Origin of the sequence: Methylopila jiangsuensis, from assembly GCF_027922305.1 — a bacterium.
Taxonomy (GTDB): Bacteria; Pseudomonadota; Alphaproteobacteria; order Rhizobiales; family Methylopilaceae; genus Methylopila; species Methylopila jiangsuensis.
This window is the reverse complement of record NZ_BSFK01000005.1, coordinates 1011309-1066811: the sequence shown is the minus strand read 5'-3', so window position 1 is coordinate 1066811 and position 55503 is coordinate 1011309. Positions and strand designations below refer to the sequence as shown.

The following is a 55503-nucleotide window of genomic DNA, read 5'->3' as shown; positions in this document are numbered from 1 at the left end:
CGGGACCGCGCGCCGTTCAAGGAGGACGACCGGGCCGACCTGCCGTCGTCGCTCTACGCCGCCACCAAGCGCGCCAACGAGCTCGCCTCCTCCGCCTACGCCCATCTTTACGGGCTGCGGCAGCTCGGCCTGCGATTCTTCACCGTCTATGGGCGGTGGGGGCGGCCGGACATGGCCTACTGGTCCTTCACCGACGCCATCCTCGCCGGCCGGGAGATCGAGCTGTTCGGGCATGGGCAGGGCCTGCGCGACTTCACCCATGTGCGCGACGTGGTCGGCTCGATCATGGCCATGGTCGAGGCGCCGCTGTTTCCCGCGGGCGAACTGCCGCACCGGATCTACAACATCGGCAACGCCTCGCCGGTGCGCGTCACCGAACTGGTGGCGCTGATCGAGCAGGCGGCCGGCCGCAAGGCGAAGACCCGCATGCTGGAGGCGCAGCCGGGCGACGTGCCGCTGACCTCGGCCGACACCTCCCGCGTGCGGGCCGATTACGGCTTCGCGCCCGCGACCCCGCTGGCCGACGGCGTGGCCGATTTCGTGGGCTGGTTCCGCGAGCGGCCCGAGCTCCACGGCCTGACGCCTCAGCCGCATCTGGTCTGACGGGGCGTCCGCAGCGGCGCTGGTCGTCGTCCGCTCAACGCGGACGCGCCATCTCAACCCCTTCTTAACCCTAAGGAAGCTTTAGTGGGTGCGTCGCGCTTCGGTCGCGGCGCGGCCCTTGTCAGGTTTTGCGTCCTGGGCCGCGACGACCGCGCGCGATGGTTGACGGTTCGTTGACGCCCATAGAGGCCCATGATATCCCAAATCATCCCGTCGAAACGGCATGTCGGGGGCGCTTCGCAGGCGCTTTCGGCGCGGACGTTCGCAGTCGTCAAGGCTGCGGGCTTGCGCGCGTGCGCGCCGTTCGAGGGGGCTCCGTTCGCGGGGAACGGGATGTGCGCCGGTCAGGGCGCGACGGGGCGCGATGGACCGGTTCGTCTCCAACTTCACCAACCGGCTGGACGCGAAGGGGCGCGTGTCGATCCCTGCGCCGTTCCGGGCCGTGCTGGCGCGGGACGGGTTCGACGGGCTCTACGCGCATCCGTCGCTGGACCTCGAGGCGCTGGACGCGGGCGGGAACGCGCTGCTGTCGGAGATCGACGGCCTGCTCGCGACCCATTCGCCCTATTCGCCGGACCGGGACGTGCTGGCGACGGCGCTGCTGGGCGCCAGCGACGTGCTGAAGATCGACGGGGAGGGGCGGGTGATCCTGACCGACAGCCTCAAGGCCTACGCCGGCATCGGCGATCAGGTGACCTTCGTGGGCCATGGCTCGAAATTCCAGATCTGGGAGCCGGAGCGGTTCCAGGCGCATCTCGCGCAGGCGCGCGAGGCGCTGAGGGCGCTCAAGCGCCGGCTCGCCTCCGGCGAGGCCCGGCCGTGATGGCGCGGCGGGAGCGCCGCCCGGAGGCGACGGCGTCCGACGCGGGCCGTCCGCACACGCCGGTCATGCTGGCCGAGGTGCTGGAGGCGCTGGCGCCGGCCGACGGCGAGCTGTTCTTCGACGGCACCTTCGGCGCCGGCGGCTACACCCGCGCGCTGCTGGAGGCGGCCGACTGCCGCGTCATCGCCACCGACCGCGACCCTACCGCCATCGCCGCCGGCTACGACATGGTGGCCGCGTTCAAGGGCCGGCTGACGCTGGTCGAGGACCGTTTCTCCAACCTGTCCCATGTGCTGGACCAGCTTGGCGTCGAGGCGATCGACGGCGCGGTGTTCGACGTGGGCGTCTCCTCCATGCAGCTCGACCAGGCCGGCCGGGGCTTCTCGTTCCGCAACGACGGGCCGCTCGACATGCGCATGGGCGGCGAGGGGCCGAGCGCGGCCGAGCTCGTGGCGGAGCTCGGCGAGAAGGAGATCGCGGCCATCCTGCGCACGCTGGGCGAGGAGCGCCGCGCCGGCGCCATCGCCCGCGCCATCGTGGCCGCGCGCGAGACCGAGCCCGTGACGACCACGCTGCGCCTCGCCGACATCGTGGAGAGCGTGCTCGGCCGTTCCTATGACGGCGTCCACGCCGCCACCCGCACCTTCCAGGCGCTGCGCATCGCGGTGAACGACGAGCTGGGCGAGCTCGCCCGGGCGCTGTTCTCGGCCGAAAGCCGGCTGAAGCCCGGCGGCCGGCTCTGCGTCGTGTCCTTCCATTCGCTGGAGGACCGCATCGTGAAGACGTTCCTCGCCGACCGCACCCGCACGCTGCCCGGCGGTTCGCGCCACATGCCGGCCGCCGCCGTGCCGCCCGCCACCTTCACGGCGCTGGCCCGCGGCGCGGTGAAGCCCTCGGCCGAGGAGACCGCCGTCAACCCGCGCGCCCGCTCCGCCAAGCTGAGGGCGGCCGTCCGCACCGAGGCGCCCGCCCGCGGCGGCGACGCCTTCGCCTTCGGCGTGCCGCGGGTGCCGCTCGGCGGTCATGAGGGAGGCGCGTCGTGAAGATCGCCCGCATTCTCAACGTGGTGGCCGTGGTCGCGCTGGTGGGCGCGGCGGTGACGGTCTACCGCATCAAGTACGACGCCACGCTGCATTCCGAGAACGTGGCCAAGCTGAAGCGCCAGATCGCCGCCGAGAACGACGCCATCGCCGTGCTGAAGGCGGAGTGGGCGTTCCTGGCGCGGCCGGACCGGGTGCAGGCCTTCGCCGAGCGCCATCTGGAGCTGAAGCCGCTGCAGCGGAACCAGACCATCACGCTGGCCTCGCTGCCGTCCCGCCCCGCGCCGGTGGACGAGATCGGCAACAAGCTGGAGGCGCTCGGCCTCATCGGCGCCGACGCCAGCATCGCGGTGGAGACGCCGGCGGCCGCCGCCGCCAAGAAGGCCGCGCCGCCCGCGCCCGCCAAGAAGGCGACCATCGCGGTCAAGCCCGCCTCGGAGCTGAAGGCGCCGGCCAACCGGCCGAAGCCCCGGCCGCTGGCGACGCCGAAGCCGAGCCAGCCGCTGAACATCACCGATTTCCTGCGTCAGAATCCGGGACTGCTGCAATGACCCGCGACGGGATGCTGGGCGCCGCCGCCTCCGGCGGCCGGGCTTTGGGACGCTTCGGCGCCGCCTCCGGCCGCGGGGCGGCGTCCGCCGTCGGCGCGCTGTGGCGCGGCCTGAAGAAAGCGATCGTGGCGCTGGTGGGCAGCGGCGAGGGCCTGAACCTCACCTCGGGCCGGCTGCGCATCGCCATGCTCGCGTTCGGCTGCCTCTATCTGGTGATCGTGGGCAAGCTCGTCCATTTCGCCATCGCCCCGGACCAGGGCGCGGTCGCCCGCGTCAGCGCCGCGGTCTCCGCCAACGCGCGCCCCGACATCGTGGACCGCAACGGCCAGGTGCTCGCCACCGACATCAAGGTGTCCTCGCTCTACGCCGAACCGAAGAACATCGTCGACGTGGACGAGGCGGTGGAGCTTCTGAGCCAGACGCTGAAGGACCTCGACCCGAAGGATCTCCGGACCAAGCTCTCCACCCGGAAGGGTTTCGTCTGGCTCAAGCGCGAAATCTCGCCGTCCGAGCAGGTGGCGGTGTTCCGCCTCGGCATACCGGGCCTCGGCTTCATGCCCGAGAACAAGCGCATCTATCCGAACGGCGACGTGGTCTCCCACATCCTCGGCTTCGCCGACGTGGACAACAAGGGCATCGCCGGCATCGAGAAGTATCTCGACGACAGCGGCAAGACCGCGGAGGCCTCCGCCGCCGTGGCGGCCGGCGGGCGGATGGAGCCGGTGCGGCTGGCGCTGGACCTCAAGGTCCAGCACGCGGTGCGCGACGAGCTGAAGGCCGGCATGGAGAAGTTCAAGGCCATCGCCGCCTCCGCCGCCATCGCCGACGTGGAGACCGGCGAGATCATCAGCCTGGTCTCGCTGCCGGACTACGACCCCAACGTGCCCACCGACGCGCTGAAGGCGGACCGCATCAACCGCGTGAACGTGGGCGTGTTCGAGATGGGCTCGACCATGAAGGCGCTCACCATCGCCATGGGGCTCGACAGCGGCAAGTTCAGCCTGCAGAGCCGCATGGACGCGCGCTTCCCGCTCGCCTACGGCAAGTTCCGCATCAACGACTTCCACGCCCAGCGCCGCGTCCTGACGGTGCCGGAGGTGTTCGTCTACTCGTCGAACATCGGCACCGCCCGCATCGGGCTCGGCATGGGCGTCGAGGCCCACAAGGCGTTCCTCGCCAAGATGGGCCAGCTCAACCGGCTGCAGACGGAACTGCCGGAAAGCTCGCGGCCGATCCTGCCGCCGCGCTGGGGCGAGCTCAACACCATCACCATCTCCTTCGGCCACGGCATCGCCATCGCGCCGATCCAGTCGGTGATGGCGGTGAGCGCGCTGGTGAACGGCGGCCTGCTGATCAAGCCCACCTTCCTGCAGCGCACGGTGGAGGAGGCCCGCTCCAAGGCGATCCGGGTGATCAAGCCCAACACCAGCGTCGCCATGCGCTACCTGATGCGGCTGAACGCGGAGCGCGGATCGGCCAAGAAGGCCGACATCCCGGGCTACCGCGTGGGCGGCAAGACCGGCACCGCCGAGAAGGTGATCGGCGGCCGCTACTCCAAGACCAAGAACCTCACCGCCTTCACCGCCGTGTTCCCCATGGACGCGCCGAAATACATGCTGCTCGCGGTGCTCGACGAGCCCAAGGCCCTGCCCGAGACCCACGGCTTCGCCACCTCCGGCTGGAACGTGGTGCCGGTGGGCGGCAAGATGGTGGAGCGCATCGCCCCGCTGCTCGGCGTCGAGCCCAAGTACGACGCGCCGCCCGCCAACGAACTGCTGGCCTCCACCGGCATGGTCGTGGGCGGCGTGCAGTGAGCGGCGCGCGGACGCTGGGCGACCTGCTGCCGGCGCTGGGCCTCGAGCCCGCGCTGGCCGAAATTCCGATCACGGGCGTCGCCGCGGACAGTCGGGCCATTGAGCCAGGCTTTCTGTTCTTCGCGCTGTCCGGCGCGAAGACCGACGGCGCCCGCTTCGCGGCGCAGGCGGCGGCGGCCGGAGCCGTGGCGGTGGTGGCCGATCATCCGGTGGAGGCGCCGCTCCCGGTCGTTCAAGTGACCGACGCGCGGCTGACGCTCGCCCGCGTCGCCGCCCGGTTCCATCCGCGCCAGCCCGAGACCATCGCCGCCGTCACCGGCACCAGCGGCAAGAGCTCGGTCGTCACCTTCCTGCGACAGATCTGGAGCTTCGCGGGCTTTCAGGCCGCGAGCCTCGGCACGCTCGGCGTCACGGGCCCGTCCGGGGCCACGTACGGCTCGCTGACCACGCCGGACCCGGTGTCGCTGCACGCCACGCTGGACGCGCTGGCGGGGGAGGGGGTCACCCATCTCGCCATGGAGGCCTCGTCCCATGGCCTCGATCAGAAAAGGCTTGACGGCGTTAACCTTAACGCCGTCGGCTTCACCAATCTCTCACGCGACCACATGGACTACCATCCGACCGTCGCCCATTACCGGGACGCCAAGCTCCGGCTGTTCCGGGAGCTCGCGCCCACCGGCGGCGCGGCGGTGGTCTGCGTGGACGGCGCGGATGCGTCCTGGTTCTGCGACGCGGCCCGGGAGCGCGGCGTGCGGCTGATCACGGTGGGCGAGGGCGGCGAGACCCTGAAGCTCGTTTCCGTTGTCCGCGACGGCCTGGCCCAGACCTTGACCGTGGAGCACGAGGGCGGACGGCGGGAGCTGCGTCTTCCGCTCGCCGGCGCGTTCCAGGCCGAGAACGCGCTCACCGCGGCGGGACTGGCCATCGCCACCGGCGTGGAGACGGAGACCGCGCTGTCGGCGCTGGAGACGCTTCAGGGCGTGCCCGGCCGCATCGAGCTGATCGGCGAGACCAACGGCGCCGCCGTGTTCGTGGACTACGCCCACAAGCCGGACGCGCTCGCCTCCGTGCTGTCGGCGCTGCGGCCGTTCGTGTCCGGCCGGCTGATCGTGGCCTTCGGCGCGGGCGGCGACCGCGACGCCGGCAAGCGCCCGCTGATGGGCGAGGCCGCGACGGCCGGCGCCGACGCGGTGATCGTCACCGACGACAATCCACGCTCCGAGGACCCGGCCGCGATCCGCGCCGCGATCCTCGCCGCGGCCCCCGGCGCCCGCGAAATCGGCGACCGGGCGGAGGCGATCCGCACTGCGGTGTCCGGGTTACAGCCCGGCGATGTTCTGCTCGTCGCCGGCAAAGGCCACGAAACGGGCCAGATCGTGGGAGATCGGACGCTGCCGTTTTCGGATCACGAGGTGGTCCGTGACGCGCTTCGCGCGAAGGAGACGCCGCCGTGCCCCTGAGTCTGTTCGCCGAGCCGCTGTGGACGCCGCCGGAGCTGGCGCTCGCGACCGCCGGCCGTCTCCTGGGCAAGGCGCAGGACGCGCTGGCCGGAATCTCCATCGACAGCCGCACGGCCGCGACCGGCGACGTGTTCTTCGCCATCAGGGGCGACGTGCATGACGGCCACGGCTTCGTGCGCGCCGCCTTCGAACGCGGCGCGGCGCTGGCGGTGGTGGACGAGGCCCATGCGGACGACCTCGCCGACGCCGGCCCGCTGCTGGTGGTGGCGGACGTGCTCGCGGCCATGGTCGCGACCGGCGTCGCGGCCCGCGCGCGCTCCCGCGCCCGCATCGTCGCCGTCACCGGCTCGGTCGGAAAGACCTCCACCAAGGAGGCGCTGCGCCTCGTGCTGGCGGCGGACGGGCCGACCCACGCCTCCGCCGCCTCCCACAACAACCATTGGGGCGTGCCGCTGACCCTGTCGCGGCTGCCCCGCGGCGCGTCCTACGGCGTGTTCGAGATCGGCATGAATCACCCGGACGAGATCCGGCCGCTGACGAAGATGGTGCGGCCCCATGTGGCGATCGTCACCAATGTGGAGCCGGTCCATCTCGCCGCCTTCGAGAGCGTGGAGCGGATCGCGGACGCCAAGGCCGAAATCTTCGAGGGGCTGGTGCGCGGCGGCCATGCGGTGGTGAACCGGGACAACCCCCATTACGAGCGCCTGAAGGCGGCGGCCACGGAAGCCGGCGCGGCGGTGTGGAGCTTCGGCGAGCACGTGTCGGCGGACGCGCGGCTGGACCGGGCGGCGCTGAAGCCCGACGGCTCCACCGTCGCCGCCACCATCCTCGGCGATCAGGTGGCGTTCAAGATCGGCGCGCCGGGCCGCCATGTGGTCCAGAACGCGCTCGCGGTGCTGCTCGCCGCCAAGCTCGCCGGCGCCGATCTCGCGCTCGCCGCGCTGGCGCTCGCCGGTTTCACGCCGCCTGCGGGCCGCGGGCGCCGCTACGAGCTCGACGCGCCCGGCGGCGCGCTCACCCTGATCGACGAGAGCTACAACGCCAACCCGGCCTCCATGCGCGCGGCGCTGGCGCTGCTCGGCCAGACGCCGGTCTCCGGCTCGGGCCGCCGCATCGCGGTGCTCGGCGACATGCTGGAGCTGGGCGAGACCACGCGCGAGCTGCACGCCAAGGTGGCCGAGGCCGTGGCGGCGGCGAAGATCGATCTGGCGTTCACCGCCGGCCCGCTGATGAAGGCGCTGCACGAGGCGCTGCCGGCGCAGCGGCGGGGCGGCTGGGCGCCCACCGCCGCGGAGCTGGAGCCGCTGGTGCTGGAGCGCGTGCGCGGCGGCGACGCCGTGATGGTGAAGGGCTCCAACGGTTCGAAGCTCGGTCCGGTGGTCGCGGCGCTGCGCGCCCGCTTCGAACCGGCGAGGGGTCTCGACGATGTGGCGCTGGGGGCGCGCTGATGCTGACGTTTCTCGCTGAGCTGTCCTGGGCGTTCCCCGGACTGAACCTGTTCCGTTACATCACCTTCCGCACCGGCGGCGCCATCATGACCGCGGCGCTGTTCGTGTTCCTGTTCGGGCCGTGGATCATCTCCCAGCTGCGCCTGAAGCAGGGCAAGGGCCAGCCGATCCGCTCGGACGGGCCGCAGACCCACCTCACCAAGCGCGGCACCCCCACCATGGGCGGGCTGATGATCCTGTCGGGCATGGTGGCGAGCGTGCTGCTGTGGGGCAACCTCGCCAACCCTTACGTCTGGATCGTGCTGTTCGTGACCATCGGCTTCGGCGCGATCGGCTTCTACGACGACTATCTCAAGGTCACGAAGCAGACCCACGCCGGCTATTCCGGCAAGATGCGGCTGGCGCTGGAGTTCGTGATCGCGGGTCTCGCGGTGCTCGCGATCGTCAAGGTGGGCCAGCCCGGCTTCGCCACCTCGCTCACCTTCCCGTTCCTGAAGAACGTGCTGCTCGATCTCGGCTGGTTCTTCCTGGTGTTCGGCGCGATCGTGGTGGTGGGCGCGGGCAACGCCGTGAACCTCACCGACGGGCTCGACGGCCTCGCCATCGTGCCGGTGATGATCGCCTCCGCGAGCTTCGGCTTCATCGCCTATCTCGCCGGCAACGCCTTCTTCGCGGACTATCTGCAGATCCACTTCACCACCGGCACCGGCGAACTGGCGGTGTTCTGCGGCGCGGTGCTGGGCGCGGGCCTCGGGTTCCTGTGGTTCAACGCGCCCCCGGCGCAGATCTTCATGGGCGACACCGGCTCGCTCGCCATGGGCGGCATGCTCGGGACCATCGCGGTCGCCACCAAGCACGAGATCGTGCTCGCCATCATCGGCGGCCTGTTCGTGCTGGAGGCGGTGTCGGTGATCGTGCAGGTGGCGTCGTTCAAGCTGACCGGAAAGCGCGTGTTCCGCATGGCGCCGATCCACCACCATTTCGAGCAGCTCGGCTGGTCCGAGCCCCAGGTGGTGGTGCGGTTCTGGATCATCGCCGTGGTGCTGGCCCTGCTCGGGCTCGCCACCCTGAAGCTGCGGTGAGGCCCATGCCCGAGATGGACGCGCGCCTCGCCCCGGCCAAGGCCGCCCCGAAGACCCGGCGGGTCTGGCCGTTCCGCCCGGCCCCGCCGGCGCCGAAGTCGGCGCGTGCGGAAGCGCCGGAGACGCGCGACCTGGTGGTCTGGATCGCCCGCGCCCGCAGGGAGCTCGCCTCGTGACGCCCGCAACCGCGTTCAAGGGCCGCCGGGTGGCGGTGTTCGGGCTCGGCGGCTCCGGCCGCGCCACGGTGAAGAGCCTGGTCGCGGGCGGCGCGGAAGTGACCGCCTTCGACGATTCGTCGGAGACGGTGGCGAAGGCCGCGGCCGACGGCCTGCCGACCGGCGACCTGCGTGAGGCGGATTTCGCGGGCTTCGACAGCCTCGTGCTGGCGCCCGGCGTGCCGCTGACGCACCCCGAGCCGCACTGGACGGTGAAGAAGGCCAAGGCCGCCGGCGTCGAGATCATCGGCGACATCGAGATCTTCGGCCGGGAGCGGGCGGCGATCGCGCCGTCGGCCCCGCTGGTCGCCATCACCGGCACCAACGGCAAGTCCACCACCACCGCGCTGATCGCCCATGTGCTGCGGGAGGCCGGCCGCGACGTGCAGATGGGCGGCAACATCGGCGTCGCCATTCTCGACCTCGCGCCGCCTGCGCCGGACCGCGTGCACGTGGTCGAGTGCTCCTCCTACCAGATCGACCTCGCGCCGGGGCTGAAGCCCACGGTCGGCGTGATGCTGAACCTGTCCGAGGACCATCTGGAGCGGCACGGGACGATGGCGAACTACGCCGCCATCAAGGAGCGGCTGGCGGCGGCCTCCGACGTGGCGGTGATCGGCCGCGACGATTCGATCTCCTCCGCCATGGCGGCGCGGCTGACGGCCGCCGGCGTCGCTGTGGTGGAGATTTCCGAGCGCGACCGGCTGGACCTGTCCGGCGCGCGGGCGCTGCGCGGCGCCCACAACACCCAGAACGCCAGCGCGGCGCTCGCCACGGCGCGGGCGCTCGGGGTGGACGACGCCGCGACCTTCGCCGCCTTCCGCAGCTTCCCCGGCCTCGCGCACCGCATGGAGGAGATCCCCACCTCGCTGCGGCCGGCGTTCATCAACGACTCCAAGGCCACCAACGCCGACAGCGCCGAAAAGGCGCTCGCCTCCTTCGACCGGGTGTTCTGGATCCTCGGCGGCAAGCCCAAGACCGGCGGCATCGAGGCGCTGGTCCCGTTCTTCGGCAAGGTGACCAGGGCCTATCTGATCGGCGAGGCCTCGGCCGCCTTCGCCGAGACGCTGGCGAAGCACGGCGTCGCCTTCGAGGAGCTCGGCACGGTGGAGCGGGCGACCGCCGCCGCCGCGCGGGACGCGGAGGCGTCCGACGAGGCCGAGCCGGTGGTGCTGTTCTCGCCGGCCTGCGCCTCGTTCGACCAGTTCCGCAGCTTCGAGCACCGGGGCGAGGCGTTCCGGTCCGCCGTCAAGGCGCTGGACGCGGCGCGGGCGGCCTCGTGAGGCGCTGCGCGTTTACCTTTTGGCATCCTTAATCGGGTGTGATCATGGAACGGCCGTCAGGGCCGTGACGACATGCGCCGCGCGCGCCGGGTCAGCCGGTCCGCAAGGCGCGCCCCTCCGGAGCCTGCTGCCATGATCTCCCGCGCGGAACGCACCGTCTTCGGCGAATGGTGGTGGACGATCGACCGGGCGCTGCTCGCCGCCGTCGGCGCGCTGATGCTGCTCGGCGTGGTGCTGTCGCTGGCGGCCTCGCCGCCGGTGGCGGAGCGCATCGGCCTCGACGACATGTTCCACTTCGTCAACCGGCAGGCCATGTTCCTCGCGCCCGCCGTGGTGTTGATGATCGGCATCTCGTTCCTGTCGCCGCGTCAGGTGCGCCGGCTCGCCTGGATCGGCTTCATCTTCGGCTTGGCGATGCTCGCCGCGACCCTTGTGATCGGCATGGAGATCAAGGGCTCCCGGCGCTGGCTGCAGTTCGGCCCCATCGGCGTCCAGCCGTCGGAGTTCGTGAAGCCCACCTTCATCGTGCTGTCGGCCTGGCTGTTCGCGGAGGGCGCGGAGCGGCGCGACATGCCGGGCCACCTGCTCGCCATGGCGCTGCTCGGTCTCGTGGTCGGGCTGCTGGTGCTGCAGCCGGACCTCGGCCAGACCGTGCTGACGACCGCCGTCTGGGGCGGGCTGTTCTTCCTCGCCGGCCTGCCGTGGATCTGGGTGGTCGGGCTCGGCGGCGCCGGCGTGTTCGGCCTGCTCGCGGCCTATCAGTTCCTGCCCCATGTGGCGAAGCGCATCGACCGCTTCATGAACCCCGAGACCGGCGACACCTTCCAGATCGACAAGGCGACTGAGGCCTTCGCCTCCGCCGGCTGGTTCGGCAAGGGGCCGGGCGAGGGCACGGTGAAGCGCATCATCCCGGACGGGCACACCGACTTCATCTTCTCCGTCACCGCGGAGGAGTTCGGCATCCTGTTCTGCATCGTGATCGTGACGCTCTACGCCTTCATCGTGCTGCGCGGCCTGTCCCACGCCCGGCGCGAGCAGGACGGGTTCGTGCGGCTCGCCATCGCCGGCCTCACCATGCTGTTCGGGCTGCAGTCGGCCATCAACATGGCGGTGAACCTGCACCTGATGCCGGCCAAGGGCATGACGCTGCCGTTCATCTCCTACGGCGGCTCGTCCATGCTGGCGCTGGCGCTCAACATGGGCATGCTGCTGGCGCTGACCCGCCGCCGCCCGCGCACCGACACGCTGGCGAACGAGATCGCCCGCCACCGCCGCCGTCAGGCCGCGCGGCCGCAGACGCCTGCGGGCGCGCACGCATGAGCGAGCAGCGTCCCATCCTGCTGGCGGCCGGAGGCACCGGCGGCCACCTGTTCCCGGCCGAGGCGCTGGCGGTGGAGCTCGCCCGCCGCGGCGAGGCGGTGGAGCTCGTCACCGACGCCCGCGCGCTCGCCTACGCCAAGCATTTCCCGGCCCGCGCCCTGCACGCGACGCCCGCCGACACGCTGCGCGGCTCCGGCCCGCTGGCCTATGGCAAGCTCGCCTTCACCCTCGCCAAAGGCGTGGCGGCGAGCGTCGGCGTCATGCGTCGCGCCCGGCCGAAGGCCGTGGTCGGCTTCGGCGGCTACCCCACCTTCCCGCCGCTGGTGGCGGCGCGTCTGACGGGCGCGCCGGTGATCCTGCACGAGCAGAACGCGGTCATGGGCCGGGCGAACCGCATGCTGGCCCGGCTCGCCACCACCATCGCGAGCGGCTTCCCCGTGGTGGCGGGCCTGCCCGCCGGCGCGACCGCGACGCATGTGGGCAACCCCGTGCGGCCGCAGGTGCTGGCGGCGAGCGGCGTGCCCTACGCCCCGCTCAGCGACGACCAGCCGATCCGGCTGCTGATCTTCGGCGGCAGCCAGGGCGCGCGGGTCATGACCGAGGTGGCGCCGCAGGCGCTGGCGCGGCTGCCCGAGGACCTGCGCCGCAGGCTGCGGGTGACGCAGCAGGCCCGGCCCGAGGACATGGCGCGCGCCCGCTCGGCTTACGCCGCCGCCGGAATCGAGGCGGACATCGCCTCCTTCTTCGACGACATGCCGGCGCGCATGGCGCTGGCCCATTTCGTCATCGCCCGCGCCGGCGCCTCCACCGTGGCGGAGCTTGCGGTGATCGGCCGGCCGTCGATCCTGGTGCCGCTGCCGCACGCGCTCGACAACGACCAGCTCGCCAACGCCAACGCCCTCGCCATGGCGGGCGGCGCGGTGGTGACGCCTCAGGACCGGTTCACGCCGGACGCGCTCGCGGACGATCTCGACGTGCGGCTCCGGGACGTGGACGGCCTCGTGACCTCCGCCGCCGCCGCGCGGCAGGTCGGCAAGCCGGACGCCTCCGCCCGGCTCGCGGATGTGGTATTGGCCGCGGCCGGCGCGCACGGCCTCGCCGCCGGCTCGGCCCCGTCCCCGGCATCGTGATCCTCATTCCAAGAACGGCGTTCGATCTCCCATGAAGCTCCCCCGCGACATCGGCCCCGTCCACTTCGTCGGCATCGGCGGCATCGGCATGTCGGGCATCGCCGAGGTGCTCGCCAACCACGGCTACAAGGTCCAGGGCTCGGACGCCGCCGAGAGCGCCAACGTCAAGCGCCTGCGCGAGAAGGGCGTCCAGGTGGTCATCGGCCATGCCGCCGAGAACCTGGGCGACGCCGAGGTGGTGGTGGTGTCCTCCGCCATCAAGCGCGACAATCCCGAACTGGCCGCCGCGCGGGAGAAGCGCCTGCCGGTGGTGCGCCGGGCGGAGATGCTGGCCGAGCTGATGCGGTTGAAGACCTGCGTCGCCATCGCCGGCACCCATGGCAAGACCACCACCACCTCGCTGGTGGCGACCCTGCTGGACGCGGGCGGCAAGGACCCCACCGTCATCAACGGCGGCATCATCAACGCCTACGGCACCAACGCCCGCATGGGCGACGGCGACTGGATGGTGGTGGAGGCGGACGAGAGCGACGGCACCTTCCTGAAGCTGCCGGCGGACGTGGCGGTGGTCACCAACATCGACCCCGAGCACCTCGACCATTTCGGAACCTTCGACGCGGTGAAGGCGGCGTTCCGCACTTTCGTGGAGAACGTGCCGTTCTACGGCTTCGCCGTGATGTGCCTCGATCACCCGACCGTGCAGGACATGGTGGGCACGATCGAGGACCGCCGGGTCGTCACCTATGGCGAGAACCCGCAGGCGGACGTGCGCCTGAGCGATCTCGACCTGCGCGGCGGCGTGTGCCGCTTCCGCGTCACGCTGCGCGACCGCAAGGGCGAGGGCGAGACCGTGATCGAGGACCTCGTGCTGCCCATGGCCGGGCGGCACAACGCCCTGAACGCCACCGCCGCCATCGCGGTCGCCCACGAACTCGGCATCGGCCCGGACCAGATCCGCGCCGGCCTCGCCAAGTTCGGCGGCGTGAAGCGCCGCTTCACCCGCGTCGGCGACTGGAACGGCGTCACCATCTTCGACGACTACGGCCACCACCCGGTGGAGATCGCCGCCGTGCTCAAGGCCGCCCGCGCCTCCACCGAGGGGCGGGTGGTGGCGGTGGTGCAACCGCACCGCTATTCCCGGCTGCACGCGCTGTTCGACGGCTTCTCGAGCTGCTTCAACGACGCCGACACGGTGATCGTGGCGGATGTCTACGCCGCGGGCGAACCGCCGATCGAAGGCGCGGACCGGGATGGACTTGTTGCGGGCTTGCGCGCAAAAGGCCACCGGCATGTGGTTCCGCTCGAAGGGCCGCAGGCGCTCGCCGGAGTCGTGGCCTCGCTCGCGAAGCCCGGCGACTACGTGGTTCTGCTCGGCGCCGGAACGAGCACCTATTGGGCCGCCGCTCTTCCGGACGAACTGGCGGCGCTTGGAACAGGAGAGGGCGGTTAATGCCCCGGATGACGACCCCGCAGCAGGGAAGCGACCACAGCGAGGCGGACGGCGGCCAGATGGCCGGCTGGCGCCCCGCGGAGACCGCGACTCACATGGAGCGCGCTTCGGACGAGAACGGCGCGGGCCGCGGCCTGCGCCGGGTGACCGCGCCGCTGTCGCTCAGGGCGCGCCGCCGGTGAGCGATCTTGCCCGGAGGCTGGGCCAGCTTGCGCCCGATCTCCGCGGCAGGCTGGTGGAAGGACAGCGCTTAAGCGATCTGGTCTGGTTCCGCGTCGGCGGTCCGGCCGAGCTGCTGTTCTCGCCCCAGGACGAGGACGACCTCGCCTATTTCCTCGCGCGCCTGCCCGAAGACGTGCCCGTCACCACCATCGGTCTCGGCTCGAACCTGCTGGTGCGCGACGGCGGCCTGCCGGGCGTGACCATCCGGCTGGGCCGCGCCTTCGCCGCCATCGAGCCGCGGCCGGGCGCGCGTCTGTTCGCCGGCGCCGCGGCCGCCGACCGCCGGGTCGCCATGGCGGCGCAGGAGGCGGGGATCGGCGGCTTCGCGTTCTATTTCGGCGTGCCCGGCTCCATCGGCGGCGCGCTGCGCATGAACGCCGGCGCCAACGGGACCGAGACCGCCGACCGGGTTGTGGAGGTCTACGGCGTCGACCGCACGGGCGCGCGCCGGACCTTCGCCCGCGCCGAGATGGGCTATTCCTACCGCCACAGCAATGCTCCGGAAGATGTGATCTTCACCGGCGCGCTGTTCGGGGGCCGCGCGCAGGACGGGGACGCCATCCGCGCCGAAATGGACGGGGTCGCCCGCCACCGGGAGGCCACCCAGCCCGTGAAGGCCCGCACCGGCGGCTCCACCTTCAAGAATCCGCCCGGCCATGCGGCGTGGAAGCTGATCGACGAGGCGGGCCTGCGCGGCTTTTCCATAGGCGGCGCGCAGGTTTCCGAGATGCACTGCAACTTCCTTCTCAACACCGGCGGCGCCACCGGCGCCGAGATCGAGGCGTTGGGCGAGGAAATTCGCCGCCGCGTGCGCGAAGCTTCCGGCGTGGAGCTGGAGTGGGAGATCAAGCGGATCGGTGTGGGGGCTTAAGGCCGGGCTGGCGCAGGCCGCTCGCCGTCATGCCCGAGCCTGTCTCGGGCATCCACGAATGGATCGCTGAAGCTCGTGCCGTGCGCAAAGTCGTGGATGCCCGCGCGATGCACGGGCATGACGGCGAGCTGAGGTTTCACACAGGCTTCTGGAGCTCGCTCCTGAGCCGGACGGGTTTGCGCCGGCTCGCGGGCCGGGACACGAGGTCGAGTTTCGGGGAACACGCATGTCCAAACACGTCGCCGTCCTGATGGGCGGCTGGTCCTCGGAGCGGCAGGTTTCGCTCTGGTCGGGAGCCGCCTGCGCCAAGGCTCTGGAATCGGAAGGTTTTCGCGTCACGCCCATCGACGTGGGCCGCGACCTCGCCGAGGTGCTTTCGCGCGTGAAGCCGGACGTGTGCTTCAACGCCCTTCACGGTCGCTTCGGCGAGGACGGCACGGTGCAGGGCCTGCTGGAGATCGCGGGCATCCCCTACACCCACTCGGGCGTGCTGGCGTCCTCGCTCGCCATGCACAAGGAGCGGGCCAAGGTGGTGATGGCGGCGGCGGGCGTGCCCGTGCCCCGGGGCCGGGTGGTGACGCGGCGGGAGGCCGCCGCCGGCCACGTTCTGGAGCCGCCTTACGTGCTCAAGCCCGTGGACGGCGGATCCTCCGTCGGAGTGGTGATTGTTAACGAAGGCCAGTCGCATCCGCCGCAGGACCTCGGCCGCGCGGACTGGGAGCACGGCGATCTGCTGCTGGCGGAAAATTTCGTTGCGGGAAAAGAGCTTACCTGCGCCGTCCTCAACGACGAGCCGCTGGACGTGATCGAGATCGTGCCCGGCGAAGGCTGGTACGACTTCGAGGCCAAGTACGCCAAGGGGGGCTCACAGCACCTCCTTCCGGCGAAAATTTCACCCTTTGTTTACCAAGAGGTCCGAAAACTGGCTCTCGCGGCGCACCGATCGCTCGGGTGTCGCGGGGTCAGCCGGGCCGACTTCCGTTTCGACGACCGTGCGAACGGGACGGGAGAGCTTGTCTGCCTCGAAGTGAACACGCAGCCGGGCATGACGGAGACGTCGCTGGTGCCCGAGCTCGCGGCGTATGTCGGCATGGGGTTTGGTGAGCTCGTTCGATGGCTGGTGGAGGACGCCTCCTTAGATCGGTAGACGAACGGGCCCTCCCTGAAGGCGGCACCCGCGAGGCCCCCGCGCGCCGCACGGTGGTGTTCAAGACCGGCCCCAACATGCGGGTCGCGGGCGAGAACGCCCGCCAGCCCCGCCCGGACCTGGACGACGTCCAGGAGGTGATCGGCGCCAGCCGCTGGTCCAGCTTCCGCTTCCGCGCCGAACGCCTGCTGCGCCGCCGGCGCGTGGGCCTGGCGCTGGCGGCCCTGCTTTACGCCGCCACCGGCCTCGCCGGCATGGCGGAGGGCGGCCACTGGCCGACGGTCCGCGACGAAATCCTCAATCTCCACGTCACCACCGCCAACCTGCTCGGCTTCCGCGTCGTCGCGGTCGCGACCGAGGGGCAGAGCGCGCTGACCGACGACGAGGTGCTGCTGGCGCTCGGCGTCAAGGACGACACCGCGCTGCCCTTCCTCGACGTGAAGGCCGCGCGCGAGCGCCTGCTCGCCAATCCGCTGGTGGCGGACGCCACCGTGCGCAAGCTCTATCCCGACCGGGTGACGGTGCATCTCGTGGAGCGCAAGCCGTTCGCGCTGTGGCAGCACGAGGGCAAGGTCCAGATTCTCGCCGCCGACGGCACCCCGATCGACGAGTTCCGCGACCGCCGCTTCGCGCATCTGCCGCTGGTGGTGGGCCCCTCCGCCAACCTGAAGGCGGGCGATCTGCTGGAGGCGCTGGCGAAAGCGCCCGCGATCAAGGAGCAGACCTACGCGGCGGTGTTCGTGGCCGAGCGGCGCTGGAACCTGCGCCTGCGTTCGGGCGTGGAGGTGAAGCTGCCGGAGCGTGATTTCGAGACCGCGCTCATCCGGCTCGACGCGCTGCAGGCGCGCGACAACCTGTTCGCCAAGGGCATCACCGTGGTCGATCTGCGCGTGCCCGGCCGCACCGTGGTGCGGCTGACGCCCGAGGCGGCGGACACCCTGGCGGAAGCCGACAAAGCGGCCGAGAAGGCCAGGAAGAAGGCGGGCGGGGCATGAGTCAGGCGTTCCCCTACGGCGTCGTTCCCAAGATGCGGCCGCTTCCGGCGCGCCGGGCCGTGGTGGTCTCGGTGCTCGACGTGGGCACGTCCAAGGTCGCTTGCCTCGTGGCGCGGCTCAAGCCGGTCGAGGCCGGCGACGCGCTGCCCGACCGCAGCCACCTCGTGGAGCTGATCGGCGTCGGCCACCAGCGCTCCCGCGGCGTGAAGAACGGCCAGATCGTCGACATGGAGGCCGCCGAGCAGGCGATCCGCCTCGCGGTGGACTCGGCCGAGCGCATGGCGGGCGTCCAGATCGAGAGCGTCATCGTCTCGGTGTCGGCGGGTCGGCTGTCCAGCGAGACCTTCCATGCGGAAGTGGGCATCGCCGGCCATCCGGTGGAGGACCGCGACATCCGCCGCGTGCTGCAGGCGGGCTGCGTCCACACCGTGCGGCCGAACCGCACCGTGGTGCATTCGATCCCGACCGGCTTCGGCCTCGACGCCACCCGCGGCGTGCGCGATCCGCGCGGCATGGTCGGGCAGCATCTCGGCGTGGACATGCACATCGTCACCGCCGAGGGCGCGCCGCTGCGCAACCTCATGCTGTGCGTGGAGCGCTGCCACCTCGACGTGGAGACCATCGTCGCCGCGCCTTACGCGGCGGGCCTCGCCTCGCTGGTGGACGACGAAAGCGAGATGGGCGTCACGCTGATCGACATGGGCGGCGGCGTGACGTCGGTCGCGGTCTTCCAGGGCGGCTCCTTCGTGCATTCGGACGCGGTGGCGCTCGGCGGCCAGCACGTCACGCTCGATCTGGCGCGCGGCCTGTCGGTCAGCCTCGACGAGGCGGAGCGGCTGAAGACGCTGCACGCCAGCGTCTTCCCCGCCATCGCCGACGAGCGCGAACAGATCACCGTGACGCCGGTCGGCGAGAACGAGCTCGAGTCCACCACCTACCTGCCGAAGTCGATGGTCGTGAAGATCGTCAAGCCGCGGGTGGAGGAGACGCTGGAGCTGGTGCGCGACCGGCTCAAGGCTTCGGGTTACGCGGCGGAAGCGCGGCGCGTGGTGCTCACCGGCGGCGCGAGCCAGCTCACGGGCGTGCCCGATCTCGCCCGCCGCATCCTCGACCGTCCGGTGCGCATCGGCCGTCCGCTCGGCGCGCGCGGCCTGCCCGAGGCGGCCAAGGGGCCGGCCTTCGCGGCGCCGGTCGGGCTTCTGGTCTTCCCGCAGGTCGCGGGCATCGAACACGTCGACCCGAGGCGCATGCGCCGGGGCGGGCCGGCGCCGAAGGACACGTACATCCACCGGGTCGGCCGGTGGCTGAAGGAGAGCTTCTGACGGGCGGCGCGGCGGTCGCCTGTCGGAGAGAGGTTTCGCCCCCGCGAGGCCTCTGAACGCCGAAAACTTGGTCTGGATTGAACGCCCGTAGCGGCGGACAACTGTTTAAGAGGCACATAGGATGACGCTCAACCTGAAGATGCCGGACATCCGGGAACTGAAGCCCCGCATCACCGTTTTCGGCGTCGGCGGCGCTGGCGGCAACGCCGTCAACAACATGATCGAAGCCGGCCTCGTGGGCGTGGACTTCGTCGTGGCGAACACCGACGCGCAGGCGCTGACGCTGTCCAAGGCCGAGCGCATCATCCAGATGGGCGTGCAGGTGACCGAGGGCCTCGGCGCCGGCTCCCAGCCGGAAGTGGGCCGCGCGGCCGCCGAAGAGGTGATCGACGAGATCCGCGATCATCTGTCCGGCGCGCACATGGCCTTCATCACGGCCGGCATGGGCGGCGGCACCGGCACCGGCTCGGCCCCCGTGGTGGCCCGCGCCGCCCGCGAGGCCGGCATCCTGACGGTGGGCGTCGTCACCAAGCCGTTCCACTTCGAGGGCCAGCGCCGCATGAAGACGGCGGAAGCGGGCATCGAGGAGCTGCAGAAGGCGGTCGACACCCTGATCGTCATCCCGAACCAGAACCTGTTCCGGGTCGCCAACGAGCGCACCACCTTCGCCGACGCCTTCGCCATGGCCGACCAGGTGCTCTACTCGGGCGTGGCCTGCATCACCGACCTGATGGTCAAGGAAGGCCTGATCAACCTCGACTTCGCCGACGTGCGCGCGATCATGCGCGAGATGGGCAAGGCGATGATGGGCACCGGCGAGGCCTCCGGCGAGAAGCGCGCGGTGCAGGCGGCGGAAGCCGCCATCGCCAACCCGCTGCTCGACGACGTCTCCATGAAGGGCGCCCGCGGCCTGCTGATCTCCATCACCGGCGGCAACGACCTGACGCTCTATGAGGTGGACGAGGCCGCGACCCGCATCCGCGAGGAGGTCGATTCGGAGGCCAACATCATCCTCGGCGCCACCTTCGACGAGAGCCTGGAAGGCATCATCCGCGTGTCGGTGGTGGCGACCGGCATCGACCAGGTGTTCGAGGCCGGGCAGGTCTCTCCCGCCGAGCAGCGCATCGCCGAGCTGACCAGCCGCTTCAAGCAGCCGGCGGCGGCCGCGCAGGCCCGCTCGCCGGAGCCCCAGCCGCTGCCGCAGTTCCGCGCCCCGACCCAGCCGCAGGCCCAGGAGCCCGTGGCGCAGGAGCCCGTCTATCAGGCCTACGAGCAGCAGGCGATCGCCGCGATCGAGGACGTCACCATCCGTCCCGCCGCGCCGAAGCCCGCCCTCGCGGAGCCGCAGCAGCAGCACCACTACGAGCACGTCGAGGACGAGCGCCACGACCAGCCGTACATCCCGCCGCAGGCCGAGCGCGCCCGCGCCCCGCGCATGCCGCGCATCGACGAACTGCCGCTGCCGGCCCAGGCGCAGATCCGCGCCAGCCGCGAGCAGGCCGCCGACGTGGCCGCGCCGGACCGCAAGCGGGTCTCGCTGCTGCAGCGCCTCGCCAACGGCCTGAGCGGCCGTCACGACGACGAGCCGCAGCGCGCCCCGGCGGCGCCCGCCGCCGAACCGCGCATGGCCGCGCCCGAGCAGCAGCAGCGCCGTCCGCAGCCGGCCCCGCAGGCGCCCGCCTATCGCCCCGCCCAGGGCGGTCTCGACGCCCACGGCCGCCAGCCGAGCCCGGCTCATCCCCGCGGCCTCGAGGACGAGCAGCTCGAGATCCCGGCCTTCCTGCGGCGTCAGGCCAACTGACCCGGACGGCGCTCCGCCGCGCGCCGTCCGCCAAGCGCCGGCCCGGTGGCCTCTTCCGGGCCGACGTGATCCGGCGCCCTTCGGGGCGCCGGATTTCTTTTGATCATCAACGCCTTGGCTCTGTTACAATCCGAAAAGAACCTTGATTTGGACTTGTCCGGGGCGAGACTTAGGTTGCATGCGAAACACGCGTCCGGCCTGTCGCCGGACCCTTAAGGCCGCGACTTGAGACGACACGTCTTTCGAGTCGCCCGGCGCCCGATCCAAGGGGCGCCGACAAGCCGTGAAGGACTGAGTTCATGTTCGCAAAGCAGACCACGCTGGCCGGCCCGGTGACCCTGACGGGCATCGGCGTCCACTCCGCGGCGCCGGTCTCTCTCATCCTGGAGCCGGCTGAGGCCGATTCGGGGATCGTCTTCGTCCGCACGGCGCCGGACGGCGTGGAGCATGAGATGCCCGCCAGCCATCGCCTCGTGGGCGGCACCGAGCTGCAGACCGTCCTCGGCGACTCCGCCGGCGCCACCGTCTCCACCATCGAGCACCTGATGGCCGCGCTGCGCGGCATGGGCGTGGACAACGCCCGCGTCGCCATCGACGGGCCGGAGGTCGCGATTCTCGACGGCTCCGCGCGTCCCTTCGTGGAGGCGATCGACAGCGTCGGCGTGGCGACGCTCGCCGCGCCGCGCCGGGTGATGAAGATCGTGAAGCCGGTGCGCGTGGAGCAGGGCCGCGGCTTCGCCGAGCTCGCGCCCGCGCCGCACGGCTTCCATCTCGACGTGGAGATCGACTTCCCGTCCGACCTGATCGGCCGGCAGGCGGTGCGTCTCGAGGTCACGCCCCAGAGCTTCCGCGCGGAGCTCGCCGGCGCCCGCACCTTCGGCTTCCTGAAGGACGTGGAGCGGCTGTGGGCGGCGGGCTTCGCCCGCGGCTCCTCCACCGAGAACACCATCGTGCTCGGCGAGGATCGCGTGCTGAATCCGGAAGGCCTGCGCTTCCCCGACGAGTTCGTGCGCCACAAGGCCATGGACGCGGTGGGCGATCTGGCGCTGTCCGGCCTGCCGCTGCAGGGCCGCTTCCGCTCGTTCTGCGGCGGCCACCGCATGAACGGCGCCGTGCTCGGCGCGCTGCTGGCGGACCCGACCGCCTATGAGATCGTGACGGCCGAGCCGGCCCCCGCCCGCCGCGAGCGCGCGGCCCGCGCCGTCCGGCCCGCGGGCTTCGCCCCGGCCCCGGTCGCGGCCTTCGGTCCCCGCGTCGACTGACGCGATCTCGGGCCAAAGCGCCTTCCCGCCTTGGCGCGGCCGCGTCGTTTCGGCTATAGACGGCGACGCGGCGCCGGTCCGGCGGCCGCGCGCGGTCCGCTCGGGCCGCGCGGAACGGGGAAATCCCTTTTGACAGTTGTGAGGCGAGCGATGGCGCTGCGTATGTCCTCCCACCCGTCCTCCGCGCGGGGGCGCGGTCTGAGGATGGCGCTCCTGCTGGCCGTGCTGGCGCCGGTCGCGCTGCCCATGGCCGGCTGCTCGTCGCTGAGCGGCGACAAGGAAGAGGTCGCGCCGGACGAGCCCGCCGACAAGCTCTACAACGAGGGTCTGGCGCAGCTGAACGCCGGCTCCTACGACGCGGCGAAGAAGAAGTTCGCCGAGGTGGACCGCCAGCACCCCTACACGGAGTGGGCGCGCAAGGCGCAGCTGATGACCACCTTCGCGAACTACCGCGCCGGCAGCTACACCGACGCCATCACCGCCGGCAACCGCTACGTCCAGCTCTACCCCACCAGTCCGGACGCGGCCTACGCCCAGTATCTGGTGGGCATGTCCTACTACAATCAGGTGCCGGACATCAGCCGCGACCAGGAGCGCACCCAGCGCGCCATCGCGGCCTTCGACGAGGTGCAGCGCCGCTGGCCGGAGAGCGAATACGCGCCCGAGGCCAAGAAGCGCATGTCCATCGCCCGCGACCAGCTCGCCGGCAAGGAGATGCAGGTCGGCCGGTTCTACCTCGCCCGCCGCGACTACACCGGCGCCATCAACCGCTTCCGCGTGGTGGTGAGTCAGTACCAGCAGACCCGCCACATCGAGGAGGCGCTGCACCGTCTGGTGGAGGCCTATCTGGCGCTCGGCATCACCGGCGAGGCGCAGACCGCGGCGGCGATTCTCGGCCACAATTTCCCGGACAGCGAGTGGTACAAGCGCTCCTATGCGCTGATGACCCAGGGCGGCGTGGCGCAGGGCCAGGAGAACACCGGCTCCTGGATCAGCAAGGCGTTCCGGAGCGTCGCGGGCGGCTGACGGCCCGCAGAGGCCCGTGCTGCGGGAGGCTCCGTGCTCGCACGGCTTTCGATCCGCGACATCGTCCTGATCGACCGGCTCGACGTCGATTTCGGCGCCGGGCTTTCGGTCATGACCGGTGAGACCGGCGCCGGCAAATCCATCGTGCTCGATTCGGTCTCGCTCGCCCTCGGCGGGCGCGGCGATGGCGGCCTCGTGCGCGAGGGCCAGCCGCAGGGGCAGGTGACGGCCGTGTTCGACCTCGAGGCCGGCCATCCCGCCCGCGCGATCCTGCGCGAGCAGGACATCCCGGACGACGGCGACCTGATCCTGCGCCGGGTGCAGGCGCGGGACGGGCGCACCCGCGCCTTCGTGAACGACCAGCCGGTGAGCGCCAACGCGCTGCGCCAGCTCGGCGCGACGCTGGTGGAGATCCACGGCCAGCACGACGACCGGGCGCTGGTGGACCCGGCCGCGCACCGGGCGCTGCTCGACCTCTACGGCGGGCTGCAGGCGGAAGCGTCGGCCGTGACGGAGGCGTGGCGGCGCCGGCGCGAGACCGCCAGGGCGCTGTCCGAACACACCGCGCGGGTGGAGGCGGCCCGCAAGGAAGCGGATTATCTGCGCCACGCCAGCGAGGAGCTGCAGGCGCTCGCTCCCGAGACCGGGGAGGAGCCTGTGCTTGCCGATCGCCGCGCCGCCATGATGCGGGCGGAGAAGGCGGCGGAGGACCTGCGCGAGGCCCATGACGCGGTCTCCGGCGGCTCCGCGCCCGTGGTCGCCATCGCCAACGCCATTCGCCGGCTCGACCGCCGCTCCGCCGCCTCGCCGGAGCTGGTGGAGCCGGCGATCAAGGCGCTGGACGCCGCGCTGCTGGCGCTGGACGAAGGCGAGGCGCATCTCAAGGCCGCGCTGGAGGCGACCGCCTTCGACCGCAACGAGCTGGACCGGATCGAGGAACGGCTGTTCGCGCTGCGCGCCGCCTCCCGCAAGCACGACACCCCGGTGGACGGTCTTGCGGCGCTCGCCGCCCGTTTCCTGAGCGACCTCGCCGCGCTCGACGCCGGCGAGGAACGCCTTGGCGTGCTGACGCGCGAGGCGGCGGAGGCGGAAGCGGCCTACGCCGCCGCCGCCGCCCGTCTGACCGAGGCGCGGCGCGGGGCGGCCGGAACGCTCGACGCCGCGGTGATGGCGGAGCTGCCGGACCTGAAGCTGGAGCGGGCCCGATTCGCCACCGAGATCGTGTCCGCCCCGGCTTCGGCGGGACCGGACGGCGTCGACCGGGTGGAGTTCTGGGTGCAGACCAATCCGGGCACGCGCGCCGGGCCGCTGGCGAAGATCGCGTCGGGCGGCGAGCTGTCGCGCTTCATGCTGGCGTTGAAGGTGGCGCTGGCCGACCGGGGCTCGGCTCCGACGCTGGTGTTCGACGAGATCGACACAGGGGTCGGAGGCGCGGTGGCGGACGCCATCGGCGCGCGGCTGGCGCGGCTGGCGCAAAGCGTGCAGGTGCTGTCCGTCACCCATGCGCCGCAGGTGGCGGCGCGTGCGACCCAGCATCTGCTGATCTCCAAGGCGCAGGCCGAGGGCGAAACGCGGGTCGCGACCCGCGTCGCGCCGCTTGACGCGCCTGCGCGCCGGGAGGAGATCGCCCGCATGCTGGCGGGCGCCTCCGTCACCGACGAGGCGCGCGCCGCGGCCGCCCGTCTGCTGAGCGGAGCGGCGTGATGGCGCGCAAGGCCAAAGCTTCAACGGGCGAAGGCGGAGAGCTCCCCCCCGCGCTGCCGGACGCAGCCGCCGAGCACGGAAGGCTCGCGGACGAGATCCGCGCCCATGACGCGCGCTACTACAGGGACGACGCGCCCGCCGTCTCCGACGCGGATTACGACGCGCTGCGGCGGCGGCTGGAGGCGCTGGAGGCCGCGTTTCCGGAACTCGCCACGGAAGACAGCCCGACCCGGAAGGTGGGCGCCGCGCCGTCGGAGGCGTTCGCGAAGGTGCGGCACGCCGTGCCGATGCTGTCGCTCGCCAACGCCTTTTCCGACGAGGACGTGGCCGAGTTCCTCGCCAGGGTGCGCCGTTTTCTCGATCTCGATCCGGAGGAGCGGCTGGCGGTCTCGGCCGAGCCCAAGATCGACGGCCTGTCCGCCTCGCTGCGCTACGAGAACGGCCGCTTCGTGCGCGGCGCCACCCGCGGCGACGGGACGGTGGGCGAGGACGTGACCGCCAACCTGCGCACCATCGCCGACATCCCTCAGCGCCTCGCAGGCGAGGGCTGGCCGGAGGTGTTCGAGGTGCGCGGCGAGGTCTACATGGCCCACGCCGATTTCGCGGCGCTGAACGAGCGGCAGCAGGCGGCGGAGAAGCCGCTGTTCGCCAACCCCCGCAACGCCGCGGCGGGCAGCCTGCGCCAGCTCGATCCGAAGGTCACCGAGAGCCGCCCGTTGCGCTTCTTCGCCTACGGCTGGGGCGAGGCCAGCGCCGTGCCGGAGGCGAGCCAGAAGGCCATGGTGGACCGGCTGGCCGAGTGGGGCTTCGCCACCAATCCGCTGATGGCCGTGTTCGACGGCGCCGAGGCGCTGGTCGCCCACTACCGCGCCATCGAGGAAAAGCGCGCCAGCCTCGGCTACGACATCGACGGCGTGGTCTACAAGGTGGACAGCCTTGCGCTGCAGCGGCGGCTCGGCTTCGTCTCCCGCTCGCCCCGCTGGGCCATCGCCCACAAGTTCCCGGCGGAGCGGGCGACCACGGTGCTGGAGGCGATCGAGATCCAGGTGGGGCGCACCGGCGCGCTGACGCCGGTGGCCAAGCTGCGGCCGGTCACGGTGGGCGGCGTGGTGGTCGCCAACGCCACCCTGCACAACGAGGACGAGATCGCCCGCAAGGACGTCCGCGTGGGCGACACGGTGGTGGTGCAGCGCGCCGGCGACGTGATCCCGCAGGTGGTGGAGGTGGTGGACCCGGAGCGGCCGGACCGGGGTGAACGTTATGTGTTCCCCCATGTCTGTCCCGTCTGCGGCAGCCACGCCGCCCGGGACGAGGGCGAGGTGGTGTGGCGCTGCACGGGCGGCCTGATCTGCCGCGCGCAGGCCGTGGAGCGGCTGCGCCATTTCGTGTCGCGCAACGCCATGGACATCGAGGGTCTCGGCGAGAAGCAGGTCGAAGCCTTTTACGAGAGCGGCGAGGTGCGCCAGCCGGCGGACATCTTCACGCTCGCAGCCCGCGACGCGGAGCCGGGGAAGCTGACCCGGCTGAAGAACCGGGAGGGCTGGGGCGAGACCTCCGTCGCCAACCTGTTCGCGGCGATCGAGGAGGCGCGCTCCCGCACTGTGAACCGTGTGCTGTTCGGCCTCGGAATCCGCCACATCGGCGAGATCAACGCCAAGCGCCTGCTGCGCCATTACGGGACCCTCGACGCCCTGCGCGAGGCCGCTCGGACCGCCGTCCCGCCCGCGCCCGACGTGAAGGGCGACAAGGGAAACGAGGCCTGGCGGGAGATGACCGACATCGACGGCGTCGGCGCCGTGGTGGCGCAGGCGGCGGTGGATTTCTTCCAGGAGCCGAAGAACGATCCGGCGCTCGACGCGCTGCTGAAGGAGCTGACGCCCGAGCCTATGGAGGCCGCGGCCACGAACACGCTGGTGGCTGGCCTCACCGTCGTCTTCACCGGAACGCTGGAGCGCATGACCCGCGACGAGGCCAAGGCCATGGCCGAGCGGCTGGGCGCGAAGGTGGCGGGGTCGGTGTCGAAGAAGACCGATCTGGTGGTCGCCGGCCCCGGCGCCGGCTCCAAGCTCGCGAAAGCCAGAGAGCTCGGGATCGAGACCCTGACCGAGGACGAATGGCTGGCGCGGGTGGGCGAGGGCGGCTGAGGCGGGAGCGCCCCTGGCGGCGTCCGACATCCCCGGCGCGATCCGCCGCGCCGGCCGCAAAAACGAAAAAGCCCGGTCGTTCCCCTGACGACCGGGCGCGCTTCGGGAGATCGAACCGGAGAGGGGCGGGAGTCCGGTTCGACGCCGTTCGGAGCGGGGGACCTCGTCCGAAGCCCCATCACATTAGGTCCGCCTGACTGAACGAAGCCCGTGCGCCGCATTCATCGGGCGTTCATTTCGCTAGCGCGGTCTCCGTCCGATCGGCGGGTCGCGCGGCGCTCCGGCAGAGGTTAAGCTCGTTGCGTTCTCCCATCGGGTGCCCAGAGCGCGAAGGCCGACCTCTCCCGTGACGTTTACGGCGCGATCCGGAATTCTGGCGCGGCGCTGGGCTGGTCTGGCGGCGGTGGCCTGCGCCGCGGCTCTCGCGGGCGCGCCGCTGGCGGCGACCGGGCTCGGCGTGGAGCTTCCCGCCGCCTACGCCATGGCGCCGGCGGCGGGCGTCGGGCTGCTCGCGGCGGCGGCGGCCTGGCTGCTGTTCCGGCTCAATCGCCCTGTGCCGGACCTCATGGCTTTCGCCCTGTCGGCCGCGCCGGGGCTGATCGGCGCGACGACGCTCGCCGCCCGGCTGATGGGACGACCGCTCGATGTTCCCGCGCTTGGCGGCGGCGTGACGGCGGCGCCCGCCGCGGCGGTGAGCTGCGCGCTGATCGCGCTTTCGGTCGCTGTGGGGTTGACCCGCGCGCGGCCGTCCTGGGCGGACGACGTCCGCCAGTCCGCCCGGCTGATGGGCCTGTGCGCCTCGGCCTTCGCGCTGGCGCTTCAACTGTTCAAGCCCGGGATGATCGAAGCGGTGCACGGCTTCGAGACCTTCCGGGCCACGACCGCGTTGGCGCTGACGCTGATGCTGTTCGTGGCCGGGTTCGACCGGCCGGTTCTCAGCCTGCGGTGGCAGGTCGCGCATCTCGGAGCGCTCGCCATCGCGCCGCTCGCCTGGCTGACGGTCCATTTCGCCAGCGTGGAGCGCGAGGCGGAGCTGGAGGGAGCGACCGCCCGGCTGAACGGCGCGTTGCGGCTGGCGGTGGAGCAGCAGAACGCAGCCATCGAGGATGCGCGCAAGCTGCTGGTGTTCCTGACGCGGTTTTCGGAGGTGCGCGGCGGCGGCGAGGCGTGCGACCGCAGGCTGTCCGAATTCTCGCGGCTCAATCCGGCCACGCAGGCCTTCTTCGTCATCGCGTCGGACATGAAAATCGTCTGCTCGGACCTTGCTGCCGCCAAGGGGCTCGATGTGGGCGACCGAGACTACGTCCGGCGCGCCTTCGCGGAAGGCGGGCTCGCCGTGAGCGGCCTCGTAACCGCGCGCGTCAGCGGCCTGCCGCGCATCGCCCTCGCCATCCCGTTTCGAGACGAACAGGGACGCCCGCTCGCGCTCGGCGTCACGCTGAACCTGTCGGCGGTCAGCGGGCCTCTGGAGCGGCTGGCGGGCGAGATCGACCCCCGCGCCAAGGTCACGCTGGTCGACGCCGAGGGCCTCGTCATCGCGCGGCATCCGGAGGAGACGGGGCTGGTGGGCGACAGCCTCGCCGGGCGGCTGATGTGGAGCATGGCCGTTCGAGACACGGACGGGGTGTTCGAGGCGCCCGAGCTTGACGGAACCGACAGCCTGTTCGTCACGCGCACGGTGATCGAGGATCGGGCGCGGCTGATCGTCGGTCTTCCGAAGCTGGACGTGGTGGCGGTGGTCGACCGGCGCATGAACCAGCGCCTCGGCGCCATTGCGCTGATCCTGCTTGTCTCGGTCGCCCTTGGGGCTCTGGGGGGCGAAATTCTGGTGCTGCGGCCGCTGCGGCGGCTTACCGCCTACGCCCGCCGGCTGGAGACGGGCGAACTGGCGGCGCGGCCCGAGCTGAACGCGCGCGGCGAGGTTGGCGCGCTCGGGCGCGCGCTTGCGGTGATGGCGGACGCCGTCGAGGACCGGGAGCGCCGTCTGGCGGGCGCGGAGGCGCTGTTCCGCGGCCTGTTCGATCATTCGCCCGATCCCGCCGCCGTCATGCGCGCCGACGGCGAGGGCGGCTTCCGGTTCGAGGCCTGGAACGCGGCGGCCCAGCGCTTCACCGGCCTGTCGCTGCCGGAAGTGCTGGGCCGTCGGCCGATCGAGGTGTTTCCGGGCTCGCGGGGCGAGTCGATCGAGCGCGACCTGCGCCGGGTGTCCGAACTCGGCCGGGTGCTGAGGGTGGAGCGGGAGCCGCAGGTGAACGGGGCCGTCGCCACCTTCGAGATGGTTCTGGCGCCGTTCCGCGCGGCGGACGGACGGATCGATCTGGTGTTCGCCACCGCCCGCGACATTTCCGACCGCAAGCGCGTGGATCGGCTGAAGAACGAGTTCGTCTCCACCGTCAGCCACGAGCTGCGCACGCCGCTCACCTCCATCGCCGGCTCGCTCGGCCTGCTGTCGGGCGGGGCCGCGGGCGAGATCGGCGAACGGGCCCGCCATCTGGTCGGCATCGCCCACGCCAACAGCCTTCGGCTCGTCCGGCTGATCAACGACATTCTGGACATCGAAAGGATCGAGGCCGGGCGCATGGCGTTCGACCTGCGGACGCTGGATCTCATCGAGGTGGCCGGGCAGGCGGTGGCGGGCCTGCGCTCCTACGCCGACGGCTTCGGCGTGGCGGTGGAGATCGTCTCCGCGCCCGAGTCCGTCATGGTGTTCGGCGATCAGGACCGGCTGACGCAGGTGGTGACCAATCTGGTCTCGAACGCCATCAAGTTCTCGCCGCCGGGCGGGGTGGTGATCGTGGCGGTGGGCGTGGACGGCGAGACGGCGGCGATCCGGGTGCGCGACAGCGGCCCCGGCGTGCCGGAGGCGTTCCTGCCGCGCATGTTCACCAAGTTCGCGCAGGCCGACGGCTCCGACAGCCGGCGCAAGGGCGGCACCGGACTGGGGCTCGCCATCGTGAAGGAGATCGTGGAGCGGCACGCCGGCGCGATCCGCTATCGCGCCAATGGCGGCGCCGAGTTCGAGGTGCGGCTGCCGCGCGTCGGCCGGGCGGCCGAGCCGACGCCCGCGGAGCCTGCGTCCGCGCTCCGGCGCCGCGCCAAGGTGCTGATCTGCGAAGACGATCCGTTCACGGCCACGCTGCTCGGCGAACTGCTGAAGGATGCGGGCTTCGACAGCCTTTCGGCAAGGTCCGTGCGCGAAGCGCGGGAGGCGGCGTTCAATCCGGACATCGAAGCGCTGCTGGTGGACCTGAACCTGCCGGACGGCGACGGAATCAGCCTCATTCAGGACATTCAGACGTCATCGCGGGCGCGGGACCTGCCGGTGCTGGTGGTCTCCGCCGCCGCGGCTCAAGGTCGGGCGGACGAACGCGCGGCCAAGCTGAAGGTGACGGAATGGCTGGAAAAGCCCATTGACCCCGCACGGCTCGCGGACATTCTGACGCGGAGCCTCGCGGCGCGCCGGCCGAAGCCCCGCATCCTGCATGTGGAGGACGACGAAGACCTGACGCGCGTCGTGGCGGCGGCCGTGGGACCGCGGGCGGATGTGAGCTTCGCCGGCGGTCTCGCCGCCGCGCGGGAGCGCCTCGCCCGGGACAGGTTCGATCTCGTCATTCTGGACGTGACGCTGAGCGACGGCTCGGGGCTCGACCTGATCGCGGATCTGAAGGCGGCCCAGCATCCTACGCCGACCATCCTGTTTTCCGCCCATGACGTCGAACAGCGAGGCCCAGCCTTCGAAGCGGACGCGCGCCTCACCAAATCCCGCTCTTCGCTCGCAGCGCTCGTGGCCACGATCGACCGCATTCTGGACGCGGATCAGCCGCGGATGTCGAAAGCCGGGTGAACGTCCGCCGAAGGATATCGGGCTGAGGTCTGGGCGGGGCGTCAAGGGATGAGCGGAGGACTCCGTCACGCGCAGGAAGAGGCGCCACCACCGCTCCGGCGCGGTGCGCGATCATTGAGGCCGCGTCGCTTGAGAGCGGACGTGAAGCCGGCACGCCCCGCGGCGCGTCCCGCGAAGGACAGGAAAATGGTGCCGGCTGAGGGGATCGAACCCCCGACCTTCGGTTTACAAAACCGCTGCACTACCGCTGTGCTAAGCCGGCGTCCGCGCGCCGGGAACGAAGGTTCGCCCGGCGAGGCGTGAGGTTTGTGCTTCGCCCAATCGGCGCATGGGGTCAAGCGGGAGCAGGCGCGTCCGCCCGTCCCGCTGCGGGTCTCATATGTCGCCGGGAACGTTCTTGCCGTAGGGCGGGCGCGGAATGTCCATGTGGGCGGTGCGCAGCGCCTGCGACCAGCGGGCGCGCAGGTCGAGGAAGTAGGGCTCGTTCGGCTCGATCCGGTATTCCAGCTCTGGCGTCAGGGCGTCCTTGCGCAGCACCAGCACGTCGATGGGCGGCCCGACGCCGAGGTTCGAGCGCATGGTGGAATCCATGGAGATCAGGCCGATCTTGAGCGCGTCGTAGAGATCGGTGTCGTAGGTGACGGCGCGGTCGAGGATCGGCTTGCCGTATTTGTGCTCGCCGATCTGGAAATAGGGCGTGTCCGGCGTCACCTCGATGAAGTTGCCGGCGGCGTAGATCATGAACAGCCGCAGCCGGCCGCCCGCCACCTGGCCGCCGAACAGCAGCTGCACGTCAAAGCGGGCGGTCATCTGCTCCAGGCTCGCGCCGTCGAGCCGCCACACCTCCCGCACCGCCCGGCCGATGAGCTGGGCCGCCTTGAACATGGTGGGCTGGTTTTCCAGCGTGTCGAGTTCGCCGGTCTCGGGGTTCTCCAGCCCTTCGGCCAGCAGGCTGAGCACGGACTGGCTGACGGAGAGGTTGCCCGAGGTCGCGACCGCCAGCACCCGCTGGCCGCTGTGCGAGATGATCTTCAGCTTGCGGAACACGGCGATGTTGTCGATGCCCGCGTTGGTGCGGGTGTCGGCGATCATCACCAGGCCGTCGCGAACGAGTATGCCGACGCAATACGTCATGTGTTTCTGAAACCTCGGGAACCGCGGGCGGCGCGACGCTACCAACTCGGCGCCCGACTCGCCAAGCCGAAAGGCCACGGTCCTGCAATCAGCCCGCCGCGGCGGTCAGCGCTTCGCGGACCGGCCGTCGAGCGGAGGCAGACCGGAGGGCGGGGCGGCGTCCGGCCGCGATGCGCGCCACGCGCGGCCGATCGCGCGGGCGAGGCCGTTCAGATCGGGCGCCGGCTCGTCCGCCGGCCCGAACAGACGGCGGTCGAGGGCCGACAGCGCCGCGCGCGCCTCCGGATCCTCCCGCCACCGGCGGGCGCGGGCCGGATCGTGGCGGGAGAGGGCGCTCACCGCCGCCCGGACGCCGGCCGCGTCGCTCCGGCGCGCGGCCCGGCGCAGGGCGCGCAACGCCTGAGGTTCGCGTTCGGGCAGGAGCCGCGGCGCGCCCCCGGCGCGCCACAGCAGCAGCGCGACGCCGAACGCGAAGGATAGCGCCAGCGCCCCCGCCGCCGCCAGCATGGGCGCCGCCGCGCGCTTCGCGGGCGCGGGCTCGCCGCTTCCATCCGCGGCCCAGGCCATGCGCCGGGCCGGGATCACCGCCTCCCGCATCTTGCGAGCCGTCGTGTCGAACCACGGAATGCGGATTTCCTGCACGGTGGCGGGGTAGGCGGTGGTCGGCCGCGCCTCCCAGGAATAGGTCACCTGCGACACCGGCCCGCTCGGGGTGATGCGCGTCTCCCGGCTGGTGGGGCCGAGGAAGCTGATCACGCCCGGCGACAGCAGCTTCGGAGTCGGAGGCAGCATGTCGGCGGGCGCGCCGTCGGCGGTCACCGTCACGGTGCGGGTCAGGGTCTCGCCGCGGGGAACGCGGTCAGGGTCGCCGGACCAGGCGTCGCGCACCGTCACCGAGCGCGCGGGCAGCCACCAGCCTTGCGGGTCGTCGGGCCCGCCGGGGCCGCTCCAGGCCGCGACCTTCAGCTCCACGGGCTTGGAGCGCACCTCGATCTCCCGGCGTTCCGCTCCGTCCACCACCTTCAGCCGGTGGACGAACGGCCCGATGGTGAGCGTCCCCGAGCGGCTGGGATAGACCGCGATCACGCGGGTGAACTCGCGCTTGGCGTAGCCGTCCTCCTCGATCACCCGCACCGCGTCCTGGCCGAGCTCCGACCAGGCGAAATCCACCAGCTCGGGCTGGATCAGCTTCGACTGGTTGATCAGCGGACGGTAGACGCCGCGGATGCGCAGCAGCACCAGCTCGCGGGGATAGGGCGCGGGTCCGTTCAGCAGCGGCGTCACCTCCAGCCGCGCGTCGTCGAACACGGACGGATCGGCCCGGGCCGGCCCGGAAACGAGCGCAAGGCCCGCCATGAGAGCCAGCAGGAAGCCCGCGAGCCGCGCCATCACCACGCCTCCGTGCCGGCGGGGGCCGCCACGCCGCGCTCCGCCCGGCGGGCGCGCTCGGCCGCGAGTCTGAGCTTCAGATAGCGGCCGGGATCATCGGCGAGCGTGCGCAGCCACTGCACGCTGGGGCTCACCGCCTGCTGCTCATGGCTGCGGCGCAGCTTCAGCGCCGGCTGCTCCATCTGCTGGGCGACGGGCGCCTGCTCGCCGCCGGTGCGGCCGGCGCCCTCCGCCGCCCCTATGGAGCCGCGGGCCGCTTCGCGTTCGTCGGAGATGCGGCTCTGCTCGGCGCGGCCCGCCCGCGTCACCTGGCTGCCGCCGGGGGACTGCGCCTCCCGGCCGCTGTCGCGGTCGCCGGCCATGCCTTCGCCGGTGGAGTTGACGTCGTTTTCGGCGTCGGTCGGGGCCTCGCCGCCGCGCTTCTGCTTGGCGGCTCGGGCGTTGGCGCCGTTGCGGGCGTCGCGCTCCACCCGTTCGCGCTTCGCCTTGGCGGCCTCCACCAGCGCGAGGTTGTGGCGGGCGTCGTCGTCGTTGGGGTTGAGGAACAGCGCCTCGTTCAGGGCCGCCTCGGCCTCGTCCAGCCGTCCGGCGCGGGCGAGCGCGGTGCCGCGGTCGTAGGTCGCGCCGGCGAAACGGCGGCCCTCGAACAGCTCCGCCGCCTCGTCGAAGCGGCCTTGCGCGAAGGCGACCGCGCCGGCCCAGTCCGGCCCGTCCAGCAGCGGCGCGGCGAGGCCGGGAAGACCGGCGTGGTGGAGCGCGAGGCCGATCCGGGCGCGGGGATCGGCGGCGACCAGCGCGGCCACGACGAGAGAGAGGAGAAGCAGCGGCCGGATCATCCGCTCCTCCGGAACAGGAGAAGGACGGGGGCGCAGGCGAACAGCAGCAGCGCGCGGCCGAGATCGAGCCAGACGATGGAGGAGAACAGGCCGGGGCCAAGCCGCTCCGCGGCGCTTCGCGAAAGCCGCTCCAGCGCCGGCGCGGGCGCCTCAACCGTTGCGGCGACGCCCCCGCCGGCCGCGGCCAGCGCGTCGAGCGCGGCCCGCCCGTCCTCGCCCTCCCGGCGGGGGGCCTGCGGCGCGGGCTTCACGTAGAGCGTGCTGAGCGCATGGCCGTCGGCGGCGAGCGCCCGCGCCTCGCTCTCCGCGCCCTCGTCCAGCCCGCCGCCGTCGCTGACCAGCGCCACGTCGCCGCCGAGCGCGCCCGCCTGCCGGAGCGTGGCGCGGGCGAGCGCCAGCGCGGCGGTGGGGGCGGTGCCCACATCCGGAACGGTGTCGCCGTCGAGCGAGGAGATCAGGGTTTCGAGCGCGCGGTGGTCGCTGGTGAGCGGAGCGGCGAGATAGGCGTCGCCGGCGTAGACGATCACCGCCGCCTGCCGCGAGCCCGCGGCCTGCACCGCCGAGAAGGCGGCGAGCCGGGCGTCCGTGAAGCGGGGGCTCTCCGTGACCGAGCGCGACAGGTCCACGATCACCACCGCCACGTCGAGGTTGCGGAAGGTCTCGGCCCCGGGCCGCTCGATGGCGGGGCCGGAGAGCGCAAGCGCGATCGCCGCGCAGGCCAGGGCGGCGGGCAGCGCGCCGCGCCCCCGGCCGGCGACCACCGCGCCCCGGCGGGCGAGCGCCGCGAACAGATGCGGGTCCACCGCCTTGCGCCAGTCGTCGACGCCGGCCGCCCGGCGCACGGCCACGACCCCGAGCGCCGCGGCCGCCGGCAGCGCCAGCAGCCACCAGGGCCGCAGCAGGGCGAAGGCGTCGAACTCGATCATCCCGCCCTCCGCCGCGCCAGCACGCTCATGGCGGCGGCGAACAGCGCCAGCGCCGCCGGCCAGGGCCACAGCTCCCGCCACAGCGGCGCGGCGGGGGCGAGCGTGCGGGTGGGCTCGATCTCGTCGATGGCGTCCATCGCCTGCTTCAGGTCCTCGGTGGCTCGCACCCGGAAAAAGCGCCCGCCGCTGATGTCGGCGATCGCCTTCAGCGCCTCGGCGTCCACCACGTCCGGGTCATAGCCCTGAACCTCCGTGGTCTCCTTCGGCCCCATGGCGATGGTGTGCACCCGCACGCCGATCTGCTTCGCGAGCCGGGCCACGTCCTTGGGCAGCGCCGCGCCGGCGTTGTTGGCGCCGTCCGACAGCAGCACCGCCACCCGTGACCGGCCGGGCGCGTCGGCGAGGCGGCGCAGCGCGAGGCCGAGGCCTTCGCCGATGGCGGTGGAGCGGCCCGCGAGCCCGATGGCCGCCGAGTCGAAGGCCTGCGCCACCGCCTCCACGTCGTAGGACGGTTCGGCGGCCACGAACGCCCGGTCGGCGTAGACCACCAGACCCACGCGGTCTCCCGCCCGGCCGCGCACGAAGCGCGCGCCCAGCGTCCGCACCACGTCGAGCCGCCGGGCGACGGCGCCGTCGAGCGCGAAATCCCGCCGCTCCATGCTGCCGGACAGGTCGAGCGCCACCATCAGGTCGCGTCCGGTGGTGGGCAGCGCGCTCGCCGGCAGCACCGTGCGCGGGCCGGCCAGCGCCGCGAGCAGCGCGATCCACGCGATCCAGGCCCAGAGATGCAGCCTCCGGCCGGGACGGCCGGCGGTGGAGGTCTCAGCCGCGCCGCCGACCACCGTGCCCGGCACCTTCAGCGCGCCGGCGACCCGCGCGTCCGGCCGCGCCAGCCACATCACCAAAAAGGGCAGGGGCAGCAGCACGGCCACGTAAGGGGTCGCGAAGTCCCACATCGCCGTCACCGGGGCAGCCGGGCGAGCAGCAGGCGCAGCCGCGCGTCGAGCTCGGCATCGTCCCGCGCTGCGTCGCGGGCGTAGAGCCCGTCCCCGAACACCCGGCCGGGGCCGGCGGAGAACAGATCGCCGCCGAACAGCCGGTCGAGCGTTGCGGCCCAGTCCGCGCCGTGGGCGGCGGCGGCGGCGTCGCCGGCCTGCGCCCGCGTCACCCGGCGGAGCAGCGCGGCCTGCGCGGCGCGCCGTTCAGGCGGCGGCAGCGCCAGCGTCTTGTCGAAGGCGGCGAGCGCCGCGGCGCGGAGCGCCGGCCTCGGCCGCATCAGCCGGCGCAGGAGCAGCGAGGCCGCGAGCGCAAGCGCCAGCCCGAGCGCGACCGCCAGCCAGACGTCGCTCCAGAAGGGGACATCCAGCGGCGGCAGATGCAGGCCCCGCAGGCCGTCGAGCTCGTCAGCGGGCGGCATCGAGGGCCTCCAGCTCCGGCGCGGCGCGCTCGGGCGCCCATCCGGCGTCGAGCGTCACCACCGGCACGCTCAGCGCCCTGAGCCGCTCCACCCGCGGATCGGCGGCCCGGTTCGCGCGGGGCGCGAGCCAGCCGCGCCGGCCCTCGCGGGTGAGAAAGGCGAGCGCGCCGCGGGGAGGATCCGCCTCGAAGGCGTCGGCGATCAGCGCCACGGTGACGGCGACGCGGTCGAGGGCGGCGCGGATCACGTCGTCGAAGCGGGGGCCGGGAGTGTCGAGGCCGGTGGCGAGCGCCAGCCGTCCGCCACGGGGAAGTGCCGCGGCGGCGGTCTCCAGCGCGGCGTCGAGCGGCGGGTCGTCCCGGTCGGATTCGGCCAGGGCGCGGGCGTGGGCGGCGGCCATGGCGCCCGCCACCGCCGTCATGGCGCGTTCGCCGCCTTTGGGACGCACATAGACCGGATCGCCGGAGGTCAGGCACAGCGCGCCGACCCGGCCGCCCTCTTGAACGGCCCGCCAGCCGAGGATGGCGAGCGCCTCGGCGCCGGCGATGGAGCGGAAGGCGCGGCGGGTGCCGAACAGCATGGCGGGGCGGAAGTCCGCCACCAGCAGCGCGGCCCGCTCCCGCTCGTCCCGGAAGGTGCGGACGTGCGGCTCGCCGGTGCGGGCGGTGGCGTGGCGGTCGATGTGGCGGATGTCGTCGCCGTCGGTCCAGGGCCGCACGTCGTCGATCTCGCTGCCGCGCCCCCGGCGGCGGGTGACGACGCCGCCGGGACGGGCGATGAGGCGGCGCGAACCGGGCGCGCCGCGCCGTCCGGCCAGATGCTTCAGGCCGAGCAGCGCGCCCGCGTCCAGATCGACGCCCGGAACCAGGTCCGTCTCCATGCCGCGCCGCCGGTCTAGAGCGGCCGGACGGCGTCGAGCAGGACAGGCACCAGATCCCGCGCCGTGCGGCCGTCGGCGGCGGCGCGCCAGGTCAGCACCAGACGGTGGGCCAGCGCGTCGGCGGCGAGCTCCGCCACGTCGTCGGGCGTGCCGTGGTCGCGGCCCTTAAGATAGGCGCGGGCCTTCACGGCGGCGGCGAGCGCCAGCGTGCCGCGGGGCGACACCGGATGCTCGATCGCCCGCCGCGCCTCCGGCGCGACCTCCATGCTGCGGGTCGCGGCCACGATGCGGACGATGTAATCCTTTAGCGCGGGCGACAGATGGGTCGCCGCCGCGTCCCGCCGCGCGCGGCGCACCTCGTCGGCCGTCAGCCTGAGCGGCATGGCCTGCTCGCCGGCGAGGGTCTCCCGCTCCACCAGATCGAGGATCAGCCGCTCGGAGGCCGCGTCGGGAAGGCCCACGATCACATGCAGCAGGAACCGGTCGAGCTGCGCCTCGGGCAGCGGGAAGGTGCCTTCGTGCTCGATGGGGTTCTGGGTCGCCACCACCATGAACGGGTCGGGCAGGGCGTGGGTCGCGGCGCCCGCGGTCACCTGCCGTTCGGCCATGGCCTCCAGCAGCGCCGACTGCACCTTGGGCGGGGCGCGGTTGATCTCGTCCACCAGCACCAGCGAGTGGAACAGCGGACCGGCCAGAAATTCGAACCGGCCCTGGTCGGGCCGCCACACCGTGGCGCCGGTGAGGTCCGCCGGCATCAGGTCCGGCGTGCACTGGATGCGGGCGAAGGAGGCGTCGAGCCCCGCCGAGAGCCGCTTCACCGCCCGCGTCTTGGCGAGGCCCGGCGCGCCCTCCACCAGCACATGGCCGCCGGCGAGCAGGCCGATCAGCAGCCGCTCCACCAGCGCGCCGGCGCCGATCAGCCCGTCCTCCAGCGCGCGACGCAGCTCCGAGACGCGGTCACGCAGGACCGGATCGGGCGCGGACGGCGCGGCGGCGGAAGTCTCCAGGCGATGCGCCGTCACGCGGCGGCGCCTGCGCGAAGCCCAAAGGCGGACCGACTCAAGCTCATGCGCTCTCCCTCAGTCATGCGTTCTCCCTCATTTTCTTATTATTCTGACGTTTTTACGTTTCCGATCTCGCCCATTCGCGCCGCCGCCGTCAATCCCGTTTGTCGGCCGTCGCATGCCCGCTCTGCGCGGGCGCGGGACTGGACTGAGCGGCTGCGAGACGTATCTGCTGCGGCGAACCGAAATGGACAGCGGACGACGTCATGCAGATCGGAGTGGTCGGCCTCGGCCGAATGGGCGGAAACATCGCGCGGCGGCTGATGGACGACGGCCACGCCGTGGCGGCGCATGACGTGAACGCCGAGGCGACCGCCGCGCTCGCCGCCGACGGCGCCACGCCGGCGGACTCGCTCGCCGCTCTGGTGGCGGCGCTCGCGGCGCCGCGGGCGGTGTGGGTCATGCTGCCGGAAGGCGACATCACCGCCAGGGCCGTGGCGGAGCTTGGCGGGTTGCTGTCGCCGGGCGACGTGGTGATCGACGGGGGCAACAGCTTCTACAAGGACGACGTGCGGCGCGCGAAGGAGCTGTCCGGGCGCGGCGTGGTCTATCTCGACGTGGGCACCTCGGGCGGCGTCTGGGGCCGGGAGCGGGGCTACTGCCTGATGATCGGCGGCGAGGAGGAGGCGGTGCGCCGGCTGGACCCCATCTTCGCAACCCTCGCGCCGGGGCGGGGCGAGGTGGCGCCGTCGCCCGGCCGCGAGGGCCGCGACCCGCGGGTGGAGCAGGGCTACATGCATTGCGGCCCCGCCGGCGCCGGCCATTTCGTGAAGATGGTGCACAACGGCATCGAATACGGCCTGATGCAGGCCTACGCCGAGGGCTTCGACATCCTGCGCGGCAAGGGTTCGGAGGAGCTGCCGGAGGACCGCCGCTTCCACATCGACGTGGCGGACGTGGCCGAGCTCTGGCGCCGCGGCAGCGTGGTGTCGTCCTGGCTGCTGGACCTCACCGCCTCGGCGCTGGCCGCCGACCCCAGGCTCGAGGGCTTCGAGGGGCGGGTGGCGGACTCGGGCGAGGGGCGGTGGACCATCGAGGCCGCCATCGAGCAGGCGACCCCGGCGGACGTGCTGGCCGCCGCTCTGTTCGCGCGGTTCCGCTCGCGGGTCGATCACCCGTTCTCGGATCGGCTGCTGTCCGCCATGCGGTTCCAGTTCGGCGGCCACAAGGAGGCCCCGTCCGGCGGCGAGGTCTCGAAGTCGCGGACCTGAGGACCGTCAGGGCGCCGCTCAGGGCCGGCGTTTCGCCCTGTCGCGTCCGTCAAAAAGCAGCGGCGCGCCCTGAGCCGCCGCAGGAGCGCGCCGTGATCGTTAAAGTCTGTCTGGACATTCGTGTCTGACGTCATGTCCGAGCCTGGCCACCGGGCATGACGTCAATTCAAATCGCCCGCTGCGGCCATTTCCGAACCCGCTTTCAGGTCCCGGCCCATGGCCGGGACCTCGCGGGCCTCGTCGCCCGATCGGGCCTGCGGTCTTCAGACCGAGGTTTCGATCCAGCTCACCAGCTTGGACTTCGGAGCCGCGCCGCGCTGAGTGGCGACATGCTCGCCGCCCTTGAACATCATCAGCATGGGAATGGCGCTGATGCCGAAGCGGGTGGCGGTGGCGGGGTTCTCGTCCACGTTCAGCTTCACGATCTTCACCTTGCCGGCGAGCTCGTCCGAGATTTCCTCCAGCGCCGGCGCGATCGCCCGGCAGGGGCCGCACCATTCGGCCCAGAAATCCACCACCACGGGTTCGGCCGACTGCAGCACTTCGGCCTCGAAAGTCGCGTCGGAAACCTTTCCGGTCGCCATGAGAGCATCCTCACATTCGTCGCGGGCTCAAAGGGAATCGTGCGCGGAGGAGCCGCGCCCGGCGCCCGCCGGGGTCGCGGCGAACGTAGGAACCGCGACCCACAGCGTCAAGCGAGCGGAGCGGCGTGGCGCACGGGGAGCTTTCAGCTAAAAATCCTAAATAGGAAAATAAGCATTGACAGCGTGACGCTGCTCGGGTAGGTTTCTCCCATGCTCCACAGTTGCGCTCATGAAGCGGCGGGGGGCGCGAACGGCGGGAGGGCGTGAAATGACCGGACCCAAGCCTCCCGCTCCGCACGCCTCTCCCGAGGTCTTCGCCGAAGCCCGCCGCCTCTACGAGACCACGCAGCTCTCGCAGGTCGAGATCGGCCGCCGGCTCGGCCTCTCCCGGCACGCGGTGGCCCGCAGGGCGAAGCGCGAGGCCTGGACCCGGCCGTTCGACGCCGCGCGGCGGCGCACGCTGATCCGGGGCCTGCGCCGCTCCGTGGACGCGGAGGTCGCCAAGGCCGAGAGGCTGTTCGCCTCCGGCGACGACGGCGCCGCCGGGGAGGCGGCGGGCAAGGCCGCACGGACGCTGTCGAGCCTTGTGCGCTCGCTGCGGGAGCTTGCGAAATTCGACGAGGAGAGCGCGGGTGGCGCCGGAGAGCCTGACGCTGACGGGTCCCTGCGCGACGCGGATGAGTTCCGCGCGGCGCTTGCGGAGCGCCTTGAGCGGCTGCGACGCGAGCGCGGCGAGTGAGTTCCTAAGCGCGCTGTCGCCCGCGGACGGCGCGAAGCTTCACGGCGACTGGGCGGTGTGGGCGCGGGACGACCAGCTTCCGCCGCAGGGCTTATGGACCACCTGGCTGATGCTGGGCGGCCGCGGCGCCGGCAAGACCCGCGCCGGCGCCGAATGGGTGCGGGGGCTGGCGCTCGGCCTCGACGGATTCTCGGCGCGGCCGGTGGGCCGCATCGCGCTGGTGGCGGAGACCTACGCCGACCTGCGCGAGGTGATGATCGACGGCGTGTCCGGCCTCATCGCCGTGCATCCGCGCGGCGAGCGGCCGGTCTACGAGCCGAGCCGCAAGCGCCTCGTCTGGCCGAACGGCGCGGTGGCGCAGGGGTTTTCGGCGGAAGACCCGGAGGCCCTGCGCGGGCCGCAGTTCGAAGCCGCCTGGTGCGACGAGATCGCCAAATGGCGCCGCCCGCAGGAGACCTGGGACATGCTGCAGTTCGGCCTTCGCTTGGGCGCCCGCCCCCGCCAGATGGCGACCACCACGCCCCGCGCCACGCCGCTGCTGAAGCGGCTGCTGGCCGATCCGTCGGTGGCGGTGACGCGGGCCGCGACCCGCGACAACGCCGCGAATCTGGCGCCGAGCTTTCTTGAGGCGGTGGTCGGCACCTACGCCGGCACGCGGCTCGGCCGGCAGGAGCTGGACGGCGAGCTGCTGGAGGAGCGCGAGGACGCGCTCTGGACCCGCGAGGCCATCGAGCGCGCCCGCGTCGATGCGGCGCCGGACCTCGCCCGCATCGTGGTGGCGGTGGACCCGCCGGCCGGCGGCGGACGCCGCTCCGACGCCTGCGGGCTGGTGGCGGCGGGGCTTGGCGTCGACGGCCGGGCCTATGTGCTCGCCGACGACACCGTGCCCGCGCCCCGACCGGAGCTGTGGTCCGCCCGCGCCGTGGCGCTGTGGCGGCGGCTTCAGGCCGACGCGCTGGTGGCGGAGGTGAACCAGGGCGGCGACATGGTGCGGGCGGTGATCGCGCAGGTGGACGACGGCGTTCCCGTGGTCGCGGTGCGCGCCACCCGCGGCAAGTGGCTGCGGGCCGAGCCGGTGGCGGCGCTCTACGCGCAAGGGAAGGTGCGCCATGTGGGCGCCTACCCGGCGCTGGAGGACGAGATGGCCGCCTTCGGCCTCGACGGCCTCGCCAACGGCCGCTCGCCCGACCGGGTGGACGCGCTGGTCTGGGCCGTCACCCATCTCATGCTCGGCGCGAAGGGCCGCGGGCCCCGCGTGCTGTCGCTGTGACAGCGCGCATTCGGAGACGGCCGAAGCGCGGCGATCGAAGCCGCCGTCATGCCCGGCGAAGCCGTGTATCCATGACTTCTGGCGCGACAAAAGCTTGACCGTTCAAGTCGTGGATGCCCGACGACCAAGATCGGGCATGGCGGCGAGAAAGGTTGTCCGGGCGGCTTCGAAGTCGTTCCGGTCTTCGACACTTCCTTCCCGCCGTGAGGGGCGCCATGGCTTTCGGCTTGTCACGTCTGTTCCGCCCCCGCGTGGAGCGTAAATCCTTCAACGGGCTGGTCGCCTTCTCGGGCGGCGGCGCGGCGCGCTGGAGCGGGCGCGACCCTTCGAGCCTCGCCCGCGAGGGCTATGAGCGCAATCCGGTCTGCCACCGGGCGGTGCGCATGGTGGCGGAGGCCGCCGGCGGCGTGCCGCTGCTGCTGTTCGACGGCGCGCGGGAGCTGGACGAGCACCCGCTGAAGCGCCTGCTCGCGCGGCCCAACCCCCGTCAGGGGCGGGCGGGGCTGATCGAGGCCGTGGTCTCGCATCTGCTGATCTCCGGCGACGCCTATCTGGAGGCGGTCGCCGTGGAGGGCGAGCCGCGGGAGCTGCACGCGCTGCGGCCGGACCGCATGCGGGTTCTGGCCGGGCCGGACGGCTGGCCGGAGGCCTACGAGTACCGCGTGGGCGCTGAGGTCTCGCGCTTCGACCAGCGGGCGGAGCCCGCGCCGCCGATCCTGCACCTGACGCTGTTCCACCCGCTCGACGACCATTACGGCCTCAGCCCCATGGCGCCGGCGGCCGCCGCGCTCGACCTGCACAACGCCGCCACCGCCTGGAACAAGGCGCTGCTCGACAACGCCGCGCGGCCCTCCGGCGCGCTGGTCTATTCCGGGCCGGAGGGGACCGGCCTGTCCGACGACCAGGTGGAGCGGCTGAAGGAGGAGCTGGAGGCCCAGTTCTCCGGCGCCGCCAACGCCGGCCGCCCGCTGCTGCTGGACGGCGGGCTCGACTGGAAGCCGCTGTCGCTGTCGCCGCAGGAGATGGATTTCCTCGCCGCAAAGAACGGCGCCGCGCGGGAGATCGCGCTCGCCTTCGGCGTGCCGCCCATGCTGCTGGGCATTCCGGGCGACGCCACCTACGCCAACTACCAGGAGGCGAACCGGGCGCTGTGGCGCCAGACCGTGCTGCCGCTGCTCGGCCGCGTGGCCCAGAGCCTCGCCCACTGGCTTGGCCCCGTCTGGGGCGGCGACCTCCGCCTCGAGCCCGATCTGGACGCCGTGGAGGCGCTGGCCCCCGAGCGCGAAGCCCTGTGGCGCCGCGTGACCGAGGCCGACTTCCTCACCGACGACGAGAAGCGCGCCGCGGTGGGCTACGGCGCGGCGGGGTGAGGGCGGGCGCGACATTTCTGGTCGCGATCCGATCCGGAGCCTTGCAACTGTTGCGCGATTTCGATCTCGTTAACCCATACCTAACCTTTTGAGCGGCTAGGATGATGGTGTGTTGACATATGTTAGCGCAGCGATAGGTTCCGGGGGCGCTTTTGTCTAGGCCGCGCCATCCGGACAAGCATGTGGAGGCCGCCGTCGCCTATGCCGAAGCCAAGGGCTGGACGTGGCGCAAGATGGGGCATTGGGGACGACTGTTCTGCGCTCATGCGGATCGGGATGGCTGTCGGGTTGGCGTGAACGGCACGCCGCGCGTGCCTTTCCATCACGCCGAGCAGATCAGGCGGGCGGTGGATCGCTGTCCGCACGACAGGGAAAGCAACGATGAAGACCTATGAGTTCAGCGTCGTCGCATCCGGGTTGGACCCAGAGGACGACGCGTTCGAGCAGCGCTTCTACGACGTTGGCTGCGACGACGCGACGATCTCGTTCCAGCGCGGCCGCATCATTCTGGATTTCGCACGCGAGGCGGAGAGCTTCGATCATGCCTTGGCGTCCGCGATCGTCGCCGTGCGCGCGGCGGGCGCACGGGTGATCCGGATCGAGCCCGATCCGCTGGTCAGTCTCGCCGACATCGCGGCGCGCGTGGGGATGTCCCGCGCCGCCATGACGCAATACGCTAAAGGGCAGCGCGGCCGCGGCTTCCCGGCGCCGGCGGTCAAGGTGACGTCCGAAAGTCCTCTTTGGGACTGGGCGAGCGTGAGCGCCTGGCTTCTGGCGCAGGACAAGGTCGAGCCGCAACAGGTGGTCGAGGCGGAACTGCTGAAGCGCGCCAACGAAATGCTGGCCGGATCGAACGACGCCCTTCGTGACAGCTTGGGCGAACTGGCGGCGGCCCACGCGCCGCGTCTCGCCAGCGGCGATGACGAGGCGGCGAAAAAGGTCGCCTGACGCGGGCGAAAGGCTTCGAACGTTACCCGTCGCGCGTCAGCGCGGCCGGCCCTGCTCAGGGAGTGGGCTGACGCCGACGGGCGAGCCAGAGCGCGGCGGCGACGGCGCAGATGGCGAGTTCGATCAGGAACGTCCAGTGCAGCAGGAAGCTAACGATCCAGTTCGGATGGATCGCCGGTACGCGCGCCAGCTCCACCGTCGCGTCGCTGAAGGGCGCGAGCCACGTCATGGGCGCGGCCACGCTGTCGAGCGCCATATGCAGCAGCACGGCTGCCGCGAACGCCATGGCCGCCGGCCGCCAGCGCGGCCGAAACGCCGACGTGGCGGCGATCAGGACGGCGGACACGGCCGCCCAGAATAAGGGCCAGTGGGTGACGAAGGCGTGGTGATGTGTCCGGCCGCCGTCTGCGAGATGGAACCAGAGCATGTCCACGTCCGGCAGGACCGAACCGACGAGCGCCGCCGCGAGCACGCCTCGGACGCTCGGACATGCCCGCTGTCCGAGCGCGCCGACCACATAGCCTGAAGGCAGGTGCGCGATGAGCATGGCGAATCCCCGAAAGAGCGATGGAGCCAACGAGCCTGCCGAATGCGGCTTTTCCGGCTCGTCGCCGCGCTGAAGCGCAGCCATTCCGCCTGACGCAACCGAAACGACGGAATCTCAATCCCATGACCCAGATCGCAGGCCCGGCGCGTTCGCTCGCGCCGGAACGGAAGCGGCTGCCGTTCGCGGCGGCGGTGGCGGAGGACGGGCGCGTGTCCGGCTACGCCAGCCTGTTCGGCGTGGTCGATCTCGGCCGCGACGTGGTGGCGCCCGGCGCCTTCTCAGGCAGCCTCGAACGCCGCGGCGCGAACGGCGTGCGGTTCCTGTTCCAGCACGATCCGGCCGAGCCCATCGGCGCCTGGGAGCGCATCGCGGAGGACGCCCGCGGTCTGCGGGTCGAGGGGCGGCTGAACCTCGCCGTCGCCCGCGCCCGGGAGCTGCGCGCGCTGCTGCGGCAGGGCGCGCTCGACGGGCTCTCCATCGGCTTCCGCCCGGTGCGAGCGGCCCGCATGGCCGGCGGCGTGCGCCGGCTGGTGGAGATCGACCTGTGGGAGATCTCCATCGTCACCTTTCCCATGCTGCCCGGCGCCCGCGTCGGCGCGGCCAAGGCGGGGCGCCTCGCCGCCGCCCATCGTCTCCGCCCTGCCGGGCGGCCCTTCCTCCCCACGACCCGAGGCCTGACCCGATGACCTTCGACGCCCTCCGTTCGCCCGAAACCAAGGCCGTGGACGGCCCGCCCACCAGCCTCGACGTGGTGGGCGCCTTCGACGACTTCATGCGCGCCTTCGAGGCGTTCAAGGAGACCAATGACGAGCGCCTGGCCGAGATCGAGCAGCGGCTGTCGCCCGACGCGGTGACCACCGAGAAGCTCGCCCGGCTGGACGAGGCGCTGGACCGCCAGCGCCGGCTGGTGGACGAGCTGGCGCTGAAGGGCCGCCGTCCGGCGCTCGCAGGCGCGGAGGAGGGCGCCCGCCCGGAGGCGCGGGAACGCCGGGGCGCCTTCGACGCCTATGTGCGCCGAGGGGACGCCGGGCGTTACGGCGCGCTGGAGGCCAAGGCGCTGGTGGCCGGAACCGACGCCCAGGGCGGCTATCTCGCCCCCGACGAGACCGAGCGCGAGATCGGCCGCCGGCTGGCGGAGGTCTCGCCCATCCGCGCCATCGCCACGGTGCGCGCCATGACCGGCTCGGTGTTCCGCAAGCCCTTCGCCACCGAGGGCTTCGCGTCGGGCTGGGCGGCGGAGACCGCGGCCCGCGCCCAGTCCGCGACGCCCGCGCTGGACGAGCTCGCCTTCCCGGCCATGGAGCTGTTCGCCATGCCGGCGGCGACCCAGACCCTGCTGGACGACGCCGCGGTCGATCTCGACCAGTGGATCGCCGAGGAGGTGGAGACCGCCTTCGCCGAGCAGGAGAGCGTCGCCTTCGTCACCGGCGACGGCGTCACCCGGCCGCAGGGCTTCCTGACCCCGGCCAAGGTCGCCAATTCCGCCTGGGAGTGGGGCAAGATCGGCTACGTGCCTACCGGCGCCGCGGGCGCCTTCGCGGCCTCCCACCCCTCCGACGCGCTGCTGGATCTGGTCTACGCCCTGCGCTCCGGCTACCGGCGCGAGGCGCATTTCGTGCTGAACCGCCGCACCCAGGCGGCGGTTCGCAAGCTGAAGGACGCGGACGGACGCTATCTTTGGGAAGCCCCCGCCGCCGCCGGCGCGCCGGCCACGCTGATGGGCTTCCCCATCGCCGAGGCCGAAGCCATGCCCGACATCGCCGAGAACGCCCACGCGATCGCCTTCGGCGACTTCCGCCGCGGCTATCTGGTGGCCGACCGCATCGGGGTGCGCATCCTGCGCGATCCCTTCACCGCCAAGCCCTACGTGCTGTTCTACACCACCAAGCGGGTGGGCGGCGGCGTGCAGGACTTCGACGCCATCAAGACGCTGCGCTTCGCCGCGAGCTGACGCGCGGCGGGACCGGGGTTTTTGAAACGGACCCCGGTCTCCATATCGACGCCTGGGATCGTCAAAGGACACGACGCCATGACCATCTCCCGTCCCCTCAAGGCTCCGTCCCGCAAGGCGCTCATCGGCCGCGCGCTCGGCAGCCTCGTGGATCTGCGTCCGGCCCGCATCGCGGCGTCGCCCTCGGTCTCGCGCTCCGACGCCGCGGCGCTGCGCGGCGACTGGGAGCGGCTTGGCCGCGACCTGCGCCGCGCCATCGCGAAGACCACGACCCGTAAGGAATGACGGGCGAAGAGCCGGGGCCGGGCGGGCTCGCCTCCGCTTCGCCGAGCCGCGTCTCCCTCGCTTATGAGGAGAGCTGGTCCGGCCCGCTGCCGCCGGCGCGCGAACTGCGGTCTTACGACGGACTGGTGGCGGGCGGCGCCGAGCGCATCTTCCGCCAGTTCGAGGCCGAGGCGGAGCACCGCCGCGGTCTCGACAGCTTCGCCCTCGCGGAAGACGCGGCCGAGCGCCGGCGCGCCCAATGGGCCGCTGGCCTGTTCGCCTTCGGCGCCCTCGCCGTCGGGGCGTTCGCGCTGCATCTCGGCGCGCACGGCGTCGCGGCCATCGTGCTCGGGACCACGCTCGTCGGCGTGATCGGCGCGTTCCTGTACCGGGAAGCCAGGAGCGGGTAGGCGCCCGGCGACCGCCCCGAAACGCAACCCGATTGTCATGCCCGCGCGGAGCGCGGGTATCCACGACTTTTCGCAGGGCGAAAGCTTGACCGCCCAAGTCGTGGATGCCCGATGACCAAGCTCGGGCATGACGACGCTTTTCACATGTTCCCGATGACGCTTGGCGCGCCGAGGCGTCGCAGCGCTCCGCGCATTTTCATGACCTCGCGTCCTTTCCCTCGCGTGCGACCGCCGCCGCGCCTTCCGGGCGGGCCGCCGTCGCGCGCCCTTGAGGCTCACCCCCATGCCCGCCGTTCTCCTGACCGCGCCTGCGGCCGAGCCCCTCGGCCTTGCGGACGCGAAGGCTTTCCTGCGCCTCGACCATGACGACGAGGACGCGCTGGTTCTCGGCCTCATCGCCGCGGCCCGCGCCGAGGTGGAGCGCCTGACGCGCCGGGTGCTGGTGGCCCAGCGCTGGCGGCTGGACGCTCCGGTCCCGCCGCCGGGCGGCGCCGTGATCCTGCGGCCGCGCCCGGTGCGGGAGGTGGAGGCGGTCCGCTTCCGCGCCCGCGACGGGACGCTGACCGCGCTCGATCCCGCCGACTGGCGGTTCGACTGGGCGTCCGAGCGGCTGGAGATCCTGCGGGTCACGCCCGAGGCGCGGGTCGTCGAGATCGACCTCGCTTGCGGCTATGGCGATCCGGAGGACGCGCCGGAGTCGCTGCGGCTCGCGCTGCGGCGTCTGGTGGCCGACGCCTATGAGCGCCGCACCGGCGCCGACGGGCCGCGGGCCGACGTGGCCGATCTGATCGCGCCCTACCGGGACCTGAAGCTGTGAGCGCGGCGGTGCTGTCCTTCTCCGCGCTGCGCCGCCGGGTCGCGCTCGAGCGGCCGGACGACGCCCCCGACGAGGCGGGCGGCGTGACGCGCGGCTTCGCGCCGCTCGCGGTGGTGTTCGCCCGCGTCGAGCCGGTCGCGGCGGAGGAGGTCCGCCGCGGCGCGGCGCTCGGCCTCGCCAAGCTCTGGCGGGTCGTCATCCGCGCCCGGGGCGACGTCACCGGCGGCTGCCGGGCGGCGTGGAGCGGCCGCGCCTTCACCGTGCTCTCGGCGCGCTGCCTCGACGCCGACGGCCGGTTCGAAGAGCTGCTGTGCGAGGAGCTGACGCCATGACCATCGCCTCCGCCGCGCTGGCGCTGCGGGCCGCCGTCGTGCAGCGCCTCGCCTCCGACGCGACGCTTTCCGCGCTGCTCGGCGGTGCCCGCGTCCATGACGAGCCGCCTCGCGCCGCGCTGCCGCCCTACGTGGTGCTGGCGGCGGTGGAGAGCTCCGACGTCTCGGGCGATCTCGCGCCCGCCGCCGAGCACCGGCTGACGCTGGAGGTGTGGTCGCGCCAGGGCGGGCTCGCCGAGGCGCTGAAGGCCGCCAACCGCGTGGTCGACCGTCTCGACGGCGCCGCTCTGGCGCTCGACGGCTGGCGGCTCGTGGACCTCTCCTGGCGCTTCACCCGCGCTGAGCGGGTGGACGCCGCGGGCCTGCGCAGGGCCGAACTCCTGTTCCGCGCCGTCACCGAACCCCTCGACTGAAGGACTGCGATTCCATGGCCATCCAGAAGGGCAAGGACCTGCTCGTGAAGGTCCAGAACGCGCCGGGCGTGTTCGTCACGGTGGCGGGGCTGCGCTCCCGCGCGCTGTCGTTCAACGCCGAGACGGTGGACGTCACCCATGCGGAGAGCGCCGGCCGCTGGCGCGAGCTGCTGGCGGGCGCCGGCGCGAAACGGGCGAGCGTGGCCGGGACCGGCGTGTTCCGGGACGAGGCCTCGGACGCGCTGGTGCGCGGCCTGATGTTCGACGGCGCGATCGAGACCTTCCAGATCGTGATCCCGGATTTCGGGCGCGTGGAGGGGCCGTTCCAGGTCACGGGCCTCGAGTTCAAGGGCGACCACGCCGGCGAGATGACCTTCGATCTGGCGCTGGAAAGCGCCGGCGCGCTCGCCTTCACCGCCGCCTGAGGGAGGCTGTCCCATGCCCGTGAACCGCCGCCGCGGCGAGGTGGAGGCCGTGTTCGACGGCCGGCCTCATCGTCTGGTGCTGACGCTTGGCGCGCTCGCCGAACTGGAGGACGCCTTCGGGGTCGCCGATCTGGTGGCGCTGGCCGAGCGCTTCGAGCACGGCCGCCTGTCCGCCCGCGACGCCGCCCGCATCCTGGCGGCGGGCCTGCGCGGCGGAGGGACCGAGATCGACGAGGCCGGCGCCGCCCGCCTCACCCATGACGACGGCGCCGCCGGTTTCGTGCGGGTGGTGGCGGAGCTGCTGGCCGCGACCTTCGGCGGCGGTGATGGCGGCGGCGGGGAGGGCGCGGCCGAGGCCGCCGGCCCTTTGGCCCGCGCGCCTTCCCCTGGGACGAGCTGACCGCCTTCGGCCTCGGACGCCTCGGCCTCGCGCCGGACGCCTTCTGGCGCGCCACGCCGAAGGAGATCGCGGCCGCCGCCCGCGCCTTTCGCCCGCCCGCCGGCCCCCCGGCCATGGGCCGCGCCGATCTCGCCGCGCTGATGGCGCGCTTCCCCGATCAGGAGACCTGAGCCATGGCTGACGACCCGATCGCGATCTCCGTGGACACCACCGGCTTCCGGCGCGAGATCGCGGAGGCGGACCGGCTGACCCGCGGCTTCGGCCGCGCGCTGGGAGCCGCGCTCGAAGGCGGCGTGGTCAAGGGTCGTTCGCTCACCGACGTGCTGCGGGGGCTGGGCTCCCGCCTGTCGCAGCTCGCGCTGCAGAGCGCGCTGAAGCCGGTGGAGAACACGCTGGGCTCGCTGTTCTCGAACCTGACGCAGAACCTGTTCGCCGGCGTCACGCCCTTCGCCAAGGGCGGGGTGCTGGCGTCTCCCACAGTGCTGCCCAACGGCGGCGCGGGGCTGGCGCTCGCCGGCGAGGCGGGGCCGGAAGCGGTGCTGCCGCTCGCCCGCGGCGCGGACGGACGCCTCGGCGTGGCCGCGTCGGGCGGGGCGCGGGCCGCGCCGATCACCGTGAACATCGCGACGCCCGACGTCGAGAGCTTCCGCCGCGCCGAGGGCCAGCTCACCGCGACCCTCGCCCGCGCCGTCGCCCGCGGCCAGCGGGGCCTGTGAGGCGGTCGAGGGAAGGCCCCTCGCCCGGAGGGCTTCGCCCTCCGACCTTTCCCAGGACGGGGAGAGGTGAGCGCGGGATGCCGCATGTGAGCCGTCGACAATGTTCAGCGCGCGGTCGCCGCCGCTTGACCTCTCCCCGGCCGGGGAGAGGTCGGCGCGAAGCGCCGGGTGAGGGGGCTTTGAACGGCCCGCAGGAGCGCTTTCCATGACCGCCTTTCACGACGCGCTGTTTCCCACCGACATCGCCCGCGGCGCGCGGGGCGGGCCGGAGCGGCGCACCGAGATCGCCACGCTCGGCTCCGGCTTCGAGGAGCGCAACGCCGTCTGGGCCCATTCCCGCCGGCGGTGGGACGCGGGGCTCGGCGTGCGCACGCTGGCGCAGCTCGCCGCCGTGGTCGCCTTCTTCGAGGAGCGGCGCGGCCGGCTTTACGGCTTCCGCTTCCGCGACCCGCTCGACCACGCCTCCGCGGCGCCGGGCGTGGGCGTCGCCGCCACCGACCAGGTGATCGGGACCGGCGACGGCGCCGCGACCCGGTTCCCGCTCGTCAAGACCTACGGCGGCGCCTTCGCGCCCTACCGCCGGCCGATCCCGAAGCCGGTGGCGGCGAGCGTGCTCGTGGCGGTGAACGGCGTCGCCACCACCGCCTTCTCGGTCGACGCCGCCGACGGCGCGGCGATGCTGGACATGGCCCCGCCCGCGGGCGCCGTCGTCTCCGCCGGTTTCCGCTTCGACACGCCGGTGCGCTTCGACGCCGACCGGCTGGAGATCGACCTCGCCGCGTTTCAGGCCGGAGCCATCCCCTCCATCCCCCTGATCGAGATCCGGCTCGCGTGAGGACAAGGCCATGAGGGACATCCCGGCGCCGATGGCGGCCGCGCTCGCGTCTGGCGTCACCACCTTCGCCCGCTGCTGGCGGCTGGAAAGGCGCGACGGCGTCGCGCTCGGCTTCACCGACCACGACGAGGACATCGCCTTCGGCGGCGATCTCTACCGCGCCGCGAGCGGCATGAGCGCCTCGGCGGCGTCGTCCGCGCTCGGCCTCGCCGCCGGCGGGCTCGACGTGGTGGGCGCGCTGGACGACGCCGCGCTCACCGAGGCCGATCTCGCCCGCGGGCTCTATGACGGCGCCGAGGCGCGGCTTTATCTGGTGGACTGGCGCGATCCGGCCTCCCGGCTGCTGCTGTTCAGGGGCGCGCTCGGCGAGATCGCCCGCGAGCGCAGCCTGTTCACCGCCGAGCTGCGCTCCGTGGCGCACGCGCTGCAGCAGCCGCAGGGGCGGCTCTACCAGCGCGCCTGCGACGCCGCGCTCGGCGACGCCCGCTGCGGGATCGACCTGTCGCTTCCCCTCCACCGGGCCGAGGGCGTGGCGGCGGCGGTGACCGGCGCGCGGGGCTTCAGCGCGGCGGCGCTCGCCGGGCGCGGCGACGCCTTCGCGCGCGGCCGGCTGGTCTGGACCTCCGGCGCCAACCGGGGCGCCGCGGCGGAGGTGCGCGCGCAGGACGGCGCCGCCGTCGAACTCGCGGAGACGCCGCCCATGGCGATCGCGCCGGGCGACGGCTTCACCGTCACCGCCGGGTGCGACAAGACCTTCGCCACCTGCCGCAAGCGGTTCGGCAATCAGGTGAATTTTCGCGGATTTCCCCTGATGCCCGGCAACGACTGGCTGGCCCAGCCCGCCCGCTCCGACGGCGACAACGACGGCGGCCGTCGTGGCTGAGATCGCGCCGGATCGCGTGGTGGCGGCCGCGCGGGGCTGGATCGGCACGCCCTACCGCCATCAGGCGAGCCTGCGCGGCGCCGGCGCGGACTGCCTGGGGCTGGTGCGCGGGCTGTGGCGCGAGCTGGTCGGGCCGGAGCCCGAACCCCCGCCGCCCTACGCCCGAAGCTGGGCGGAGGACGGCGCGCCGGACCTGCTGATCGACGCCGCCCGGCGCTGGCTGGCTGCGGCCCCGCCGGGCGGGATCGTCCCCGGCGACGTGCTGCTGTTCCGCCTGAAGCCCGGCGGCCCCCCGCGCCATGCGGGCGTCGCCTGCGGGCCGGACCGCATGATCCACGCCTATGACGGCCACGGCGTGGTGGAGACGCCCGTCGCCCCCGCCTGGCGCCGCCGCCTCGCCGCCCGCTTCCGCTTTCCGGAGTCGTCGTTCGACGTCTGAAGGCCAGTCCAGACCCGTCAAGCTCCTCGTCATGCCCGAGCCTGTCTCGGGCATCCACGACTTCGGCCGCGCAAGGGCGTGCGGGTTCAAGTCGTGGATGCCCGGCGTTCGCCGGGCATGACGGGAGGTTCAGTCGCGCTTCGGCGCTTTTCAAACCGGCTCCGAGGTTCCTCCCATGGCCGTTCTCGCGCTCACCGCCGTGGGCTCCGCCATCGGCGGGGCGCTGCTGCCGGGAGGCCTGAGCCTGTTCGGCGCCACGCTGTCCGGAGCGGCGCTTGGCGGGGCGCTCGGCGGGCTGGCGGGCTCCATGCTCGACCAGACGGTGCTCTCCACCACCACGCGCCGCGCCGGGCCCCGGCTGGACGACCTGCGCGTCACCGCCTCCACCGAGGGCGCGCCGGTGCTGCGGGTCTATGGCCGCATGCGGGTCGGCGGGCAGGTGATCTGGGCGAGCCGGTTCCGGGAGACCAGCTCCACCCAGAGCTCGGGCGGCAAGGGCGGCGGGCCGAAGGTGAAGACCACCACCTACAGCTACTTCGCGAGCTTCGCCGTCGGCCTGTGCGAGGGCGGGATCGACGGGATCGGCCGCATCTGGGCCGACGGCCGCGCCATCGACCCGGGCGCCTATGACGTGCGGCTCCATCGGGGGACCGAGGACCAGCTTCCCGATCCCAAGATCGCGGCGGTGGAGGGGGCCGAGTTCGCGCCGGCCTTCCGCGGTCTCGCCTATCTGGTGTTCGACGAGCTGCCGATCGGCGATTTCGGCAACCGCGTGCCCCAGATCACGGTGGAGGTGATCCGCCGCCCGCCGTCGGCGGAGCCCCAGCTCGAGGACCTGCTGCGGGCGGTGACGCTGATCCCCGGCTCCGCCGAATTCGCCTACGCCACCGACCGGATCGAGCGCCGCGCTGGCTTCGGAGCCTATGCCAGCGAGAACGTCCACACCGAATACGACGACGCCGACCTCAACGTGGCGCTGGACGACCTGCAGGCGCTCGCGCCCAACGTGAAGGCGGCGTCGCTGATCGTGGCGTGGCACGGCACGGACCTGCGCGCCGGCCATTGCCGGATCGTTCCCAAGGTGGAGACCGACGACAAGATCACCCGGCCGTGGAGCTGGCGCGTGGCGGACATGGGCCGGGGCGACGCGGCCATCGTCAGCCGGGTGGACGGCGCGCCGGCGCTCGGCGGCGCCCCCGCCGACCGGGCGGTGGAGCAGGCGATCCGGGAGCTGAAGGCGCGCGGCTTCGAGGTGACGCTGACGCCCTTCATCCTGATGGACATCCCGTCGGGCAACGGGCTGCCGGACCCTTACGGCGGCGCGGAGCAGGCGGCCTATCCCTGGCGCGGGCGCATCACCTGCCACCCGGCGCCGGGGCGCGCCGGTTCGCCGGACAGGGGGCCCGTGGCGGCGGCGCAGGTGGCCGCCTTCTTCGGCGCCGCCGACCGCGCCGATTTCGGCTGGGACGGCGGCGACCACACCGTGACCTTCGACGGCGAGGGCGACGACTGGTCCTACCGCCGCTTCATCCTGCACATGGCGCGGCTGGCGAAAGCCGCCGGCGGCGTGGACGCCTTCCTGATCGGCTCCGAGATGATCGGCCTGACCACGGTGCGCGACGCTCCGGCGAGCTATCCGGCGGTCGCCGCCCTCAAGGCTCTCGCCGCCGACGCGCGCTGGGTGCTGGGGCCGGACGTGAAGATCGGCTACGCCGCCGACTGGACCGAATACGCCGGCCACCGCCCGGACGACGCCTCCGGCGACGTGCTGTTCCATCTCGACCCGCTGTGGGCGGACGCGAACGTGGATTTCGTCGGCGTGGACGCCTACGCGCCGCTCGCCGACTGGCGCGACGGCGGCGGCCATCTGGACGCGCTGGCCGGCTGGCGCGGGCCTTACGATCCCGCCTATCTCGACGCCAATGTGGAGGGCGGCGAGGGCTACGACTGGTTCTACGCCTCCCAAGCCGACCGCGCCGCGCAGGTCCGCACGCCGATCGCCGACACGGCCCACGGCGAGCACTGGGCGTTCCGCGTCAAGGATTTCCGCGGCTGGTGGGCGAACGCCCATCACGACCGGCCGGGCGGCGTCCGTTCTGCGACGCCCACCGCCTGGGTTCCGCAGTCGAAGCCGATCCGCTTCTGCGAGGTGGGGTGCCCCGCGGTGGACAAGGGCGCCAACCAGCCCAACGTGTTCGTGGACGAGAAGTCGTCCGAGAGCGCGCTGCCGCATTTCTCCAACGGCCGCCGGGACGACGTGGCCCAGCGCGCCTATCTGACCGCGCAGCTCGCCCATTGGGCGCCGGCCGCCGGGAACAATCCGGTCTCCGCCGTCACCGGCCTGCGCATGATCGACACTGTGCGTATACACGCATGGACCTGGGACGCCCGCCCGCATCCGGCCTATCCGCTGCGCTCGGACGTCTGGGCCGACGCGGCCAACTGGCGGCGCGGGCACTGGCTGTCCGGCCGGCTGGGCTTCGCGAGCCTGCGCGACGTGGTGGCGGAGCTCGCCGCCCCGTCGGGCGTGGCCTTCGACCTCGACGATCTCGACGGCGTGGTGCGCGGCTACGCCGTGGACCGGGTGATGGCGCCCCGCGACGCCATCGAGCCGCTGATGGAGGCCTTCAACGCCACCGCCCAGCAGCGCGGCGAGGGCGTGCGGCTGGCGAACCGCCCGGCCGCGCCGGTGGCCGTGCTGACGCCGGACGACCTGATCGACCCCGGCGAGGGCAAGCCCGCCTTC

55 protein-coding genes and 1 tRNA gene (2 of these 56 running past the window's edge) are annotated in these 55503 nt (G+C 72.6%); 45 read left to right on the top strand and 11 right to left on the bottom strand.

Annotation, left to right across the window (positions count from 1 at the left end; all coding sequences use genetic code 11):
• From PKE85_RS06530 to PKE85_RS06415, 24 genes are all read left to right on the top strand, one after another.
• Positions 1–603: the 3' portion of an NAD-dependent epimerase/dehydratase family protein gene (locus PKE85_RS06530; protein WP_271203968.1), read on the top strand. The gene continues 396 nt to the left of window position 1, outside the view; only the last 603 of its 999 coding nucleotides appear in the window; its start codon lies off the left edge, out of view; it ends in the stop codon at positions 601–603.
• A 364-nt stretch (positions 604–967) separates the two neighbouring features.
• Positions 968–1426 (top strand): division/cell wall cluster transcriptional repressor MraZ, encoded by a 459-nt coding sequence (locus PKE85_RS06525; RefSeq protein ID WP_271203967.1) that lies wholly within the window; start codon positions 968–970, stop codon positions 1424–1426.
• Positions 1426–2469 (top strand): 16S rRNA (cytosine(1402)-N(4))-methyltransferase RsmH, encoded by a 1044-nt coding sequence (rsmH, locus tag PKE85_RS06520; protein ID WP_271203966.1) that lies wholly within the window; start codon positions 1426–1428, stop codon positions 2467–2469. Before PKE85_RS06525 ends, rsmH begins: the two co-directional genes overlap by 1 nt.
• Complete coding sequence (gene ftsL, locus PKE85_RS06515) at positions 2466–3017, top strand: cell division protein FtsL (RefSeq protein WP_271203965.1); 552 nt, start codon at positions 2466–2468, stop codon at positions 3015–3017. Before rsmH ends, ftsL begins: the two co-directional genes overlap by 4 nt.
• Positions 3014–4831 (top strand): peptidoglycan D,D-transpeptidase FtsI family protein, encoded by a 1818-nt coding sequence (locus PKE85_RS06510; protein WP_271203964.1) that lies wholly within the window; start codon positions 3014–3016, stop codon positions 4829–4831. Before ftsL ends, PKE85_RS06510 begins: the two co-directional genes overlap by 4 nt.
• Positions 4828–6291: a UDP-N-acetylmuramoyl-L-alanyl-D-glutamate--2,6-diaminopimelate ligase gene (locus PKE85_RS06505; protein ID WP_271203963.1), complete on the top strand. Its 1464-nt coding sequence runs from the start codon at positions 4828–4830 to the stop codon at positions 6289–6291. The genes PKE85_RS06510 and PKE85_RS06505 overlap by 4 nt, the downstream gene beginning before the upstream one ends.
• On the top strand, positions 6282–7739 hold the full coding sequence (locus PKE85_RS06500) for a UDP-N-acetylmuramoylalanyl-D-glutamyl-2,6-diaminopimelate--D-alanyl-D-alanine ligase (protein WP_271203962.1): 1458 nt from the start codon (positions 6282–6284) through the stop codon (positions 7737–7739). Before PKE85_RS06505 ends, PKE85_RS06500 begins: the two co-directional genes overlap by 10 nt.
• Positions 7739–8821 (top strand): phospho-N-acetylmuramoyl-pentapeptide-transferase, encoded by a 1083-nt coding sequence (gene mraY / locus PKE85_RS06495; RefSeq protein ID WP_271203961.1) that lies wholly within the window; start codon positions 7739–7741, stop codon positions 8819–8821. The genes PKE85_RS06500 and mraY overlap by 1 nt, the downstream gene beginning before the upstream one ends.
• Positions 8822–8826: 5 nt before the next feature.
• Positions 8827–8997: a hypothetical protein gene (locus PKE85_RS06490; protein ID WP_271203960.1), complete on the top strand. Its 171-nt coding sequence runs from the start codon at positions 8827–8829 to the stop codon at positions 8995–8997.
• Entirely contained in the window at positions 8994–10319 is a 1326-nt protein-coding gene (murD, locus tag PKE85_RS06485) for a UDP-N-acetylmuramoyl-L-alanine--D-glutamate ligase (RefSeq protein WP_271203959.1), read from the top strand. Before PKE85_RS06490 ends, murD begins: the two co-directional genes overlap by 4 nt.
• A gap of 132 nt (positions 10320–10451) precedes the next feature.
• Positions 10452–11639 carry a putative lipid II flippase FtsW gene (gene ftsW / locus PKE85_RS06480; protein ID WP_271203958.1) on the top strand — a complete coding sequence of 396 codons (1188 nt, stop codon included), beginning with the start codon at positions 10452–10454 and terminating at the stop codon, positions 11637–11639.
• Entirely contained in the window at positions 11636–12769 is a 1134-nt protein-coding gene (gene murG / locus PKE85_RS06475) for an undecaprenyldiphospho-muramoylpentapeptide beta-N-acetylglucosaminyltransferase (RefSeq protein ID WP_271203957.1), read from the top strand. Before ftsW ends, murG begins: the two co-directional genes overlap by 4 nt.
• A 31-nt stretch (positions 12770–12800) precedes the next feature.
• Positions 12801–14219: a UDP-N-acetylmuramate--L-alanine ligase gene (gene murC, locus PKE85_RS06470; protein ID WP_271203956.1), complete on the top strand. Its 1419-nt coding sequence runs from the start codon at positions 12801–12803 to the stop codon at positions 14217–14219.
• Complete coding sequence (locus PKE85_RS06465; RefSeq protein WP_271203955.1) at positions 14219–14401, top strand: hypothetical protein; 183 nt, start codon at positions 14219–14221, stop codon at positions 14399–14401. Before murC ends, PKE85_RS06465 begins: the two co-directional genes overlap by 1 nt.
• Positions 14398–15312, top strand: a complete 915-nt coding sequence (murB, locus tag PKE85_RS06460; RefSeq protein ID WP_271203954.1) for a UDP-N-acetylmuramate dehydrogenase — start codon at positions 14398–14400, stop codon at positions 15310–15312. The genes PKE85_RS06465 and murB overlap by 4 nt, the downstream gene beginning before the upstream one ends.
• Before the next feature lie 226 nt (positions 15313–15538).
• Positions 15539–16459: a D-alanine--D-alanine ligase gene (locus tag PKE85_RS06455; protein ID WP_271203953.1), complete on the top strand. Its 921-nt coding sequence runs from the start codon at positions 15539–15541 to the stop codon at positions 16457–16459.
• Positions 16460–16512: 53 nt separating this feature from the next.
• The gene (locus tag PKE85_RS06450) at positions 16513–17454 is read left to right on the top strand and encodes a cell division protein FtsQ/DivIB (RefSeq protein WP_271203952.1); all 942 of its coding nucleotides are present in this window, start codon (positions 16513–16515) and stop codon (positions 17452–17454) included.
• On the top strand, positions 17451–18776 hold the full coding sequence (ftsA, locus tag PKE85_RS06445; protein ID WP_271203951.1) for a cell division protein FtsA: 1326 nt from the start codon (positions 17451–17453) through the stop codon (positions 18774–18776). The genes PKE85_RS06450 and ftsA overlap by 4 nt, the downstream gene beginning before the upstream one ends.
• Before the next feature lie 121 nt (positions 18777–18897).
• The gene (ftsZ, locus tag PKE85_RS06440; RefSeq protein ID WP_271203950.1) at positions 18898–20577 is read left to right on the top strand and encodes a cell division protein FtsZ; all 1680 of its coding nucleotides are present in this window, start codon (positions 18898–18900) and stop codon (positions 20575–20577) included.
• Positions 20578–20876: 299 nt separating this feature from the next.
• Positions 20877–21839, top strand: a complete 963-nt coding sequence (lpxC, locus tag PKE85_RS06435) for a UDP-3-O-acyl-N-acetylglucosamine deacetylase (protein ID WP_271203949.1) — start codon at positions 20877–20879, stop codon at positions 21837–21839.
• A gap of 150 nt (positions 21840–21989) precedes the next feature.
• On the top strand, positions 21990–22865 hold the full coding sequence (locus tag PKE85_RS06430; RefSeq protein WP_271203948.1) for an outer membrane protein assembly factor BamD: 876 nt from the start codon (positions 21990–21992) through the stop codon (positions 22863–22865).
• Between the two features lie 33 nt (positions 22866–22898).
• The gene (gene recN, locus PKE85_RS06425; RefSeq protein WP_271203947.1) at positions 22899–24569 is read left to right on the top strand and encodes a DNA repair protein RecN; all 1671 of its coding nucleotides are present in this window, start codon (positions 22899–22901) and stop codon (positions 24567–24569) included.
• Entirely contained in the window at positions 24569–26713 is a 2145-nt protein-coding gene (gene ligA, locus PKE85_RS06420; RefSeq protein ID WP_271203946.1) for an NAD-dependent DNA ligase LigA, read from the top strand. Before recN ends, ligA begins: the two co-directional genes overlap by 1 nt.
• A 346-nt stretch (positions 26714–27059) precedes the next feature.
• Positions 27060–30557 carry an ATP-binding protein gene (locus PKE85_RS06415; protein WP_271203945.1) on the top strand — a complete coding sequence of 1166 codons (3498 nt, stop codon included), beginning with the start codon at positions 27060–27062 and terminating at the stop codon, positions 30555–30557.
• A 187-nt stretch (positions 30558–30744) separates the two neighbouring features.
• Here the strand turns inward: PKE85_RS06415 and PKE85_RS06410 are convergent.
• From PKE85_RS06410 to PKE85_RS06370, 9 genes are all read right to left on the bottom strand, one after another.
• Positions 30745–30819, bottom strand: a tRNA-Thr gene (locus tag PKE85_RS06410).
• A 113-nt stretch (positions 30820–30932) separates the two neighbouring features.
• Positions 30933–31691: a proteasome-type protease gene (locus PKE85_RS06405; RefSeq protein WP_271203944.1), complete on the bottom strand. Its 759-nt coding sequence runs from the start codon at positions 31689–31691 to the stop codon at positions 30933–30935.
• A gap of 105 nt (positions 31692–31796) precedes the next feature.
• Positions 31797–33080, bottom strand: coding sequence for a hypothetical protein (locus PKE85_RS06400; RefSeq protein WP_271203943.1), 1284 nt, complete (start codon positions 33078–33080; stop codon positions 31797–31799).
• Positions 33080–33916: a tetratricopeptide repeat protein gene (locus PKE85_RS06395; RefSeq protein ID WP_271203942.1), complete on the bottom strand. Its 837-nt coding sequence runs from the start codon at positions 33914–33916 to the stop codon at positions 33080–33082. The genes PKE85_RS06400 and PKE85_RS06395 overlap by 1 nt, the downstream gene beginning before the upstream one ends.
• A complete protein-coding gene (locus tag PKE85_RS06390; protein WP_271203941.1) occupies positions 33913–34842 on the bottom strand; it encodes a VWA domain-containing protein in 930 nt (309 codons plus the stop codon). Before PKE85_RS06390 ends, PKE85_RS06395 begins: the two co-directional genes overlap by 4 nt.
• Positions 34839–35798 carry a VWA domain-containing protein gene (locus tag PKE85_RS06385; RefSeq protein ID WP_271203940.1) on the bottom strand — a complete coding sequence of 320 codons (960 nt, stop codon included), beginning with the start codon at positions 35796–35798 and terminating at the stop codon, positions 34839–34841. The genes PKE85_RS06390 and PKE85_RS06385 overlap by 4 nt, the downstream gene beginning before the upstream one ends.
• Positions 35799–35803: 5 nt before the next feature.
• Positions 35804–36259 carry a DUF4381 family protein gene (locus PKE85_RS06380; protein WP_271203939.1) on the bottom strand — a complete coding sequence of 152 codons (456 nt, stop codon included), beginning with the start codon at positions 36257–36259 and terminating at the stop codon, positions 35804–35806.
• A complete protein-coding gene (locus tag PKE85_RS06375; RefSeq protein WP_271203938.1) occupies positions 36246–37139 on the bottom strand; it encodes a DUF58 domain-containing protein in 894 nt (297 codons plus the stop codon). The genes PKE85_RS06380 and PKE85_RS06375 overlap by 14 nt, the downstream gene beginning before the upstream one ends.
• 14 nt (positions 37140–37153) lie before the next feature.
• On the bottom strand, positions 37154–38161 hold the full coding sequence (locus tag PKE85_RS06370; protein ID WP_428981319.1) for an AAA family ATPase: 1008 nt from the start codon (positions 38159–38161) through the stop codon (positions 37154–37156).
• 248 nt (positions 38162–38409) lie between these two features.
• Between PKE85_RS06370 and gnd the strand changes: the two genes are divergently transcribed.
• Positions 38410–39414 (top strand): phosphogluconate dehydrogenase (NAD(+)-dependent, decarboxylating), encoded by a 1005-nt coding sequence (gene gnd / locus PKE85_RS06365; RefSeq protein ID WP_271203937.1) that lies wholly within the window; start codon positions 38410–38412, stop codon positions 39412–39414.
• A gap of 263 nt (positions 39415–39677) precedes the next feature.
• Here the strand turns inward: gnd and trxA are convergent, their stop codons facing one another.
• Entirely contained in the window at positions 39678–39998 is a 321-nt protein-coding gene (gene trxA / locus PKE85_RS06360; RefSeq protein WP_271203936.1) for a thioredoxin, read from the bottom strand.
• 268 nt (positions 39999–40266) lie between these two features.
• Between trxA and PKE85_RS06355 the strand changes: the two genes are divergently transcribed.
• From PKE85_RS06355 to PKE85_RS06335, 5 genes are all read left to right on the top strand, one after another.
• Positions 40267–40737 carry a hypothetical protein gene (locus PKE85_RS06355; protein ID WP_271203935.1) on the top strand — a complete coding sequence of 157 codons (471 nt, stop codon included), beginning with the start codon at positions 40267–40269 and terminating at the stop codon, positions 40735–40737.
• Positions 40676–42007, top strand: a complete 1332-nt coding sequence (locus tag PKE85_RS06350; RefSeq protein WP_428981318.1) for a DNA-packaging protein — start codon at positions 40676–40678, stop codon at positions 42005–42007. The genes PKE85_RS06355 and PKE85_RS06350 overlap by 62 nt, the downstream gene beginning before the upstream one ends.
• Positions 42008–42222: 215 nt before the next feature.
• Positions 42223–43377, top strand: a complete 1155-nt coding sequence (locus tag PKE85_RS06345) for a phage portal protein (RefSeq protein WP_271203933.1) — start codon at positions 42223–42225, stop codon at positions 43375–43377.
• Between the two features lie 182 nt (positions 43378–43559).
• On the top strand, positions 43560–43772 hold the full coding sequence (locus PKE85_RS06340; RefSeq protein ID WP_271203932.1) for a hypothetical protein: 213 nt from the start codon (positions 43560–43562) through the stop codon (positions 43770–43772).
• A complete protein-coding gene (locus tag PKE85_RS06335) occupies positions 43759–44325 on the top strand; it encodes a helix-turn-helix transcriptional regulator (RefSeq protein WP_271203931.1) in 567 nt (188 codons plus the stop codon). The genes PKE85_RS06340 and PKE85_RS06335 overlap by 14 nt, the downstream gene beginning before the upstream one ends.
• A 55-nt stretch (positions 44326–44380) precedes the next feature.
• Here PKE85_RS06335 and PKE85_RS06330 read toward each other — a convergent pair whose 3' ends face one another.
• Complete coding sequence (locus tag PKE85_RS06330; RefSeq protein ID WP_271203930.1) at positions 44381–44872, bottom strand: metal-dependent hydrolase; 492 nt, start codon at positions 44870–44872, stop codon at positions 44381–44383.
• Between the two features lie 122 nt (positions 44873–44994).
• Here PKE85_RS06330 and PKE85_RS06325 point away from each other — a divergent pair, with 122 nt between their 5' ends.
• From PKE85_RS06325 to PKE85_RS06255, 15 genes are all read left to right on the top strand, one after another.
• The gene (locus PKE85_RS06325; protein ID WP_271203929.1) at positions 44995–45558 is read left to right on the top strand and encodes an HK97 family phage prohead protease; all 564 of its coding nucleotides are present in this window, start codon (positions 44995–44997) and stop codon (positions 45556–45558) included.
• A complete protein-coding gene (locus tag PKE85_RS06320) occupies positions 45555–46823 on the top strand; it encodes a phage major capsid protein (RefSeq protein ID WP_271203928.1) in 1269 nt (422 codons plus the stop codon). The genes PKE85_RS06325 and PKE85_RS06320 overlap by 4 nt, the downstream gene beginning before the upstream one ends.
• 78 nt (positions 46824–46901) lie before the next feature.
• A complete protein-coding gene (locus tag PKE85_RS06315) occupies positions 46902–47108 on the top strand; it encodes a hypothetical protein (protein ID WP_271203927.1) in 207 nt (68 codons plus the stop codon).
• Positions 47105–47497, top strand: a complete 393-nt coding sequence (locus PKE85_RS06310) for a DUF2335 domain-containing protein (protein ID WP_271203926.1) — start codon at positions 47105–47107, stop codon at positions 47495–47497. Before PKE85_RS06315 ends, PKE85_RS06310 begins: the two co-directional genes overlap by 4 nt.
• A gap of 283 nt (positions 47498–47780) precedes the next feature.
• On the top strand, positions 47781–48314 hold the full coding sequence (locus PKE85_RS06305) for a head-tail connector protein (RefSeq protein WP_271203925.1): 534 nt from the start codon (positions 47781–47783) through the stop codon (positions 48312–48314).
• Complete coding sequence (locus PKE85_RS06300; protein WP_271203924.1) at positions 48311–48646, top strand: head-tail adaptor protein; 336 nt, start codon at positions 48311–48313, stop codon at positions 48644–48646. The genes PKE85_RS06305 and PKE85_RS06300 overlap by 4 nt, the downstream gene beginning before the upstream one ends.
• Entirely contained in the window at positions 48643–49059 is a 417-nt protein-coding gene (locus PKE85_RS06295) for a DUF3168 domain-containing protein (protein WP_271203923.1), read from the top strand. Before PKE85_RS06300 ends, PKE85_RS06295 begins: the two co-directional genes overlap by 4 nt.
• 14 nt (positions 49060–49073) lie before the next feature.
• The gene (locus PKE85_RS06290; RefSeq protein WP_271203922.1) at positions 49074–49484 is read left to right on the top strand and encodes a phage major tail protein, TP901-1 family; all 411 of its coding nucleotides are present in this window, start codon (positions 49074–49076) and stop codon (positions 49482–49484) included.
• Between the two features lie 13 nt (positions 49485–49497).
• On the top strand, positions 49498–49884 hold the full coding sequence (locus PKE85_RS06285; RefSeq protein ID WP_271203921.1) for a gene transfer agent family protein: 387 nt from the start codon (positions 49498–49500) through the stop codon (positions 49882–49884).
• Positions 49881–50054, top strand: a complete 174-nt coding sequence (locus PKE85_RS06280) for a phage tail assembly chaperone (RefSeq protein ID WP_271204084.1) — start codon at positions 49881–49883, stop codon at positions 50052–50054. Before PKE85_RS06285 ends, PKE85_RS06280 begins: the two co-directional genes overlap by 4 nt.
• Before the next feature lie 3 nt (positions 50055–50057).
• Complete coding sequence (locus PKE85_RS06275) at positions 50058–50600, top strand: phage tail tape measure protein (protein WP_271203920.1); 543 nt, start codon at positions 50058–50060, stop codon at positions 50598–50600.
• Positions 50601–50805: 205 nt separating this feature from the next.
• Positions 50806–51435 (top strand): DUF2460 domain-containing protein, encoded by a 630-nt coding sequence (locus PKE85_RS06270; RefSeq protein ID WP_271203919.1) that lies wholly within the window; start codon positions 50806–50808, stop codon positions 51433–51435.
• A 10-nt stretch (positions 51436–51445) separates the two neighbouring features.
• Positions 51446–52318 carry a DUF2163 domain-containing protein gene (locus tag PKE85_RS06265; RefSeq protein WP_271203918.1) on the top strand — a complete coding sequence of 291 codons (873 nt, stop codon included), beginning with the start codon at positions 51446–51448 and terminating at the stop codon, positions 52316–52318.
• Positions 52311–52757: an NlpC/P60 family protein gene (locus PKE85_RS06260; RefSeq protein WP_271203917.1), complete on the top strand. Its 447-nt coding sequence runs from the start codon at positions 52311–52313 to the stop codon at positions 52755–52757. The genes PKE85_RS06265 and PKE85_RS06260 overlap by 8 nt, the downstream gene beginning before the upstream one ends.
• 175 nt (positions 52758–52932) lie before the next feature.
• Positions 52933–55503, top strand: partial view of a baseplate multidomain protein megatron gene (locus PKE85_RS06255; RefSeq protein ID WP_271203916.1) — the 5' portion only. It continues 1368 nt past the right edge of the window; only the first 2571 of its 3939 coding nucleotides appear in the window; it begins with the start codon at positions 52933–52935; its stop codon lies beyond the right edge, outside the window.

Excerpts from the sequence above, each read along its gene's own strand:
- PKE85_RS06525 (WP_271203967.1), top strand. The coding sequence starts at position 968 with ATGGACCGGTTCGTCTCCAACTTCACCAACCGGCTGGACGCGAAGGGG.
- rsmH (WP_271203966.1), top strand. The coding sequence starts at position 1,426 with ATGGCGCGGCGGGAGCGCCGCCCGGAGGCGACGGCGTCCGACGCGGGC.
- PKE85_RS06510 (WP_271203964.1), top strand. The coding sequence starts at position 3,014 with ATGACCCGCGACGGGATGCTGGGCGCCGCCGCCTCCGGCGGCCGGGCT.
- mraY (WP_271203961.1), top strand. The coding sequence starts at position 7,739 with ATGCTGACGTTTCTCGCTGAGCTGTCCTGGGCGTTCCCCGGACTGAAC.
- PKE85_RS06490 (WP_271203960.1), top strand. The coding sequence starts at position 8,827 with ATGCCCGAGATGGACGCGCGCCTCGCCCCGGCCAAGGCCGCCCCGAAG.
- ftsW (WP_271203958.1), top strand. The coding sequence starts at position 10,452 with ATGATCTCCCGCGCGGAACGCACCGTCTTCGGCGAATGGTGGTGGACG.
- murG (WP_271203957.1), top strand. The coding sequence starts at position 11,636 with ATGAGCGAGCAGCGTCCCATCCTGCTGGCGGCCGGAGGCACCGGCGGC.
- murC (WP_271203956.1), top strand. The coding sequence starts at position 12,801 with ATGAAGCTCCCCCGCGACATCGGCCCCGTCCACTTCGTCGGCATCGGC.
- PKE85_RS06465 (WP_271203955.1), top strand. The coding sequence starts at position 14,219 with ATGCCCCGGATGACGACCCCGCAGCAGGGAAGCGACCACAGCGAGGCG.
- PKE85_RS06455 (WP_271203953.1), top strand. The coding sequence starts at position 15,539 with ATGTCCAAACACGTCGCCGTCCTGATGGGCGGCTGGTCCTCGGAGCGG.
- ftsA (WP_271203951.1), top strand. The coding sequence starts at position 17,451 with ATGAGTCAGGCGTTCCCCTACGGCGTCGTTCCCAAGATGCGGCCGCTT.
- ftsZ (WP_271203950.1), top strand. The coding sequence starts at position 18,898 with ATGACGCTCAACCTGAAGATGCCGGACATCCGGGAACTGAAGCCCCGC.
- lpxC (WP_271203949.1), top strand. The coding sequence starts at position 20,877 with ATGTTCGCAAAGCAGACCACGCTGGCCGGCCCGGTGACCCTGACGGGC.
- PKE85_RS06430 (WP_271203948.1), top strand. The coding sequence starts at position 21,990 with ATGGCGCTGCGTATGTCCTCCCACCCGTCCTCCGCGCGGGGGCGCGGT.
- ligA (WP_271203946.1), top strand. The coding sequence starts at position 24,569 with ATGGCGCGCAAGGCCAAAGCTTCAACGGGCGAAGGCGGAGAGCTCCCC.
- PKE85_RS06405 (WP_271203944.1), bottom strand. The coding sequence starts at position 31,691 with ATGACGTATTGCGTCGGCATACTCGTTCGCGACGGCCTGGTGATGATC.
- PKE85_RS06400 (WP_271203943.1), bottom strand. The coding sequence starts at position 33,080 with ATGGCGCGGCTCGCGGGCTTCCTGCTGGCTCTCATGGCGGGCCTTGCG.
- PKE85_RS06395 (WP_271203942.1), bottom strand. The coding sequence starts at position 33,916 with ATGATCCGGCCGCTGCTTCTCCTCTCTCTCGTCGTGGCCGCGCTGGTC.
- PKE85_RS06390 (WP_271203941.1), bottom strand. The coding sequence starts at position 34,842 with ATGATCGAGTTCGACGCCTTCGCCCTGCTGCGGCCCTGGTGGCTGCTG.
- PKE85_RS06385 (WP_271203940.1), bottom strand. The coding sequence starts at position 35,798 with ATGTGGGACTTCGCGACCCCTTACGTGGCCGTGCTGCTGCCCCTGCCC.
- PKE85_RS06380 (WP_271203939.1), bottom strand. The coding sequence starts at position 36,259 with ATGCCGCCCGCTGACGAGCTCGACGGCCTGCGGGGCCTGCATCTGCCG.
- PKE85_RS06375 (WP_271203938.1), bottom strand. The coding sequence starts at position 37,139 with ATGGAGACGGACCTGGTTCCGGGCGTCGATCTGGACGCGGGCGCGCTG.
- gnd (WP_271203937.1), top strand. The coding sequence starts at position 38,410 with ATGCAGATCGGAGTGGTCGGCCTCGGCCGAATGGGCGGAAACATCGCG.
- trxA (WP_271203936.1), bottom strand. The coding sequence starts at position 39,998 with ATGGCGACCGGAAAGGTTTCCGACGCGACTTTCGAGGCCGAAGTGCTG.
- PKE85_RS06355 (WP_271203935.1), top strand. The coding sequence starts at position 40,267 with ATGACCGGACCCAAGCCTCCCGCTCCGCACGCCTCTCCCGAGGTCTTC.
- PKE85_RS06350 (WP_428981318.1), top strand. The coding sequence starts at position 40,676 with ATGAGTTCCGCGCGGCGCTTGCGGAGCGCCTTGAGCGGCTGCGACGCG.
- PKE85_RS06345 (WP_271203933.1), top strand. The coding sequence starts at position 42,223 with ATGGCTTTCGGCTTGTCACGTCTGTTCCGCCCCCGCGTGGAGCGTAAA.
- PKE85_RS06335 (WP_271203931.1), top strand. The coding sequence starts at position 43,759 with ATGAAGACCTATGAGTTCAGCGTCGTCGCATCCGGGTTGGACCCAGAG.
- PKE85_RS06330 (WP_271203930.1), bottom strand. The coding sequence starts at position 44,872 with ATGCTCATCGCGCACCTGCCTTCAGGCTATGTGGTCGGCGCGCTCGGA.
- PKE85_RS06325 (WP_271203929.1), top strand. The coding sequence starts at position 44,995 with ATGACCCAGATCGCAGGCCCGGCGCGTTCGCTCGCGCCGGAACGGAAG.
- PKE85_RS06320 (WP_271203928.1), top strand. The coding sequence starts at position 45,555 with ATGACCTTCGACGCCCTCCGTTCGCCCGAAACCAAGGCCGTGGACGGC.
- PKE85_RS06315 (WP_271203927.1), top strand. The coding sequence starts at position 46,902 with ATGACCATCTCCCGTCCCCTCAAGGCTCCGTCCCGCAAGGCGCTCATC.
- PKE85_RS06310 (WP_271203926.1), top strand. The coding sequence starts at position 47,105 with ATGACGGGCGAAGAGCCGGGGCCGGGCGGGCTCGCCTCCGCTTCGCCG.
- PKE85_RS06305 (WP_271203925.1), top strand. The coding sequence starts at position 47,781 with ATGCCCGCCGTTCTCCTGACCGCGCCTGCGGCCGAGCCCCTCGGCCTT.
- PKE85_RS06295 (WP_271203923.1), top strand. The coding sequence starts at position 48,643 with ATGACCATCGCCTCCGCCGCGCTGGCGCTGCGGGCCGCCGTCGTGCAG.
- PKE85_RS06290 (WP_271203922.1), top strand. The coding sequence starts at position 49,074 with ATGGCCATCCAGAAGGGCAAGGACCTGCTCGTGAAGGTCCAGAACGCG.
- PKE85_RS06285 (WP_271203921.1), top strand. The coding sequence starts at position 49,498 with ATGCCCGTGAACCGCCGCCGCGGCGAGGTGGAGGCCGTGTTCGACGGC.
- PKE85_RS06275 (WP_271203920.1), top strand. The coding sequence starts at position 50,058 with ATGGCTGACGACCCGATCGCGATCTCCGTGGACACCACCGGCTTCCGG.
- PKE85_RS06270 (WP_271203919.1), top strand. The coding sequence starts at position 50,806 with ATGACCGCCTTTCACGACGCGCTGTTTCCCACCGACATCGCCCGCGGC.
- PKE85_RS06265 (WP_271203918.1), top strand. The coding sequence starts at position 51,446 with ATGAGGGACATCCCGGCGCCGATGGCGGCCGCGCTCGCGTCTGGCGTC.